This window comes from Streptomyces sp. NPDC025721 (assembly GCF_055558595.1).
Genome location: NZ_JBVHMF010000038.1, coordinates 1 through 54721, shown reverse-complemented (window position 1 = coordinate 54721; position 54721 = coordinate 1). Strand labels below are relative to the sequence as shown.

Below are 54721 nucleotides of genomic sequence, written 5' to 3'. Positions count from 1 at the left end.
GAGGTGATGGAGGTCTACAAGAAGGCCACCGCCTCGCTGACCGCCCGCAGCCACGCCGACGTGCTCGCCTTCTTCGACGGGTACGACCTCATCGAGCCCGGTCTGGTCCAGGTCCCGCTCTGGCACCCGGAGGGCCCGGAGCTCAAGCCCGCCGAGCTGCGCAAGATCGGGGTCTACGGAGGCATCGGCCGTAAGCGCTGATCACCGCGGTTTTTTGCCTCTGAGGTAACTCGTTTGCCTGAGAGGCAAGCCGTGCTGTTCCATGGAAGACATGGACGCCACCCACGGCACGGACATCCTCGACTCCGTGGACAGTGCGCCACCCCCGGGTGCGCTGTCCACGGACCATCTCGTCCTCGCGCCCCGCCTGCGGGACCGGCGACGCGCCAGCGGCCTCACCCTGGAGACCGCCGCCCGACGGCTTGAGCTGTCCGCGGCCCATCTGTCCCGGCTGGAGTCCGGCCTGCGCCAGCCCTCGCTGCCGGTCCTGCTCGGCCTGGCCCGGCTCTACGGCACCACCGTCTCCGACCTGCTGGGCGAGACGGAGGCCGAGCCGGATCCCATCGTACGCGGCGACCGTATGACGGCCGTGCCCGCGGGCGGCTGGACGTACTGGCGGGCGGGCGGCACCGGCCGCGCGATGCAGGCGCTGCGCGTGCACATACCCTCGGGCGCCCAGCGCGCGCTCGTCCGCGTCCACCCCGGCGAGGAGTGGCTGTACGTGACCGGGGGCACGCTGCTGCTCAGCCTCGGCGACCGCGGCCACACCCTGGGCGCGGGGGACTCCGCGCACTTCGACTCGCTGGTGCCGCACCGGCTGGAGGCGGCGGACGCCGGGGGAGTGGACCTGCTGTTCGTCCACACCCTCATGCAGAGCGAGACCTCCGCCCTGTGCGTCAGCCCGCAGGACGCCGCCGCGGGCCGCGCGCCCGCCGACGCCCCGCGCACCGGTACCGGCCGCGCCGACCCCACGCGCGGCGCCCACCAGGACCGTACGGATCAGCCCCGCGCACGCGCCCGGGGCGACGAGACCAGAGGAGCCCGGCGATGAGCGGCCAGAACCCGGCACCCGCCCCGACCCCCGAGCAGGTGCCCCCGCCTCGCTCGCTCGTGGTCGGCACCACCAACGGCAGCGAGAAGCGCAAGGAACGCGGCGTCGTCCTGCGCGTCCTGGTCTACGTCGTGGTCGCCCACGCGCTGGCCTTCTTCATCTGGCTGCTGTTCCTGGTCGGCAACCGCGACTGAGCGGCGCCTGCGGGGTGGGACCGCCCGCCGTGTCAGGACACCGCGCCCGGCGCCGCGCTCAGCCCAGCGCCTCCACCGTGACCGTCACCCCGTCCAGCGTGCCCGCGTAGTCCGCGCCCAGCGCCAGCGACGGCGTCTGGAAGCCGGTCGGCAGCCCCGGCAGCCGCCCGATGATCCGCAGCACGGAATCGGCCGTCATGCCGTACGGGCCGGGGCCGGTGAGGGTCGCGGTCACCGTGTTGCCCGCCGCGTCGCGGGCGCGGCCCCACACCTCGCTGCGGCTCCCGCTCAGGGCGCGCTCGCCGGGACCGCGCACCAGCTTGCCGACCACGCCCGCCAGCGCCCCGCGCAGCGGCCCGACCCGCAGCAGCCTGCTCGCGGCGAGCGCGGGCGTCGGCACGGGCACATAGGTGTACGTGGTCACGTCGGGAATGCCCGTCGAGTAGTAGGCGGTGCTGACATCGCCCCACGGGATCGACACGACCTTGCGGGTGCCGGAAGGGAAGGCGGCCTGCACCTGTCGGGAGCCGACCGGCACCGTACGGATCTCGCCGCCGGTACGGATCCTGCCGCCCACGCCCATGCCTTCGAGCGCGGTCCGCGCGGTACCGGGACTCGCCCCGCCGCCGATCAGGAAGGCGAGGTCGAGCTGGGTCGCGTCCGGCAGCCGGGCGGCGAGCAGCGCGGCGACGCAGTCGGTCGGCACCACGTCGAAACCCGCGCCGGGCAGCAGGGTGATCCCGGCCTTCTCCGCGCGCGCGTCGAGCGCGTGCAGCGACTCGAAGACATCGATCTCACCGGTGATGTCCACATAGTGGGTACCGGAGTCGAGACAGGCGGTCGCCATCGGCAGCGCGGTGCGCGCGAAGGGGCCCGCGCAGTGCGCCACCGTCTCCACGCCGTCCAGTCCATGGCGTATCGCGGCCGGGTCACCGAGACCGAACACCCGGTGTTCCAGGCCCAGTTCGGCAGCCAGCGGCACCAGTTTCGCGGCGTTGCGACCGGCCAGCACAGGGCGCTGTCCCAGTGCTGCGGCGCGGCGGGCGATCAAGCGGCCGGTGTAGCCGGTGGCGCCGTACAACAGCCAGGTCATCAGTCTGATCCTCCCCGGAAGTGGTGAACGGAACCGTACACGCGCCGTGTGCCCCGGCGATATCGGGTGGGCCGACGCCGTCCGGCATGCGACTCTGGTGGCATGACCGACCAAGAGCAGGAGGCCACCGTGGCCGCTGAAGCAGCACCGCAGGACGCCGCGGCGGAACCGGAGACCGATTCGGACGCCGAGGCGCAGGCGCCGGACGAGGACGAGGTGAAGCGGAAGTTCCGCGAGGCACTGGAGCGCAAGCAGAGCGCGCGCAAGGGATCCGCCTCGGGCGGCAACAACCAGTCCAAGATCCATGGCGCGCACGGCAAGGCCGGAGGACAGCGGGAATTCCGTCGCAAGAGTGGCGGCTGACACCGGGACCGTAGCCGCACGGCACCGCAGTCCCACCGCCGTACCGGCAGCACATCACCGTCCCACCGCCGTACCGGCATCACATCGGCGCCCGCACAGGTCAGTGACCTGTGCGGGCGCTTTTCACGATCCGCGCGAGCGCTCGTCACGGCCTGACGGCGGGCAGGGCGCCGCGTAGGGTCGACGGGGTGACGACGAATCCGTTCCTCAGCCCGAGTCCGCTGCCGTACGAGCTGCCGCCGTTCGCCGACATCAGGGACGAGCACTACCTGCCCGCCTTCGAGCAGGGCCTGGCGGAGCACCTCGCGGAGGTCGAGGCCATCGCGGCCGACCCGGAGCCCGCGACCTTCGAGAACACCCTCGTCGCGCTGGAGCGTTCGGGCGCGCTGCTCGCCCGGGTGAGCGCCGCCTTCTTCAACCAGGCGTCCGCGCACATCACCCCCGCCGTGCAGGAGACCGAGTCGCGGATCAGCCCGCTGCTCGCCGCGCACACCGACGCCGTCCGCCTCAACCCCGGCCTCTACGCCCGGATCACGTCGCTGTACGACACCCGCGACTCCCTCGGCCTCGACGCCGAGTCGCTGCGCCTGCTGGAGCGCTACCGCACCGCCTTCCAGCGCTCCGGCGCGGAGCTGGACGCGGACGGCCAGCGACGGCTGCGCGAGCTGAACGCCGAGATCGCCGCCGCCTCCACCGCCTTCGGCCAGAACATCGTCGCCGCCAGCAAGGCCGCCGCCCTCGTCCTCGACGACCCCGCCCAGCTCTCCGGCCTGTCCGCGGGCGCGATCGCCGCCGCGGCCGAGAACGGCACCGCGCTCGGCCACGACGGCTCCTACGTACTGAGCCTGCGCAACTTCTCGAACCAGCTCGAACTCGGCTCGCTGGACGACCGCGACGTGCGCCGCCGCCTGCTCACCGCGTCCCTGAACCGCGCCCAGGACACCAACGGCCCGCTCGCCGTCACCATCGCCACCCTGCGGGCCGAACGCGCCGCGCTGCTCGGCTACCCCAGCCACGCCGCGTACGTCGTCGCCGACCGCACCGCGGGCACCCCGCAGGCCGTCACCGACCTGCTCGACCGCCTGGTGCCGCCCGCTCTGGCCAACGCCGAGCGCGAGGCGGACGCCCTCGCGGAACTGGCGGGCGGACCCGTCGAGGCGTGGGACTGGTCGTACTACGCGGAGAAGGTCCGCAAGGAGCGCCACAACATCGACGAGGCCGCGCTGCGCCCGTACTTCGCGCTCGACAAGGTGCTGCACGACGGGGTCTTCCACGCCGCCCACGAGGTCTACGGCATCACCGTCACCGAACGGCCCGACCTGGTCGGCTACCACCCCGACGTCCGGGTCTTCGAGGTCTTCGACGCCGACGGCAGCCCCCTCGGCCTCTTCCTCGGCGACTTCTTCGCCCGCGCGTCCAAGCGCGGCGGGGCCTGGATGAATTCCCTGGTCAGCCAGTCGGAACTGCTGGGCAAGCGACCGGTGGTGGTCAACAACCACAACATCGCCAAGCCCGCGGCCGGTGAACCCGCGCTGCTGACGTTCAGTCAGGTCGACACGCTCTTCCACGAGTTCGGGCACGCGCTGCACGGCCTGTTCTCCGCCGTCCGCTACCCGTACTTCTCCGGCACCAGCGTGCCGAGCGACTTCGTCGAATACCCCTCCCAGGTCAACGAGATGTGGTCGCTGTGGCCCTCGGTCCTGGAGCGCTATGCCGTCCACCACGAGACGGGCGAGCCGATGCCCGCCGACGTCGTCCAACGCATGCGGGACGCCGCCCGGTTCGGACAGGGCTTCACCACCGTCGAATACCTCGCCGCCGCCCTGCTCGACTGGGCCTGGCACACCCTGCCCGCGGGCACCGACCCCGGCGACGCGCTGGCGTTCGAGGCGGCGGCGCTCAAGAAGGCGGGACTGGCCCACCCCGCGATCCCGCCGCGCTACCGGACCACGTACTTCCAGCACATCTTCGCCAGCCAGTACAGCGCGGGCTACTACTCCTACATCTGGAGCGAGGTCCTGGACGCCGACACCGTCACCTGGTTCGAGGCCAACGGCGGCCTGCGCCGCGCCAACGGCGACACCTTCCGCCGCGCGCTGCTCTCCAGGGGCGGCAGCGTCGACCCGATGGCGGCCTTCACCGCCTTCCGCGGCCGGCCGCCGCGCACCGAACCGCTGCTGGAGCGCCGGGGGCTGCTGACGCCGTGACCGCCCCGCGCGGCCGACGCCGGAAAACGGCGTGCGCGCGGCCCGGGCGCGGGGCCACCATGGGCCGATGAGCTGGACGATCACCGCGGACCTGACCGCGTTCGAGACCGAGGCGGGACCGTTCCTGCGGGAGCGCCCGGTGGAGAATTCGGTGCCGGTCACCGTCACCGCCGCGCTGCGCCGCCGCGGGCTCGACGCGTACGGCGGGCAGCCGCCGCTGTTCGGCTGGTGGCGCCCCGAACCCGGCGCCGCGGTCGCCGCGGCCTTCCTCCGTACGCCGCCGCATCCTCCGCTGCTGACCGGCGGCCCGCCGTCCGCGGCCGGTGAGCTGGCCGAGGTCTGGCCCGGCGAGGCCCCTGGCGGGGTGCGCGGCGAGCGCGAGAGCGCCGAGGCGTTCGGCGCGGCCTGGGCCGCGAGGACCGGCGCCGAGGTCACGGTCGAGCGCGCCATGCGGCTCTACCGGCTCGGGGACCTCACCCCGCGCAGGCCCGCGCCGCCCGGCCGCGCCAGGGTCGCGGGCCCCGCCGACCGCGAGCTGCTGCTGCGCTGGCACCGCGCCTTCACCGTCGACATCGGCGAGCCGCCCGTGGACGACGAGCGGGCCATGGACGACGCCATCGCGCTCGGCGGACGCACCCTGTGGGAGCGGGACGGCGAGCCCGTCGCGATGGCCGGGAGGGCCGCCGACGCGGCGGACCCGTCGGGCACCGTCCGGGTGGTCGCCGTCTACACCCCGCCGGCGCACCGGGGCCACGGGTACGCGGGCGGCGCCACCGCGGCCGTCTCGCGCGCCGCGCTCGACGCGGGCGCCCGCGATGTCGTGCTCTTCGCCGACCTCGCCAATCCGGTCAGCAACGCGCTGTACCGGCATCTGGGGTTCCGGCCGGTCCGCGACCACGTGTCGCTGGCCTTCGGTGACGGGGATCGGGACGGGGACGTGTCGGGCGGCGGGGCGCTGGCCGGCGGCGGGGGCGTGTCGGGCGGCGGGGCCTTGGCCGACGGCGGGAGCGGCGAACCGGGGGAGTGACGCGAAACGGCCGTCGCGGCGGCCGGGCCACCGTAAGCGGATATGACGGCAGATGTGACACCGGGGACGGGGGAGAACCGGTGAAGGCGGCCCGGCCCGGGGCCTCGGCGCCCCGGCGGGCGCGGCGGACCGCCGCATAATGGGTGGTGGCGGGACCCCGCCGCTCGTCGTCATCTGCTCTGGAGGACCCGTGACCGGCGCCGGCCGACAGCCGTCCCGCCTCGTGAAGATGCGCCCCCCGTCGTTCGGCGCGGACCCCACGGGCGCCCGGCTGGAACGCATCCTTTCCTCACCGAATTACGCGGACGGCGCCTTCGTCAACCCCGTCGGCGCCCGCAGCGTCCCCAGCGGCAGCATGTTCAAGGCGCTTCCGGCCAGTTTCCGCAAGGAGGCCAGGCAGCCGCGCAAGCCCGCGGGGCCGGTGCCCCTGCACCCCACCACGCTCGCCGACATCGCGCGCCCGCCCGCCTCCGGGCTGCGGCTGACCTGGATGGGCCACTCCACGGTGCTCGCCGAGATCGGCGGCAGGCGCGTGCTGTTCGACCCGGTGTGGGGCGAGCGCTGTTCGCCCTTCGCCTTCGCGGGCCCCAAGCGCGTGCACCCCGCGCCGGTCCCGCTGGAGTCGCTGACCGGCCTGGACGCGGTCGTCATCTCGCACGACCACTACGACCACCTGGACATGCCCTCCATCGTCGCGCTGGTCCGCAGCGACGCCGTCTTCGCGGTGCCGCTGGGCGTCGGCGCGCACCTGGAGCACTGGGGCGTACCGCCCGAGCGGCTGCGCGAGCTGGACTGGAACGAGTCCACGGAGATCGCGGGGCTCACCCTGACCGCCACCCCGGCCCGGCACTTCTGCGGACGCGGCCTGCGCGGTCGCCAGCAGACCCTCTGGGCGTCCTGGGCCGTCACCGACGGCACCCACCGCATCTACCACAGCGGCGACACCGGCTACTTCCCCGGCTTCGCGGACATCGGCGCGCAGCACGGCCCGTTCGACGCCACGATGATCCAGATCGGCGCCTACAGCGAGTACTGGCCCGACATCCACATGACCCCGGCCGAGGGGCTGCTGGCGCACAGCGACCTGTCGGGCGGCACGCCCGCGGGCACGATGCTGCCGATCCACTGGGCCACCTTCAACCTGGCCATGCACTCGTGGGCGGTGCCCGCCGAGGGCAGCGTCGCCGCCGCGCGCGAGACCGGGGCGAAGATCGCCACCCCGCGGCCCGGCGCGCCCTTCGAGCCCGCCGACGAACAGCCCGAGGACTGGTGGTGGCGGGCCGTCGCCATGCCGCCCGCGGGCGGCTGGCCCGCGCGGCCGGAGCACGCGGAGGGGACCGAGCGGATCAACGCACCGGACGGGTCGGAGACCGCCGAGGCTCCCGAGGCCGCCGGAAGCGTGGACGGGGACGCGGCGGCCGAGTCCGGCTCCGGTTCCGAGTCCGCTTCCGGCTCCGAGGCCGGGCCCGGCTCCGGCTCCGCTTCCGGCTCCGATTCCGAGGACGCCGGTCGTACGGACAGCGGCGACTACGAGGTGGCGCGGCCCAAGTAGGTCAGCTCCCCGGCGTCCGGCACCGCGATCTCGTGGAAGCCGAGCCGGTCGTAGAAGGCCCGCGCGGGAGCGTTGGCGGTGAGCATCCCCAGATGCACCGCCGGTACGCCCCTGGCGGCCAGGGCGCCGAGGAACGCCTCCATCAACGCCCGCCCGTGGCCGCCGCGTTGGAAGTCCGGCAGCACATCGATGTGCAGATGCGCCGGATACGCGGCCAACTCCGGCTGCTGCGCCATCCGTTCCGGGTGGTGCAGCAGCACGGCCATCGCCTCGCTCGGCGTCCCCGGCTCCCCGGCCGGCTCGGGGAAGCGGTCCGCGACCGTCGGCAGCCACTCGTCGCGGAAGCGCTCGACGAAGGCCGCCGTGTCACCGGTGCCCAGCACGTAACCGACCGCCCGGCCGCACCCGTCGTCCAGCACGAAGGCCGCCTCCGGCTCCAGCACGGCGTACGGCGCCGCGAAGATCGCCCCCAGCAGCTCGTGGTCCCGCTCCGGATACCGCGCGCTCGCGTCCCCGCCCGCGTCAGCCGTGCGCAGGCAGATGTCGTACAGCGCGGGCAGGTCCTCCGGCTCGAACGGGCGTACCGCGGTGGTCACTCGGTCTCCAGAAGCGGGAGGTCCGCGGGCTCCTCGGGGTCCGCGGCGGCGGGCAGGCTCATGAAGGTGAACGCGAAGGCGGCGGGCGCCGCGCGCAGCTGGTGCCGGGGGAGTACGTCGGGGCCGCAGGCCGCGCTGCCCATGCCGTGCAGCGCGTGGTCGAGGTGCACCCACAGCACCTCGGAACGCGTCAACTCGTGGGTGTGCGTGGCCCGGTCGAGTTCCCCGGTGCTCCACGGACGGGCGGTGAACCAGAACGGCGGCTCGCCCTCCACGTGCAGCCCGGTGCCGTCCGCGCGGCGCAGCCGCGCCCACCGCACGTCCGCGCGTGCGCCGTTCTCCTGCGGGCGTACGTACGGCGTCTGGAGCCCGTCCACGGTGCCGGTGTACCGGCCGATCCGGGACGCGGCGCGCGTGTCGGGATACGCCTCGCCGGGCCCGCCGCCGTACCACTCGACGCGGTGCAGGGTCTGGCACAGCCCGAGCCGTACCCCGAGCCGGGGGAGCGGCAGCGTCCAGTCGCCCTCGGGCGTGACCTCGACACCCAGGCGCAGCCGGTCCCCGGTGGCCGTCCAGGTGTAGACGGTACGCAGCGCCAGGTCGGAAGAGGCCGGGGCGACACGGGTGGTGACGGTGAGCGCGTCACCGCCGACGGCCACGGAGACGATCCGGTGCCGCATCCGGTCGAGACCCAACTCTCGCCACAGCCGGTCCAGTTGCCCCTCGGGATTCCAGTCCGCGCCGCGGTCGTTGTCGGTCGGGGCACGCCACACGTCCAGCACGGGTCCGGTGACCGCCGCGCCCTCCAGATAGCGCAGCGTGCCGTCCGCCGCGTCGAAGACGCCGGGGCCCAGCACGATCAGACCGCCCTCGGCGAGCCGCGGGGAGTGCGGATCGCCGACGCGCGCGGTGGCCGCGGGCGCCGGCGCGGGGGCCGCGAACTGCGTCCACGCCACCTCGTGACCCGACGGCGCCCACGCGGTGTCCTCGGCAAGCACCGCCCGCACCGTCCACCACCCCTCGCCGCGGCCCACCGTCCGCGCCGCCCGCGGCAGTTCGAGCACCGCGCTCTGCCCGGGGCCGAGCGACGGCACCTCGAACCGGCCCGCGTCGCTCCGCGCGCCCGCCACCTCGTACGACCAGCGGAACGCCAGATACGACAGGTCGGTGAAGTCGTGCAGATTGGTCACCGTGACCGTGCCGCGCTCCGCGTCGCCCTCGATCCTCACCGGCTCGACGACCTTCTTGTACTCGGTCAGCCCCGGTGACGGCGTGCGGTCGGGGAAGACCAGCCCGTCGCAGACGAAATTCCCGTCGTGCATCTCCTCGCCGAAGTCGCCCCCGTAGGCGAAGTACGACGTCCCGTCCGAGGTGCGCTGCCGCAGCCCGTGGTCGATCCACTCCCAGACGAAGCCGCCCTGGCAGCGCTCGTACGCCTCGAACAGCCGCTGGTACTCGCTGAGCCCGCCGGGCCCGTTGCCCATCGCGTGCGCGTACTCGCAGAGAATGAGGGGCAGTTCGCGCCGGTGCTTGTCCAACTCCGCGTCCGCCAGCGGCGGTTCCTCGCGGCGGCCGATCAGCTCGGTCTCGGCGTGGTTGGCGTACATCCGGGAGTAGACGTCGGTGTCGGCGCAGGTGAGGTCGCCCTCGTAGTGGACCGGCCGGGCCGGGTCACGGCGCCTGATCCAGTCCGCCATCGCGGAGAGCCCGGCGCCCGTGCCGCACTCGTTGCCCAGCGACCACATCACCACGGAGGGATGGTTCTTGTCCCGCTCCACCATCCGCGCGGCCCGGTCCAGCAGCGCGGGCGTCCACCGCTCGTCGGCGACCGGGTTGCCGCGCCAGCCGACCACCTCGAAACCGTGCGTCTCCAGATCGCACTCGTCCATCACCCACATGCCCAGCTCGTCGCACAGGTCGAGGAAGGCCGGATGCGGCGGATAGTGGCTGGTGCGGACCGCGTTGATGTTGTGACGCTTCATCAGCAGCAGGTCGCGGCGCATCGTCTCGCCGTCCACCACCCGGCCGTGGTCGGGGTCGAACTCGTGCCGGTTCACCCCGCGCAGCAGAATCCGGCGGCCGTTGACCTTCAGCACACCGCCCTCCACCGCGACGGTCCTGAAGCCGATCCGCAGCGGTATCCGCTCGCCCTCGGTCGCCAACTCCGCGTCGTACAGCCGTGGTACCTCCGCCGACCACGGCTCCACCGGCACCGTCACCTCCTCACCGGTCGCCAGGTCGAGCCCCAACTCCGGTACGGTCACCGTCCCGCCCGGCTCGCAGTCCACCCACAGCGTGCCCGTGCCGCTCGCGTGGTCGTAGCCGCAGTGCACGAAGAAGTCGGTCACCGCGCCCTCGGGCCGCTCGATCAGCGTCACATCGCGGAAGATGCCGGGCAGCCACCACTGGTCCTGGTCCTCCAAGTAGCTTCCCGACGACCACTGGTGGACCCGGACCGCCAGCACATTGCCGCGCGGGCGCAGCAGTTCGCCGACCTCGAACTCCACCGGCAGCCTGCTGCCCTTGAAGGTCCCCAGCTCCTGCCCGTTCAGCCACACCCGCGCGCACGAGTCGACGCCGTCGAAACGCACCACCGCCGCGCCGCCCGGCCAGTCGTCCGGCAGGTCGAAGGCGCGCAGATGGTCACCGGTCGGATTCTCCGTCGGCACGTGCGGCGGGTCGACCGGGAACGGGAAACGGACGTCGGTGTACGCGGGCCGCCCGTACTCGTGCTCATGGGTGTGCCCCTGGAGCGGCCAGTGCGACGGCACCGTCACCGCGCCCCAGCGCGTCGCGTCGAACCCCGGCTGGGCGAAGGAGTCGTCCTCCGCGTCCGCCGTCGCCGACAGCCGGAAGCGCCAGGCGCCGCCGAGATTCACCCGCCGCGCGTCCGACACCGCCCACCACGCGCGCGGCGCGAGCGCGCCGGTGCCGGGCGACACATCCTCGTAGTACGGAACTACCCCGGACTGTGACGCGTCGCGCATCGTGCTGCTCCTCATGAGGATGCTGGTGGTGTGCCCGCTGTATCGCATGCGGCTGTACGGGTATGGGGCGGTATCGGGCTGTACGGCCGCCAGGCTCCGCGGCCCCCAACGGCGTTGGGACATGCCGGTGGCCTGGTCGGTCACGGATGATTCTCCTGAGATGAGGGCCCGCGTGGCTAGGGCCTGTCCGGGGGAGCGGGTCGGCTCCGCGCCGGGCGCGGCGGTGACGTACTGCCCTCCGCCGTAAGGGAGTTGGCGGTACCTGCCGATTTGACCGGCGTACGGCGGCGCTGGGAGCATGCCCGCCCGGGGCGCGGGGGGCGGACCCGTGGTGCGGACGAGGGGGGCGCTTCACCATGACGGACTTCACGACCGTTCACGTCGCGGCGGCGAATGCCGGGACCGGCCGGGGGCCGGCCGCGGCGGCCGAGCCGATCAGCGGGCTCAACGGCGGCTCCGCGCTCGTCCTCATCTCGGTGGTGGTCGTGGCCGTCGCAGCGGTCGCGGTGATACCGCTGATCATGGATGTGCGGCGGGCCACGGCCTGGCGCCAGCAGATCACCGACCGGCTGCTCGAGGACGCGGCCCGCGACCACGAGGTACGCGACCTGCTGCGCGACCTCCGCGAGCCGCGCGGCGTCCGCGGTCTGACCCGCAGCGTCATCGCCGTCCTCATCCTCGCGCTCGTCGCCTTCGCGCTGGCCGTCGCGATGCTGTCGTCGGGCGCCGACTCCGGCGACCTCCGCAAGACCATCGTCACCTCGCTGATGACCGTCCTCGCCACCGTCTCCGGCTTCTACTTCGGCTCGCTCGGCGCGCAGAACAGCGCGGAGGACGCGCGGCGGCAGGTGGGGCGGTCTTCGGCGGCCCCGCCGAAGCCGGGCGCCTCCGGCGGGGGTGCCGCCGGGGGGAGCGGCAAGGGGGCGGTGCCGCCCGCGCCGGGGCCGGGCGCGCCTGGTGGTCCGGGCGCTGTCGGGGCTCCTGGCGGTCCGGCTGCTCCGGCGGGTGCTGGCGCTTTCGAGGGCGGGCCCGCCGCCGCGCAGCCGACGCACTCGGCGGGCGTACCGCGGCAGGGGGCCGTACCGGCGCCGGAGGGCGGGCACGGGGCCTGAGGGGTTCTCGCCGAGTCGACTCCAGGTCGGGAGTCGGGAGCCGGGAGCCAGAGCCGGGACCGGAGCCTGGCCCGGGACCGAGGCCGGGCGCGTACGGGCACCGAGGCTTTCCCGACCGCGGCCGGGGCGGTACGGGCCCCGAGCCTTCCGACCGCGGCCGGGGTCAACGGCCCTCAGCTCCAGGCATTCGGACCGCGCCCCCGGCCTTGCCGCCCGCGCCCCGGTCGTACGGTTCCGGCCTCGGCCCGCGGGCGGGCGGTGCCGCCCTCCGCCACGCCTTTCGCGGGTCAGACCCGCAGGAACGCGTCGATCCGGGTCCGTAGCGACCGCGCGTCCAGGCCGTGCCCGGCCACGTGCTCCTGCCAGGTGCCGTAGTGGCGCAGTTCGGCGCGGCGGGTGCCGAGCGCGAGCACGCGGTGCGGGACGTCGGCCAGCGCCTCGGCGGCGTGCGCCGAGGACGTACCGGTGAGGTAGGGCTCCACGACGACGAGGTCGGCCGCATCGGTCCGAGCGGTCGCCTCCCGTACGGTCGCCGCGTCGAACGGCCGTACAGTCGAGGCGTACAGCACCGTCACATCGCGCCCGGCCGTCGCGTCGAGGACGGCGTCCAGCATGGGCCCGACGGCCAGGACGACCCCGGCGCGCCCTTCGCGCAGCACCTGGAAGCGGCCGGGCGAGACAGGTCGCGGCGCCACGTTCGAGTGATCGCTGAGCCGTACGTAGACGCGGCTGTCGCCGTCCGCCGCCGCGTGCCGCAGCAGCGCGTCGGCCTCGTCGGGGTGCCCCGGCACATGGACGGTCCAGCCGTCGAGCGTGTCGAGCAGCGCGACGTCGCCCGGCGCCTGATGCGTACGCCCGCCCGCGGCGACGTCGTACGAGGCCCCCGCGCTGACCAGGACCGCGCCCACGCCCTGGTGCCCGATGTCGAGCTTGACCTGCTCGAAGGCCCGCTCGGTCAGGAAGCTCGCGAAGGTGTGCGCGATCGGCCGCAGCCCGGCGAGCGCCAGTCCGCCCGTCGCGCCGACCAGCAACTGCTCCCTGATCCCGACGTCGATCACCCGGTCGGGGTGGGCGCGGGCGGCGTCACTGAAGCGGTCCGAAGAGATCACGGCGAGGACGACGGCCAGCCGCGGATCGGAGTCGAGCAGTTCGGTGGTGACGGCGGCGAACCGCTCCCGCATGGTGTCCATGGAATCCCCAGTCATGTCGTTTCTTCGCCTGCCCTCAGTCGCGGTCTCGGTCGCGGTCTCGGCCTGTTCTCGGCGTCGGCGTCGGCCTCGGCGTCGGTCGCGGTCTCGGCCGCTGTCGCTCGGGTGTCGACGTTCGGGTGACGTCGCTTGTCGTCGCCCGTGGACCTGGCGGTCACTTCGGCTCGACGCGGGCGACCACGGCGTGCGGCCGTCCCGGATGCGGCGCGGTGAACGCCTCGTACAGCGCGGCGTGGTCCCGGCCGTCCACGGTCACCGCGGACCAGCCCTCGGCGGCGAACCGCGAGGCCAGCCCGCCGGGCCAGCCGTACGTGGCCGAGGCGTTGTCGACCGCGACGACATGGAGCCGGTCGAGGCCGACCGCCCCCGCGTACTGCACGGCCTCGTGATTGCTGCCCTCGTCCATCTCGGCGTCGCCCACGAGCACCCATACCGCCGGTTCGTCCAGCCCCTGGGCCCGCAGCCCCAGCGCGCTGCCGACGCCCAGACCGAGCCCGTGCCCGAGCGACCCGGAACCGATCTCGACGCCCGGTACGAGCGTGCGGTCCGGGTGGTGGCCGAGCGGGGAGTCGTACGTCCCGAAACCGGCCAGCCACTCGTACGGGATGAAGCCCTTGGCGGCGAGAACGGCGTAGTACGCCATCGGGCCGTGGCCCTTCGACAGCAGGAAGCGGTCCCGGTCCGGGGCGTCGGCGCTCTCGGGCCCGACCCGCAGTACCCGGTCGTACAGCACCCACAGGACGTCGAGGGTGGACGTGGCGGCGGTGTCGTGCTTCTCGTCGCCGGTCATCCGCGACATCAGGTGGCGCAGGTCGTCGTACCCGTAGCGCTCGGGCTGTTCTGAGTGGCCGGACGGCCCGGTGCGGTGCGTCATCGTCATGGGACGACCTTGCAACTTCAAGCCGACTTGAAGTCAAGCGTATGCTGGGCCGATGTGACCCTCTCCACCCGTGACCTGCTGCCCATCGGCGAGCTTTCGGCCCGCAGCGGCATCGCCGCCTCAGCGCTGCGCTATTACGAGGACCTCGGGCTGATCCACTCCGAGCGCACCTCGGGCGGTCAGCGCCGCTACCGCCGCTCCACGCTGCGCCGGCTCGCCTTCATCCGCGCCGCCCAGCGCATCGGGCTCTCGCTCGACGAGGTCGGCGCGTCCCTCGCCCGGCTCCCCGTCGACCACGTCCCCACCACCGCCGAATGGAACGGCGTGGCCCGGTCCTGGGAGCAGCGCATCGACGACCAGATCGCCGAGCTGCGACGCCTCAAGGCCAAGCTGACCAGCTGCGTCGGGTGCGGCTGCCTCTCCCTGACGCGCTGCGGTCTCTACAACGTCGACGACGCGGCGGGGGCGGCGGGCCCCGGAGCCCGCTATCTGCTGGGCGACACGCCTCCCGAAACGGCTTCCGCGCCCTCTCCTTCTGCCGCGTCCTCCCCGTCTTCCGCGCCCTCCCCGTGCGACGCGTCCGACGCCCCCGTTACGCCCTGAGGGCCCCCGCCGGGGCGGTCCCCGTGGAGGCCCCCGACCGTCGGAAGTCCCTCACCCGCACGCGTCACGCGCGGGCCGCCGACTAGATGCCCTCCATCTTGAAGGGGTCGTGCTCCGCGAGCAGCTTGTCGAGCCGCGCCTGGTCCACCCGGCTCACGACCTGCCCGACCTCCTGCCGGTCCCGCACCACCTTCGCCAGCGTGAACGCCGCCGTCACCACATACAGCAGTCCCAGCCCCAGAAACGCCCGCTCCCATCCCCCCACCGGCAGATACGCCACCCCGACCACCATGGCCCCCAGCGCCACCGCGAACGAGATCGCCGCCTGCGCCGCATACGCCGCCGTCGTCTCCTGCTGAATCGGTTTCGTCATGCCCCGACCTTCCCCCCGCCCCGCCCCACCCCACATGAGTACCCCTACTCAACTCCCCCCGCCCCGGCCCCCACCCCCTCTGCGCACAAACACCCCCCGAGGTGCGGTATCGTTCTCGTGCACGGTCACCCGGGGCCACCACCCCGACCGACCAAGCACCGGGACGTGGCGCAGCTTGGTAGCGCACTTGACTGGGGGTCAAGGGGTCGCAGGTTCAAATCCTGTCGTCCCGACTGGGAGTTAGCTCCAAGTCGCAGGTCAGGGCCTTGTTTCACGACAGTGAAACGGGGCCCTTGATCGTTTTCCGGGGCCGCCTCTCACAACTTCTCACATCGGTAATGATCATGGTCAGCCGAGCAGGTCGCCGAGTTTGTCCGAACCCGCCTTGAGGCTTTGCGGGTCGGGGTGGACGTAGACCCGCTTGGTGAAGCTGAGGTCGGAGTGGCCGGCCCATGCGGATACAACGGTGTCGGGGACACCGTTGTTGGCCATCCAGGAGAGCGTGGCGTGGCGGGCGTCGTAGAGGCGGACCTTCCGGACTCCTGCGGCCTTCATGAGTTTGTACGCCTCGCGGCGGAGCTTGTCCGTCTTGAAAGGGTTTCCCAGCTCGTCCACGAGAACGTATCCGCTGTCGGTGTACGCCTCTCCGGCGCCGAGTTTCTCCCTCGCCTGGATCGCTCGGAAGCTCTTGAGTGCCTTGTGGGCGGGAGCCGGCAGGGGCAGGATGCGCTTTCCGGCCTCGGTTTTGGTGTCTTTTTCGACGATCTTGTTGCGGGATCCTTTCTCCTGCCGGCGGTCGTAGACGATGGTGCGGGTGTTCTGTACCGCGATCGTGCCGGCTCCGTCGAGATCGACGTCCTCATCCCAGCGCGCGCCGCAGACCTCGGCGGGGCGCTCGGCGATGAGCGCCAGCATCATGGCTGCGTGGAGGCGGTGTTCCGTGATCGCCTCCAGGAAGGTCCTCACCTCGCTTTCGTCCCACGGCCTGTTGGCCTTCTTGTTGGCTTCTGCCTTCTTCTTGGCGTCGCGGGAGATGGTCACGTGCTGGGCGACGTTGCGGACCATGAGTCCGCGGCGGACTGCGAGGTTCATCGCTGCGCGCAGTCGGCCCAGGGAGAGCTGTACGGACCTGATGCCGAGCCCGGTTCCGGGCTGGCCGCCTCGGCGTCGCCCGCTGGTGAGCATCCAGTCGACGAGGGACTCGATGTCTTCCTCGGTCAGGCTCTGGAGGTCCTTGTCGCCGCTGTGGGTGCGAACCGGGACCATGGCGCTTTCGTAGTTGGAAGCGGTTCCCTCCTCGACATCGCGTGTCGCGCTCTTGAGCCATATGTCCAGCAGGTCGTTCAGCGTCAGCTTGCTGGGGGCGACGAAGCTGCCGGTGCTGAGTTCGTTCCGGATGCGGGAGAGTTCGGCGAGCGCCTCCTTCTTGGTCTTGAGGGTGCGGGTGAGCTGCTTGCGCTTGCCGTCGGCGTCAACGCCGATGTCCACGACCAGGCGGTAGCGGATACTCCCGCTTGTGGGTGATCTTGCGTATGGGTTCCTTCACGCGACTTCCTTGCCTGCGAAACCATTGGGCCAGTTGAGCGCCCCAGCAGCAGTGCCCGTTGGCCTGCATCGGCCACGTCTCGCCGATGACCCGGCCGGGCGGGCGTGCCGCTCATTCCTCGGTTCCAGGGCCTTCTTCCGGCTGGTCGACGAACGCGAGGTCGTCGGGGAGGGCGGGGGGTACGAGGTCCCGATCGCGCATCTGGGTTCGGAAGGCGCGCAGGTCCGCGGAGTCTTCGAAGGCGTGCTCCTCGTAACCGGCTGCGCGTTCCAGGAGGATGGCTCTGCGGTTGCGGTCCAGGGTGGTGCTGGCCTCTCGCCGCCGCTCTCGGGCCAGGGCGTTGGAGGCGGTGGCGGCGGCGGCGAGGTCGCCGTGGCTGCGGAAGAGGTCGAGCAGGTCGCGGGCGGTTCCCTGGGGTGCTGGCTGTGCAGTGGGGGTTTCGCCGGTGAACCAGGCGAGGGCGTCCCAGGTGGAGACCTCCCGGCCCGGCAGGACTTCGACGGTGGCGTCGGTGCCGAGGGGGAAGAGGAGGGCGACCGGCGGGACGCCGAGGACGTCGGCTAGGACAACGAGGTCGACGATGGTGATGCTTGCCCGGCGCCCGGCCTCCAGGTTCTTGATGGTCTGCTCTTTGATGTCGGGGTAACTGCGGTCGGCGCAGCCCTGGGCGACGTCGCCCATGGTGAGGCCGGCGGCTTGCCGTGCCTCGCGCATCGCCCGGACCACACGTGCGGTGAACGCGGCTGGCCATTGATCTGCTGTCATGTATGCACTCTATGAGAGTTAAAAGTGCATCCGCAACTCCGTGATACACATTCTCCGTGCGTAGGGCACCAGAAAGCGCCAGGAGGTCATCATGAAAGCACTTAAGTCGTCCCGTGGGGCGCAAGGGCTGACAGGCGAAGAGCTTCTCGGCCTTCCGGCGGCCATCGACCTCGACACCGCCAACCGGGCTCTCACGATCGGGCGGTCGACCGGTTACGCGCTTGCCAGGCAGGGGCGCTACCCGGTGCGGGTGCTCCGCCTGGGGAACGCCTACCGGGTGGTGACGGCCGACCTCCTCAAGCTGCTCGGGCTGGAGCGTCAGCCGCTGCACGCGAGTCGGGTTGAGAACGAGGGCGAGAAGCACGGCCTCTGCGCGTGACGTGCGGGTCTGTCTTTGCCGAGTTTCGCCCGGCGCAAGGGCGGTAGGGTAACGGCAAGATCACTGCCCGATACAGAAAGCTACTCACTGTGACCACTGCTGCCGTGGCCCCTGCTTCGGATACTTCGGATTTCTACTGCCACCAGGCCATCCCGGGGCTTACGCCGGTCAAGGTGGTGGTGGATACCGAGGACGTCCTCGCGTTCGAGCACACCAACCCTGCGCATCCGGTGCACGTTGTGGTGGTCCCGAAGGTGCACACGCCATCTCTGGTCGACCTCGGAGACGGGGGCGAGGAGTTGTTGGCCAAGGTGATGGCAGTGGTCCGGCGGGTCGCCGCGCAGGTCGAGGATGAGCACGGGGCGGCTTCCGTGACCACGAACGTCGGGCTCTACCAGGAGTCGCGGCACCTGCACTTCCACGTGTATCACCGTGGGGAGACCGACCAGCAGATCCTGGCGATGTACGGGCACCATGACGGCTGAGTCCTACCGGGCGTGCAGCGCACGCCGCGGCCGGGCTGCCGCTACGGTCTCCCGAGCGATGAGGTCGGCTGCGCGGTGGACGGCCTGCGGGTCAGGGCTTTTCTGCGGGCCGGAGCCGAGGTTGGCGGACAATTCCATGCACGCTTTGGCGAGCGAGGCTCCGCCTCGCAGATCCTCGTCGTCAGGGATCACGACGCACCGCCCCGGATGGCGGCGCGCGTAGGCGTCGGCGTTGTCGAGCTGGTCACCGCGACTGACGGTTGCGGGCAGCGGGATGAGGACGGCCCGTTTGCCGAGAGCTTCGAGTTCAGCGAGCGTCGTGGCGCCGGCGCGTCCGATCACGAGGTCGGCGAGCCAAAGGGCGTCGGCCATCTCCTCGTGCAGGTAATCCAGTTGCCGGTACCCCAGCAGGCCGTCGAGCGAAGGGTCCAGGTTGCCCTTGCCCCGGACGTGGACGACGGCAAAGCGCGCACACAGGGTGTCGAGCTGGCTGGTGACGGCGTCGTTGATGCGCTGGGATCCGCTGCTGCCACAGAAGATCAGCAGAACGGGCAGCGCAGGGAGGCCGAGGCGGTCCCGCAGCCGCTCCGGGTCGCCGGCGGCGAGATCATGCCGCAGAGGAAGGCCGGTGACGACGGACTTCCGGGAGAGCCAGCGTGGTGCGTCGGATGGGGGCGCGACGGACAGGCAGACCCGGCGGGACATCCGGGCGACGATCTTGTTGGCGAGGCCGAGGGAGTGGTCGGACTCGTGGATCACGATCGGAACCCGGCACAGCCAGGCTGCGACGCCAACGGGCACGGAGACGTAACTGCCCTTGGAGAACAGTGCGTCGGGCCGCTCGCGGCGCATGGCCTGCACGGCGGCGCCGATGCCGCGCAGGACGGTGAAGGGCATGAGCAGGTTGCTCCACGAGCCGTAGCGCTTCAATCCCGCTGAAGGCACCGGCCGGAACGAGAGTCCGGCCTTTACGGCGTATTCATGTTCGATGCTTTCGGCGCGTCCGAAGAACACCAGTTCCGTAGCGCCCTGCTCGGGGAGTCGTTCCGCTACTGCGAGCGCGGGAACGACGTGTCCGGCGCTTCCGCCTCCGGTAATTCCGATTTTCATCTGCACCGCACCTGGTTCACGTAATCGTCGTTGCATTCGCTCTTGGAGCATGTGCGCTCGTAGGGGAGACGCGGGTGCCCGGCCTGCTGGACCGGGCACCCGCGCCGCCAGTACGGGGCGTTTGGTCGGGTCGGCTGGAGTCGAACCAGCTCCTCGGCAACACTTATGCCGTGCTCCGCCTTTGAGCTACGACCCGGTGGCTGATTCGAGGCTAGGGGTGCAACGGTCGGTGGTCAATGCTGCGATCGATATCGGCGATGTATTCCGGTCAATCGATCGTCGCGGTTTCACGCAAGAGGATCTCAGGTTTTATGGCAGCGTCATTCCGTCGCCGTCCATAACTGTCGGATGGCGGCGTGAAGGAGCTCTCACCCTTCGGTGGGAAGGGGCTTAGCGCAGGCTCCAGGTGTCGGGGATCTGGCTGAAGGGCGTGCGGGAGGTCCGGGCGGTCCACCGGTTGACGAGTTCGACCTCGTCGTCGTGCTGCTGCGGGGACAGGACCACGGTGTGCGGGAGGCCGAGGAGGCCGGCGTACCGGAACTTCTCGCCGGCCGGTTCGTGCCGGTCGTCGATGAAGAGGGCGGCGCCACGGTCGCGCAGGTGCCGCACGACGCGGTCGGTGCGCTCGCGCATGGTGGGCAGGTCGGGGCGCAGGACGGTGATGTGGAGGTCGGCCGGGGCGGTTTCTGGTCTCCACCGCAGGCCGTTGCTGTCGCGGTGGAGGTCGGCGAGGGTCTGCAGGCAGCGGGTGATGCCGATGCCGGAGCATGCCGAGTAGGGGGTGTGGGCGTTGCCGCGCTCGTCGGTGAAGGACAGGTTCATCGGGGCGGCGTACTGGGTGCCGAGTTCGAAGACGTGGGCCAGCTCGATTGCGCGGGCCTCGCGGTACCGGCCCTCCTCGCATCGGCTGCACCCCATGCTCTCGGCCGCGCGGTGAAGGTCGACGGCCTCGGGCGAGAGAACGGTGAGGTCCTTGGTATCGGCCCAGGTCACGTCGCGGCGCAGCCCGGCCGCGCCGTCGGAGATGGCGAAGGTCTCCAGGTGGGTGACCGAGTCGTCGAAGAGGACGGTCGTGCCCGCGCAGTCCCAGGGGGTGAGGGTGCCGGCCTCCTTGCCGAAGTGCTCCGGGAGCAGGAGAGGGTCGAGTAGATCCACGCAGGCGGCGTTGGTAGCAGCGGCCAGTTTGCGGACACTGACCTGCAGGTCGGAGCGGATCGCCACGGCCGCTGGGGTGGTGGTGCCATCGCGCGCGGTGAGAGCGAAGACGATGACGTTGACAACGGGATCGTCCTGCGGGGCCGGTCGCCCCGCAGGACCGCGTGGTCGCCGCGGTGACCGCAGTGGTCGCAGACCAGGATGCTGCCCTGCCCGGTCTCGCCGAGGACGAGGTGCTCGGTGGTCGCACCTGCGGAGATGCTGCCGCCGTCGGCAGGGGCCTGGAAGACGCCGGTCATGCCCATACCCACCAACGCGGCCTGGCAGGCGTCGTTAAGGAAGTCGACCGAGGTGCGCATCCCTCCGGGGCCGGAATCGAAGGTGTAGGCATCGGCCATCGTGAACTCGCGGCCACGCATCAGCCCACCGCGCGGAGCGATTTCGTCGCGGAACTTGGACGTGTTCAGGAACAACCGCACTGGCAGATCGCGGTGGGACCGCAGGTGCTCCCGCACCGTGGCCGAGGCGATCTCCTCGGAGGTGGGGGCGAGGCACATCTGCTCCCCGCTCCTAGTGGTGGACGTCAGCAGCGCGCCCTCGGACTGGTAGACCTCCCACCGGCCCGACTGCTCCCACAGCGAACGGCTTTGCAGCGTGGGGAAGGCGACGGTGTGGGCGCCTCGCTCCTCGAACGCGGTCCGGGCAATCCGGGCCAGCCGGTCGTGGACGCGCAGTCCCAGCGGCAGCAGAGTGAACACGCCGGTGGCGTCGGTCCTGGAGACGTAGCCGAGGGACTCCAGCAGGTTCATGGTGGAGGCGGAGGCGTCGGCCGCGCGCCGCCGCACGGGGGGGAAGAGTCGGCTGGCGTGGAGCGGGGTGTCAGACACAGGCAACTCCCAGGACGGTCTTGGACAGGTTGCGGAGGTGGGCGGCAGTCGTCCCGATGTCGTGGCGCCGGGCGCTGACCGCTGCGGCGATGCTGAGGGTGCGGCGCAGACCGGGGTCCTCGGCGAGCTGCTCGATGGACGCGGCGAGAGCGCTGGCATCGCCTGGCTGGTAGGCCACGGCTCCGGCACCAAGCGTCTGTCGCAGGCCGGGCAGGTCGCCGTACACGACCGGGAGGCCATGGGCTTGGGCCTCGACGGCGACCAGGCCGAACGCCTCCAGTTGCCTGGTGGTGAACAGGAAGGCGTCGAAGTCGGCGAAGCGCCGCCACAACTCCTCGCGGGGCATGAAGGGTTCGAACCGGACCCGGTGGGTGAGGCCGAGGTCGGCCGCCCGGGAAATGAGCTGGGGCAGCTCGCTGCCGCTGCCGATGACGGTGAGGTCGTGCTCGCCGGAGGTGAGCGCCATGGCTTCGATTGCGGTGACCGTGGACTTGTTCGCGTCCAGGCGCCCGGCGTGCAGCAGGCGCAATCGGCCGCCTGCGCTGGACTGGGCGGTGGGGCGGTCCGGCAGCGGCAGACCCCAGGGCACGGTCACCAGTCGGTCGGCGAACCGCCCTTCGGTGAGGACGTTCACCTGCTCGGCCATGGCCGCGTTCGGTACGGCGACGGCCGTACTGGCGGTCACGATCTCGGTCAGCGCCTCGCGGGCTTGGCTGTTTTCGGCGGCGGCGATCACATCGGTGCCGTGCGCGACGGAGATCAGCGGGACACCGCCCGCCGCGCGGGCGAAGGCGAGGGCCAGCCCGAAACCCAGGTGCTGGGCGTGGATGAGGTCGGGGCGCCGGTCGCGCAGCAGGCGCGCGACCTCGTCGGTCACTTCTTCGGCGTACCGGGGGAAGTGCGGGCCGTACGGGTGCTTCGCGGCGAGGAGATCGGTGGTCTCCTCGAAGGAGTGCCGCCACACGCCCGAGCCGGGGAGCGCCAGGAACGTGGTGTGGAAGTCGGGCGCGAGGCAGTGGTAGACGTCGCTGCACCAGATGGTGGAGCCGCAGGACGGCTTCAGGGGAAGGTCGATGCCGGTCAGGATGCGAGCGCGGGTCATCGTGGACCTCCGGAGGTTGCGCTGGGACGGTAGGCGTCCAGGCCGGTGCGGAGCATGGCCGACATCCCGGCCCAGCCGATCGCGCAGGCCGCGTCGATGACGGACAGCCCCGGGGCGAAGTCCTGCTTCGGCCACGGCTGGGCGTAGCGGGGGTGCCGGTCGGCGAACTCGTTCCAGGTGACGGTGATCCCGCTCGCGCCCAGCGCCGCGGTGTCGAGGTACTCCCGGGTGCCTGCGCCTGCCCACAGGTCCGTTTCGCCGGCGGCCTTGCAGATGCAGGTCAGGCGCTCGGTCCTGTCGCCGCAGTCTGTGGCGCTCATCTGGGAGGTGAGGGTCAGCGAGGCCCTGGAACCGAGAGCGAGCGCCATCTGCGTGACGAGGTCGAGGTTGAGATCGGTCAGCCAACGGTGACCGGCGGACAGAGGCGGAGCGATGACCTGAAGGGCTTCGTCGAGGTAGGCGGTACGTCCGTAGGCCAGGCGGATGCTCTTGATCATGGTCGTGGCGTCGAAGCTTTCGGCGATCCGGGTCTCGCGGATGGTCTGACCAGCCTTGCGGGAAACGGGGACGGTGATCCAGCGGACGCCGTTGGCGGTCTTGATCCGGTTGCGGTTCTGCCACCCGCGTTCGACGAACTGCACGTCGTCGTAGAGCGCGACGCTGGTGCAGGCGAGCAGCGCCTCGCAGAAGCCGAGCCACGGCGCGAAGGGGGGTTGCTCGATGTAGATCACGGGCGCTCCTGTTCCGGCGGGGAGGGCAGCAGGGTGAGCAGCGGGGACTCGAACGCCTCGAAGGTCCGGCCTGCGGCAGCGTCGACGGGGCGCAGCCTCCAGCCGGCCGCCGCTGCCCGCTGGCGGGTGTAGGACTCCCCCAGGTACCAGCGGCCACCTTGTGTCTTGTGGTGGGTGAGCGCGTCGACCTTGGCGTCGAGGAAGGCGGTGATGTCGACCAGGACGGTGGGGGCGAAGGTGCTGCGCGGGGCGTGGGGCTCGCCGTAGAGCACGGTATGGATGGAGGGCACGCGGGTGGCGGCGTTGGCGGTGGCCGCAGCCAGCGCGAGATGGTCTTGATGGTCGTTGGCCGCGTGCGGGCTGTGGGTGATGACGACTGTGCAGCCCAGGCGCACCAGCTCTCCCTCGACAGCGGAGATCAGGCTCCGGTCGGGGTGCAGCGCTCCGTCGGCGAGACCGAGCCAGGCCACCTCGACACCGGTTCCGTCCCAGGCCGCCTGGACCTCGCGCACGCGGGCATCGACGGTGAGACGGACGCCGCGGGCCGCGTCGGCGAGGGAGACCCCGTTGGCTCCGCGGGTCGCCACCAGCACGGTGACCTCAGCACCGAGCTGCCGGTAGCGCAACAGGGTGCCGTAGGCGAGCAGTTCGGCGTCGTCGGGGTGTGCCACCACGGCCGCCACGTGTTCCGTGGCAATCGGGGCTTTGATCGGAGGCACCGGGTCACCGCCCCTCGAAGTCGCGGTGGATCTGGGAGGGCATGGTCTGCTGGGCACCCTGGTACTTGCCGTCGTACAGGACGATCTCGCCTTCGACCGTCCAGAACGTGACCTGCCCGATCCTCAACTGGGGGTAGATCCTGACGGGCTGTACCGCGTGGAGTTGCAGGGTGAGGCGGTTGTGCGAGCCGATGTCGATCAGGTCGGCGGTCACGTGGACGAACAGGCCGAGGCGGGCCACGGAGGAGCGGGCACGGATGATCGGCACGAAGTGGTCGCTGCCGATACGCTCGGCGGTCGCGGCGAGGTAGATCCGATCCGGGGTCAGGACCATGCCCCCGAGCGGGATCGTGTGGACCTCGAACGCGTTGTCCTCGGCACAGTCCAGACGCTTGGCGCTGTACCAGCCGATCGTGTCGCCGAGATGGAAGTCGTAGCTGTTGGGGCTGAGCAGGGCCGGGTCGAACGGATCGATGTTGATCTCTCCGCTGCCGACCCGTTTGTGGATCTCGGGTCCGGTGAGGATCACGCCGCGTTCCCCTCTCCCGACGAGTGGCCGGCCAGAGCGAGGGGGGAGCACGGCACCGGGTCGTTGATCGTGCCGTAGTGGCCTTGGTAGGGCATCGAAGCGCCGACGGTGTCCCAGAAGGAGACCTGGCCGACGCGCATCCCCGGGTAAACGGTCAGCGGCTGCACGACGGTGATCTCCAGCGTCCACCGGTGGAGCGAGCCGAGCTGCTGCAGGTCGGCGGAGATCTGGAGGAAGCACCCGAGGCGTCCCAGCGAGGAGCGGCCGATCAGGCTGGCCACGTAGCGGGAGCTGCCGATCTGCTCGGCTGTGTTCCCGAGGTAGACCGTGCCGGGTTGCAGCTCGTAGCCGCAGACGGGGATGCGGATGGTGGCCAGTTCCGCCTCTTTGCGGGGGTCGGCCGGTCCGCCGACGGCGACCTTCAACACCCCGCCGAGGCGGTAGTTGTAACTGTTGGGATTGAGCAGGTCCGGATCGAACGGGTCAATGGTGATGTCCCCGCGCTTCACGGCCTGCCCGATGGCGGGTCCGGTGAGGATCACAGAGCACCTCCGCTACCCGCGTGGCCCACATAACTCTGCTTGAGCAGGCGCCGCCGCTCGGCGCGCACTTTCTCCTGGCCCCTCCCCAGCGGCATCCGGCCGTGCGCGTACCGCCACTGGTCGAAGAAGAGCAACTGCCTCGGGGCCAGCCGGACGGTGGTGCGGTGCTGGTAGGCGGCGCTGACGAATCGGTCGAACGCTTCGGTCATGTAGGGGGCGGTGCTGCTGTCGGCGTCGATGAGTTCGCCGCGCCGCAGGTGGGGGAGCATCTTGCTGGTGAAGCGGATCGGCATGCTGGCATCGACCCGCTCAGGGAGGACGGCAAAGCGGGACAGGCTCTCGCCGACACCGTGTACGCCCTCGTCGGCCCAGTAGGAGAACACAGGGCGGCTGAGCAGGGCCCGGTCGGCGACTGAGAGGTCGTTGGCGGCGGCCCACAGATCGGAAAGCGCGGATGCTCCTCCTTCCAGCGGGTCGTCGCGGACGCAGTACAGGGCGATGTAGCGGGGGCTCAACTCGCGGTCCACCAGGTCGACGTGGAGCCGGTTCTCGCCTACACCGTGGGTGCGCGCGGGGTCGACGTCGGTCCGTACCGCCAGGTCGCTCCAGCAGCCATCGTCCGGATACACGCTCAGCACCGGGCCTAGCGTGGACAGCAGCCCAAGGCCGAGTTCCAGGTTGAGGCGGTGGTCGGTTCCTTCGGGGAAGGAGACCACGGCGGTTCCGGCGCCGTCCTCGGTGAGCCGGGCCGCGAACTCGCGTGGCGCGGTGGGGCTGTGTGAGAGGTCATGGGCTTGCAGGGTCAGCACGTTGCTCATCAGGACTCCGTAACGAGATTGGCGAGGATGCCACGCAGCGTGCGCGGCGGGTCTACTGGTCGGGACGCAAGACCTAGCCGTTCCGCGAGGAAATTCGTGGTTGCCACGGTGCGCGCTGTGCCAGTGACGCTGGCGGAGATGTATGAGGTGGGCTCTTCGCCGAGCATCCTCAGTTGTTCCTGAACCGCTTCCACACTGAGCTTGCCGTCCAGGAGGACGATGTCGGCGTCGAAAGGAGCGCAGCTAAAGAGCGCCCGGCGCGTGACGGTTTTCGGTAGCCCTCCACGCAGGGTCCACAGGCTGAAGATGAAAGCTTCGGCGCCGATGACCGCTTGGGCCTGTTGAGCAAGTAAGGACGCGACGTCCCTACGTTCTGGGAGCGGCGAACGTAGGGTGCCGACAGGTACAGCACCCCAGTTGGCGTACATAGCCAGCGCCTCCTCCAATCCGTCCTGAACCTCTGGCTGGACGTTGGTCGGAAAGGTCTCGACGGAGAACTGGTGATGTTCGCCGCCGGGGTCAAGAACGAGGCGCAGCAGCCCTAGACCATTTTCCGGGGCTTTGGCAACGTGACGGCCGCTCGGCGCCCAGTGGTACAAGGCGCTGTGGCAGTGCCCTGACACGACCAGGGGCAGGGGCCAGCCTGCCTCCTGATCGGCGACGTCCAGAGTGAACCCGCTATGGCTCACGCCGATCACGATGTCGGCCCCGGCTGCCTTTAGTCGGTCGCGCTCGGCCGCGATCAGGTCCGCGGTCGGGTCCACGAAGTCGAAGCCCGCACGCTCCTGGGCAGGAACGGCGTTGTACGCCTGTCGGCCCAGGTAGCCCACGATTCCTACTCTGGGCCTGGATCCCGGGAGCAGCAGACTGCGTTCCCAACAGCCTCTGAAAGCCAGGGGCGGCCGAAGGTTCGCGCACACCACCGGTGGAAAACGGACCGGGTCTTCGAGCTGCATCAAGTCTGCGAAGTCGTGGTTGCCAGGTACGACGGCGTCATACAGCTCGGCGAGCAGCCGCTCCTCCACCCTCCCTCGCGAGAACTCGTGGAAGGCGGTGCCTCCAAAGAAATCACCGGCGTCCACAATTCGTGCACCACGAATCCGGAGATCGCGCAATGCGGCTAGAAGGGGCCGCCCCTCGGACACGCTGGAGTGGAAGTCGGTCGTGACGATCAGCGGCGTGCTCATCGACGCCTCTCAATGGCCACCACGCGCAGCGCCTCGGAGGCCTTCGGCCAGAATTCGGACCGCGAGATGCCGTCGACCTCTCGCAGCCGCAGCCCGCCGGCTCCTTCACCGGCCGCCTGGTACTGCTCCAGCGTCCGGCTTGGCACGACCACGAGCCCGCGCTCGACCTTTGGAGTAGCGGCGAAGACGTGCTGGGTGAGTGCGGCTGATAACTCCCAGTCGAAGGGCATGATCGCCAGAAGCACGGTGCCGAAATCCAGGCCCGCATGTAGGTCCACCTCGCGCACATCCGCGATGCTCACCCGGGTCAGCGCACCAAACCGGTGCAACGCGTCCTGAAGGATTGTTCCGAGGCGCCGGTCCTTCTCCACCGCCCAGATCTGGCAGCCAGCCTCCGCCACGATGGCGGATAGAGTGCCCAAACCCGCTCCGACCTCCAGAACGTGTCCACCGACTGGCAATTCGGCGCAATACATGAGCCGACGTGCCGCATCCCTGGAACGCAGGAAGTGTTGGCCGAGATCGGTGCGGACATCGAACCCGGCTTGCGCGAGACGATCAGCGGAGGATGGGGCATCCAATCGGCCTATTGGATCAGCCCGTACCTCGGGCGGTCGAGCCATGGAGGCTGACGTCCCTTCATAGTTCGGGGATATGGCAGTCACAGAGCTCGCTCCTAAGGGCGGTACGTCCTAGTCGTGCTGGAGAATGAAGGGCCGAAGTGCACCGAAAGACCGCAGGACCGGACCAGCTCGACGGTCATCAGGGGTCGGCTCTGGAACCTGATGCCGGTGGGCCGGTACCGGCATCGGCGCGTGAGTGGGGGCGTGTTGGGCGCGGGCCGGTGGTGTAGACGAGGATGAACACCGCTGCCCGGATCAGGAGGGTGAGAGATGTGACCGGTTCGGTCAGGCCGATGGTCAGGTCAACGGCGGCGTGGCCGAAGATCATCGGGGTGAGCCGGGAATGTTGCCGGTAGAGGCGGACGCGGTACCACGTGTATACGCCCATGCCGAGTGCGGGCAGTCCGAAGTAGGCGTGCACCGCGATGTCGAGGCCGGTCGAGAGCAGGTAGATCTGCCAGGCGGGCTGCCGGGCGGCGGACATCAGGGCGCAGACGGCGCCGAGCAGCACCACGTCTTCGAGGGCGATGCTGGAGGCCACGGCGGCTGCCAGCTGCCAGGGTCCGTCGAGGCCGAGTGCGTTGAGCTGGCTGCCGTGCATCACCGGGAGCGTGCCGCCGGTCTGTTGCGCGAGGGCGGTCAGGACGGTGGTGGTCACGCTTCCGGCCGCGCAGGCGTCGACGGTGCGTCGGAGGACCGCGAAGGTCTCGGCGCGCCCGGCGTCGTTTCGGTTCCTGTCCAGGGTGATGCCGAGACCGGCGGGAGTGATGCTGTGGCGTCGGCAGACTTCTACGGTCAGCCAGCCGGCGGCGGCGGCGAAGCACACCAGGCCGGATGAGGCGGCGGGCAGTCGCCCGGACTGGGGGACCGAGGTCGCGACGGCGGCCATGCCGGTGGCCACGGCCGCGGTGCGCAGGGCCGCGCGCCGGATCCGGCGGTCAGGTTGCCACGGTGTGCGGCCGATCACGAGATAGGACAGCCACAAGAACACCGCGACGGCGGCGACGATTTGGCCGCTGACGACGGCCTCCCAGGCCCAGGCGGGGTGGTCGAGTCCGCACAGGGTGGCGAAGCTGACCGACGCCGTGGTCAGCGGCGCCCATGAGGCGACCAGCAGCAGACCGGCAAGGTCGGCGTGCAACCGGCCGGTACCGGCGGCTGGCTGACCGCCGCCGGGCCCGGACGGTGGGTGGGGCGGAGTGGCCACGTCTGGGCGGACGTGACCACCTGGCGTCGTCCGCTGGGGTAATGGGTGCGGCACGGGCTGTCCTCGTGGTGTTGTGCGCGGGCGGGGTGCATACGGGGCGCCGTTGGCGGGGCCGGTTCGCGCACCCCGCCTGCGGCTGTGGGCTAGGGGATGCGGGCGATCCACTTGCCGGGCGAGGCGAGTTCCTCGTCGGTGGGGAGCAGCGCGGGGTCGGTCCACACCGCGTTCCACCGGTCGGTGCCGAGAGCGGCGACGGTCTGCCGTACGAAGCCGACGGCGGTCTCGTCAGTGAGGGTGGCGGGCTGGTCGCGGGCGGCGCGGGCGCGCTGGTGGTCGCGAGGCACGGACGGGGGGAGCGGCGTCCCGCGGCGGTGGTGTGCCCACCGCGCACCTGCGGCCTCCCGGGCATGGAACAGCCGCCAGCGCACCGAGCTGTGCACCGAGGCCCTGCGGGTCGCGGGATTGAGCGCCTTCGGCCCGTACAAGGTGTAGGTGATCTCCTGCTCGGTCCAGTCCGCCTGGCCCTCGAAGAGCGTGAGGAGCCCGGCGACGCGCTCCGACCGCACACTCGGGCGGAGCGTGTCACGAGGCGGCGGAGGCAGGACCCGGGCCGCGCTGTAGTGGAGCTGGACGTGGTGGACCGTCTCGTGGATCACGAACCGCTCCAGGCCGGTGGCGGTGGCGGCCAGACCCGTGTGGGCCAGTGCCTGCGGGATGATCAGGGTCTGCGGCTGGCCGCTGGAGTCCGTCACCGTCATTCCGTTGACCAGCGGCCAGCGCCACCGCCAGGTGGTGCGCCGCCGCCGGAGCTGTTCCTCCACCTCCGACCGCTCCTGGCTGGTGGCCGGGGCGTCGGTGAAGCCGACCTCGAACTGGCGGGTGACGTAGCGCTGCACCTCCCGCTTCCAGGTACGGGGGGGGTGACGAGGCGGATGGCGCCGTCGGGCTCCGGCAGGCTCGTGTAGCCCATGATCTGCGGGAGTACGGTCGCAACGACCGATTCGATGCGGTCGGCGAGGCGCCGACCGCTGGCACCAGCTTCGTTGTGCACGGTGACGGTCATCGCGGTGCCCCCGGACGGGCAGCGGCCGGTTCAGCGGTCATGGTGATCACCGGTACGGCGATCCTCCCGGTGGGCGTGTCGACCCTGACGGTGCCGACGGGACCGGCCGAGTAGCGGCGCCGCGGTATCAGGGGCATTTCGGACCGACGCGGCACGGTGATCGTGGAGGATTTCAACGGTGCGGTTCCTGTTCGTGATGGACGTTCTGGTCGGAAAGGGATAGGTCCAGGTGCCGGTCCGGCAGCGACGGCGCGAGCCGGGCCGCCAGACGCGGTCGGCGAGGCGGGTCATTGTTGGCTGCACTTACGCCGTGTCGCGGCTGCCGAGGACAGCCGTGGTCACGGAACCTCTCGCCGGGTCTGCGGAACGTCAGATTCGGACAGATGGTCAGAGGTGGAATCCCCGCTGCCGTTCGATGTCGGTGACTTCGGTGTGGTGGGCGGCGAGTTCATGGCGGGCGGCGGTGTTGTAGTGGGTGACGACGTCGTCGCCGAGCAGGCCGACGGCGGTGGTGCTGGAGGCGAAGAGGAACTTGGCGTCGGTGAGAGTGCGGGGGAGTGGGGTGACATGGTCGGCGTGGTAGGCGTCGCCGGTGACAGGGAGGGGTGGTTTGAGGCTGTGGTGGAGGCCGTGGCGGATGGCGGCGATGACCGCTGTGAGGGCGAGGTAGGGGTTTGCGTCGGCGCCGGGGATGCGGATTTCCAGGTGGCGGCCCTTGGCACCGTGGCCGGTGACGCGGACGGCGCAGGTGCGGTTGTCGTAGCCCCAGGCCATGTGGGTGGGCGCGAAGCTGTGATTGCGCACACGTTTGTAGGAGTTGACGGTCGGCAGCATCAGCGGCATGAGTTGCGGCAGGACCTCGGCCAGGCCGCCGATCGCCTCGCATCCGGTGGGGAGCAGCGTCCCGTCGTTGGCGGCGATGGCCGGGATGTCGTCGTCCCACAGCGAGATGTGGACGTGCAGCCCGGAGCCGACGCCGGTCTCGGGCGCGGCCATGAAGGTGGGGGTCAGTCCGGTGACCTCGCCGATTTCGCGGGCGGCGTGCTTGAGGATCAGTTGCTGGTCGGCCGCCTGGAGTGGATCGCCGTGGCGGAAGGTGACCTCGACCTGGCCCGGCGCCGCTTCGGATTTCGTGGCCTCGAGTCGCAGACCGGAAGTGATGAGGGCTTCTTCGAGTTCTTGCAAGAACGCCCGCACGGGATGGGGCTGGGTGAGGTGGTAGTCCAGGTTGCTCGGAGAAGCGGGACGCACGTGTGTGAGGGCGGCAGCCGTGTTGCCGTGGTAAAGCGTGAACTCCGCCTCCAGCCCGCCTTGCGCGGTTAGCCCGAACTCGCCTGCAAGAAGCGAGAGTTCGCGTTGCAGCATCGTGCGCGGAGCAATCGCCAGTGGGGTGCCGTCCTCGGCGTGGGCGTCGGCGATGACGAGGGTTCCGGCGTCGGGCCAGCCCAGACGCCGCAGGGTGCCGAGGTCGGGGACGATGCGCATGTCGCCGTATCCGCTGGACCAGGAGGTGTGGGTGTAGCCGTCCAGCGGACGCATCGCTGTATCGGTGGCCAGCAGGTACGCACAGAAGTCCGTTTCGCCGTCGGCGACATGGGCCGCGAAGTGCGTGGCCGGGATCCGTTTGCCCTGCAGGCGGCCCTGCACGTCCGGGATTGCCAGCAGCACCATCTCCGCCGGACGGGCTTCCGCTATCGCCCGTAGTTCGCTGAGAGTGAGCAGACCCGTGGTCGCCTTCGCCATGGGCGTGGTCATACGAGTTCCTCGGCTTCGGCACTGGTCTCATGGGTGGTGGCTGCCGGGGCCTGGTAGCCGTGGCGTCCGCGGGCCAGCCACCAGACGGTCGCCAGCATGAGAGCGACAGCGAGTGCGACCGGGGCGTAGTTGAAGGTCTCGACGGTGACCAGGCCGTGGGCGGGGCGGGTCTGGGGCAGGCAGAACAGCGCGGTCACGAAGCAGACCCAGGCGACGGCGGTCCAGCCGACCGGTCGGCTCCACCGGCCCAGATGCCACGGGCCGGGGCGGAAGTTGTGGGCATACTTGTGACGGAGATAGATGGGAACGGCATAGGCGGGGGTGATGCCGATCACGTTGATCGCGGTGACGGCTCCGTAGGCCACGCTGGAGTAAAGGGCGGGCACGGCCAGGAGGGCGGCGACCGCTACGGACAGCCAGACCGCGCGGGTGGGGGTGCCGGTGCGACCGGAGACGCGGGTCCAGTGCTGGGACCCGGGCAAGGCGGAGTTGCGGGAGAACGCGAAGACCATCCTGCTGGACGCGGCGACTTCGGCGTTTCCGCAGAAGAGCTGCGCGGCGATGACCACCAGCAGGAGGATCTTGGCCCCGGTGGCGCCGAGGGCGTCGAGGAAGATCTGGGCCGGCGGCACACCGGTGCTGGTGGCCAGGGTGCCGGTGTAGTCCTGGATGGCGTAGGTCAGGCCGAGCAACAGGGCGAATCCGGCCAGCCAGGACCAGAAGATCGCCCGGATGATGCCGCGCGGGGCGCTGGTCTGTGCGTGTGAGGTCTCCTCCGACAGGTGCGCGGAGGCGTCGTAGCCGGAGAAGGTGTACTGCGCGAGGAGCAGCCCGAGCAGGACCACGTACCAGTGGCTGCTCCAGCCTGTGCCGTTGGCGAAGGACGTGAAGACGGCGCGGGTGGGCTGGTGGTCGTCGGGGACCATGATCAGGGCGCCGACGATGAGGGCGACGCCACCCAGGTGCCACCACACCGATATGGAGTTGAGCGCGCTGACCAGCCGGACACCGAACAGATTGAGGGTGGCGTGGAGGAGCAGGATGGCCAGGTAGATCAGCATGGTCTTGCCGGGGGTGGGGGTGAAGCCCCACTGGAGGTTGGCGAAGGCTCCGGTGAACAGTGCGGCGCCGTAGTCGATTCCGGCGATCCCGCCCAGGAGTCCTAACAGGTTCAGCCAGCCGGTGAACCATCCCCAGCGGGGGCCGCCGAGGCGGCTGGCCATGTCGAACAACGCGCCCGAGGTGGGGTAGGCGGAGGTGACTTCGGCCAGGCCCGCGCCGACGAGCATCACCATCGCGCCGACCGCGACCCAGCCCCACAGCATGACCGCCGGACCGCCGGTGGTCATGCCGAACCCGTACAGCGTCATGCATCCGGACAGAATCGAGATCACCGAGAAGCTGATCGCGAAGTTCCCGAAGGGCGTCATCCGCCGGTTCAGTACGGGCTGGATGCCCAGCCGCTTCAGCGTGATGTCGTCATCGACGGCCGCGGGCTGCGGCGGCGGGACAGTTCGGGGCATGGGAAAGCCTCCAGGCAACGGGGAGCGGTGAGGTAGTGGGGTTGGCTGTTCAGGTGCGTGGTGATGCGGACGCCGGAGCCGGGGCTGCCGACGGCGGGGTCGCGGCGACCGCCCGGCACTGACGGAGCGCTTTGTCGAACTCAGCCACCGCGTAATCCCGGTCGCCGGGAACCGCGGTGACGTACGTCCATGGCCGGGAGGTCATGTTCGGGCCGATCGCCTCAAGGACCGGAGCCGTCTCCCGGAAACCACGGTCGGCCCAGGCTGCGTGCGCCAAGAAGTTCAGGTCCAGAGGCGAGGCGAGCGCAGGATCGCAGTTCGCGAACCAGGCCAGGCAGCGGACGGTGTGGGCGCGAACGGACTCGGTACTCCAGTGGCCTTGGTGCTGTACGTCGTACTTGCGGCCGTCGCGGCGCTGGCGGTAGTGCTCGGCGACCGCGTACAGCGGCAGCACCAGAAGCGGGGAATGTGTCTGTACGGGCACTACGCTTGCCAGCCACTCCGCGTAGATCACCGCTCCGCTGACGCCCGTGAAGCGGGACGCGAGGACGGACTGCAGCACCCGGTGGTGGGCTTCGCGGTTCAACGGATGCCGGGCGGTGACCTCGTGGAGCAGGCCCCACGGGCCCGGTGCCAGGAGGTAGTCCGGCGGCGTTCTGCGGTGCTCGGGGATCTCCTGGCACGGATCGGTCTGCGCCTGCGCGAGCAGGCACACCCACGGCACCGGATCGCCCGGGGCGATCCGTGCGGCATGGAACGCCGCCGCACGGGCCTGCTCGACCTCGCCACGGACCGGGTGACCCGCTTGGTGAGCGCGCAGCACCATCGCGGTGGCGACCCGGGCCCGCATCATCACCGCATCCGCGCTGTCCGGCTCCTCCCGCAACCATTCGCGTACGGCGTTGGAGCGGACGGCCGCCGTAGCGAGGATCTGGGAACGGGAAGTGCGCAGAGCCCAGTTGCTGCCGGTGCTCGCCAGGAGGTTCCGCATCGACAGCCATCGGCCCAGCCGGACGTCGTCGACCGCCTGCCGCAACTGGTTGTCGCCGCCGGCCGGATGCAGAGCGGGCCGGTACCCCGCCGGGGCTGTCCCTGTCACGAGACGACTCCTGTCCACAGGCCGCCGGAGACCGGACAGGCCGGCACCGGGAGACGGGAACCGGCGGGGCGGGCCGTGTGGATCTCCTCGTCGAGGTCGACGATCCGCGCGCCTTGGAGCTTGATGACGAGATGGCTGGCGAGAAACCACGGCAGCAGACGATGTTCGGACAGCGGTAGCGGTGTATACGCGTACTGCTTCGGCAGCACGGCGGGTTCCGGCCCGGCGGCGCCGTACCAGTACAGGCTTCCCTTGACCCCGTACGGCACCGGACGGGTCGCCCGGACCGCGACGGCTCCCTCGGCCGCCAGCGGGCGGCAGTGCCTTCGGGAGTCGTCCGCGTGGGCCAGGCAGACCGGCGGCTGGTCAGTGAGCATGTTCTCCGGCCAGCCGGAATCGTCCTGTGGGTCCGGCGGGAACGTCATGAACAGCACGCCGCTGGATGTACGGGAGGCTCGCGACGTACAGACCTGGCAGAGCAGTTGCGTCATCGCCCGCCGCTGGCGCCGGGGGTGCATCTCTTCGAAGATCGGCTTGCCCGTCAGCCGCTTCGCGTTCATCGGCCCGGAACAGCGTGCCCACAGCACCCCGTGGCGGTACCGGTCGGTCTGGTGCTCGGTGCGGTAGGCCAGCCCGTGGCCGTCGGCGCGCACCCGCAACTGGGAAGCCAGGGCCGGCTGCTCGCCTTCGCGCAGCGCCACGTAGGGAATCGGAACGGTCATAGCGGCCTGTCACCACCCGGGCGGAGGGCGGCGGTGTCGAAGAGAATCTGGTGGCCTTCGCCGAGCCGGATGCCCATGGAGCTGTAGCGGCGTGCCAGTTCCGTTCGGCGGGCGACGACGACGGCGGAGGGAAGCCAGTAACGTGCTGGAGGCTCGCCCCACGCCGCGGTGTACACGTCGTAGGCCAAGCAGTTGCGGTGGTAGTCCAACGCGTGCGCCGGGGTGCGGGCCGCGAACCGGGCCCCGGAGCGGTTGGTGATGGCGCGCATCAGGTCGGCCTGGACGATCAATGCGTGCACGGCCTCCCCGACCGGCCGTGCCAGGGCGAGCTGATGGGCCAGGTCGTGGCCGCGGTGCTGCACGGCGGCGGCCGTCATCGCCATGGCGCGGGCGGCCTCGTCCAGCAGCGGATCGGCGTCGGCCTCCAGGTCGAGGCGGTCGATCAAGAGCAGACCGGTCATCGCCGTCCACTGGACCAGATGGTGCCGGGCCGCAGTCCGGACCTCGGCCCATTGTTCGTCGGCGGTCCAGTGCAGCAGGATCTGGGCGGCGAGCCCGGCGAGTTCTTCGGCGAGGGGCAGGGGCGCGCTCACGGGGTCCTCCCCTCTGGTGCGGCAAGTTCGGCCAGCGCGGTGTGCAGATCACGGAGTCGGCAGGTGATCCGGCTGATCGCCGCGTCGGCGCATGCCCAGGCGTGTACCGGCCCGAACGGATGCCACGGGGGCTGCGTCAGCAGCGCGAGCAGGGCGATGTCGGCGCACGCGGCGATCTCGGGCGGCGGAAGGTACGGCTGGTTCGCGCGGTACGCCTCCACGGACGCGAGCGCGATGCTGTCCCAGTCATCAGCGTCGGCGGCGGTACGCGGATTGAACGCGGCCAGGGCCAGCTCGTGCGCGGGATGCCCCACCGGGGCGCGGAATCCGGTGATGCCGGTGACGTCGTCGTCGCCGAAGCTGATGTTCTCGGCGGTGTAATCGCCGTGGAGGACGTGCACCGTGCGCGCGGCGGCCACGCGTCGTCGTGCCGGTGCAAGGTGCGTTCGCATCGTTGCCACCCTGCGCTCGGCCAGGTCCGTCAGCCGCTGCCGGTCGCCGACGTTCACGCTCTCTACGATCCTCAGCAGTTCGGTCTGGGTGGCCTGGACCAGTTCGTCCAGCGGCGCGGACTGCCACGCGCCGCAGCCGGGCTCCGGCTGAGACTGAGGCTGCGGCATCGGATAACCCGCGAGCACGCGGTGCAGACGGCCGAGCATCGCCCCGGCTGCCCGCGCGCTCGATACCGTCATCGGCATTGGCAACTGCGTGCCGGGCGGCGGCGCGGTGACGGTGTAGCCGCCAGTCTCAGTCGGTGACACCAAACGCCGACTGAGATCAGGCTGATAGGCCGTTGTCGGCAGTCCCTGGGCGCGGCAGTGTTCACTGACGTCGGCAGCGAGCTCGGCGCGCTGCACATCGCGGCCCGACCGGTAGAAGTCCACGTCGAACTCGTCGTCGTCGTCGGCGATTCGCCAGCGGACCGATACCCCCGCGCCTTCAGGGGGCAGCGTCATCTCGCCCACTGCGGCCACGTCAATGCCGAAGGCACCGTGGAGTACGGCCGCCATGACGGCGGTCGCCTCGTCACCGAGCCAGTTCATCGATCTCTCCAAGCGCGGTGGACAGTACAGCGGGATTCGCAGCTCGGGACGATTGGGGGAGCCGGGCGTCAGACGGCCCAGGGGCGGGGGCGACTGTCCCGGGTTTCGGAACGACGGTGGTGCTCACGTCTTCCGGGCCGTGGGCTGCGGTAATGAAGCCGTGCGGCATCGCGAGGCGGGGGTTGCCGAGGGCGCGGTAGTGGCGGCGGGCTCCGGTAAAGGCGGTGCGGGCGTGCAACCAGCGGTGGTTGTCGATGAGGTAGCCCTCGCCGGGGCCCAGCGTGACCGGCTGCCGGAGGCGGTCGAGCACGTCCGCGAGGGCGGGTACGAATGGTTGGGCCAGGGGGTGCCATTGGGCGAGGTCGTCCAACCGCAGCCGTACCGTGGCGCGGTCATTGCGGACCTGGCGGAAGACCGGTGCGATGAGGCCGTCGGCACCGCCGAAGAACGCCGCTTGACCGTCGGCAAGAGCGGCGAGTGCCTCCGGACGGTGTTCGGCGAGGTCGGCGTGCACCTGCTGGCCGTCGACCAGCACGCATTCGCCGCCCGCCTCCGCCGCACGTTCGCACACGATGAGCATCAGCCGCGGAGGGACGGGGATACCGGACCCCTCGGTGTGGGGGAGCAGAGAGCCGCTGCCGAGCCCGGCGAATCCGGCCCCGGCCGCGCGGCCGGTGTCCCGTATGACGGTCAGACCGTCGGGATCGCTGTCCCGGTGGGGCAGGACGTGCATCAGGCGACCGGCAAAGTCGAGCACTGCCTGACGGGAGTCGAGGCCGTCCACCATCACCAGACCCGTGGCGCGCAGTTGCGCAGCGACCGCTTCGTCGGCCCGCGGGCCGTGCGGTGCGAGGTAGTGGGCAGCGAACAGGCCGGCGGCAGGGCGGGCGAGGGCGTGACTCATCGGTGAACTCCTCGGCGGGCGGGCGGTGTTTCCACTGTCGGCAGACAGCCGGGACCGGGTAAAGCGACAGATTGTCAACCTGCGGATCGGCCAGCAGCCCGTCGGAGGACGGTCACTGCGTGCTACGGTCCGAAGCCCGATCGCCTTATGAGGACCGCCATGCCGTACGTACCGCCCCTGTGGCCGGTGTCCGTCAAAGCCGTCGCCCTTGACCGCCAGCGGCGTGTGCTGCTGCTGAAGAACGAACGAGAAGAATGGGAACTGCCCGGCGGGCGGCTGGAGATCCGGGCCCAGGACACCGGAGAACAGGCCGACGACAGCCCCGAAGCCGCAGTGGAACGCGAAGTCCTCGAAGAGACGGGCTGGACGGTCAAGGCCGGTCCGCTCATCGACGGCGGCGTGTGGGTGTACGAGCCGATCCCAGGCCGACGCGTGCTGATCGTCACCTACGGCTGCACCGTTGTGAACCCCGGCCACGAGCCGGTCGTGAGCCACGAGCACAAACAGGCAAACCTGTTCGCGCTCGACCAGGTGCCGGGGCTGACGATGCCCCACGGCTACAAGCGGGCGATCCTCGCGTTCGCACGGACGTGACCACCCGTGAACGCCGAGACGAAGCCGGGATTCCCCCCAAGCCGGCACCGAGCCTGGCACTGGGCGACACCGCAGGCACAAGCCGTCCTCGCCACCCGCGATGTAGGCGCCGTCCTGCGCTTCCACCGAACCGTCCAGGGAACCACCCAGACCCAGCTCGGGGAACTGCTCGGCTACGACAAGACGTACATCAGCCTGCTGGAGACCGGGAAACGCACCGTTTCCGATGTGAGCTCCCTGCGCAGGATCTGCGAGCGGCTCGGCCTGCCGCCCCACATCCTGGGCGTCACCTCGCTGGCCGACATCGACCACCACACAATGGTCGAGTTCGGCACCAGCGCCGTCCGGTTGGCGGAGATCGCCCGCCAGTCCGGCCGCGCCACAGAAGCCGTCGCTGAACTCTGGCCACTGGTAGCTCGTTTGGAGGCACGGATAGCCGAAGGGTATGCCGAACGCGACGTCCTCCGCCTGCTCGCACACGCCAGGATCGGACTCGGCGTCGCGTTGGGAAACCTTCTCCCCGAAGAGAAGCTGGCCACCGCCGCCCGCTGGACCTCGAAGGGCTTGGAGATCACGCCGCTCTTCAACGACCCACATCTTCGCACCTACGCGCTGCGGATGCACGGCAACGAACTGCGCAAGACCGGCCTGAGCAGCGCCGCAGTCGCCCGGTTGGCCCGCGCCGCCGCATCGGCTCCGGATCTCGATTCGCGCGCTGCCGCGTTGCCGCTCCTCGCCCGCGCCGCAGGCTCGCTGGGGGACGCCATACTGTTCGACCGCGCAATCCGAGAAGCAGACAAGCTGCTGGCCGAGGGTGTGAACCACACCAGTCTGTTCAATCCCTACGCCCTGCACGAGGTAAGACTTCGTGGCCTCATCGCCACAGGCCGCACGGGTGTGGCTATCACCCTGGCCGAAAGAGGGCCGGACGCCACAACGACCGTGGCTCCCCAGTGGCGCGTGATCGCACTGATCACAACGGCAGTAGTCCGCTTGCGTGCCGATGACCGGAGCGGCGCCGAGGAGGAACTGGAAACGGCAATCCGCGAAGCGGCGACTCAACGGCTTCCGCACCAGCTTCAGCGCATCATCCGCACAGCAGGGACAGCGTTGCCCGATCTTGCGGGTGCCGCAGACCATGAACTCGGCCGTCTCCGGAACGAAATGGCCGCATGATTGCCCACCTGGCACAGGCGACTCGTCGCAACCAAGTGTGCGTTCAGGCCGATAGAGGCGCTGCGGCAGCCAGTTGACGCTGGTCATGCACGCCCACCGCCTACCGACGAGATCGTGCACCAGGTCGACGATCCGTCGTCCGCGATTCCCCAGGCGTCCGTAAGAGATTCAACAATGAGGAGGCCGCGCCCGCTCTCGGCGTCGGGATCCGCTTGACGTAAGCGTGGCCGGCCGTGCGAGGCGGAGCCAACCTCGATCCGGAGAGCGCCGGTCGTCGTGAGGGCCATTCGGAAGTCGAGGAACGAGCCGTCGCCGTGTTGAAGGGCGTTGGTCACCAACTCGCTCACGATGAGAGACACAGGGTCGACCAGCTCGTGGAGCCCCCAGGAACACAGCTTCGCACTGGCGGTTCTACGGAGTTGGCCGGGCCTCTGCCAGTCCTCATCGGTACCCGCGCGACCGCCGAGACGGACGCTCACCACGACCGCGTCGATCACACTTGGCGCCGGTGCGCGGCTCGAACGGCAGCGGCGCGTGACGGGGACATTCCTCCGAACTGTGAGAGACATCGGCTGTTCCTCCGCACCTCAGGGGCCTGCGTGCTCATGGTTCATTGCAGTAAGCGCCCGCACCGCCGCCTGAGTGGCGGCACAGGAAGCGGGAGGTCGAACTGCGCTGGTTTGCCGGGGACGGCCTATGCCCGCTGTTCCCGATACGAGGAAGCAGTGGCTTCGCCTGCTCAACCACCGTGCTGCATGTGAGAGTTACTGTGCAAGCACAAACGCGAGTGCGCGAAAACTGGCAAATGCGCAATCCTCAACAGGGGCTTACTCAGGGGGTGACAGAGGGTGGAACACTCGGGGACACGTCCTCCGCCGATGCCGGGCAGGGACCACTCCGGGCATGGGCACAGCACACGCCGGGCACCAACACGTTGGGAAGGATGAAACGGTGGCAGCGAAGCGCGGAGCGACGTTCAGGCGCAGGGAACTCGGCAAGGAACTGCGGAAGCTCCGAGAGAAGAAGGGGCTGACACTTCAGGAGGTCGCGAGGGAACTCGGTTTCTCACACACCAAGTTGGCGCGGGTCGAGCTGGGGGAGAACGACCTGCCGAGGGTCGGCGATCTTGAGTCTTTGATTGACCACTACGACCTGGACATGGACAGGACTGATCGCGAGACGCTGCTTCAGCTTCACCGGGAGTCGCTGAGCAAGGAGCCGTGGACGCCGTACAGGGCGTATATGCCCTCCAAGATGCCGACGTACCGCGGCCTGGAGGAGGACTCCGCCGTAATGCGGGCCTTCCAGCCCAACTTCGTGTTCGGCCTGCTCCAGACCGAGGCGTACGCCCGCTCGCTCTATCTAATCGCCAAGCCTGTCGACGAGACCACCACCGAGTACATCGACATGAACGTCAGGCTCCGCATGGAGCGGAAGGAACTGATCACCCGGACGCAAGACCCGCTGGAGCTGCGCGTCATCATGGACGAGGCGGCGGTGCGCCGCACGGTGGGAGGCCCGGAGGTGATGCGTGAGCAGTTCGCTGAGATCGTGGAACTGGGAGGACTGGAGAACGTGACCATCCAGATCCTCACCCACGACATCGTGACCTACCGCTCGGAGAGCAACTTCACGATCCTCGACTTCTCCGAATCGCTCGACCTCGTCGTGCAGGTCGACATGCCCAACACCATCAGCGTCACCGACGAGTCGCGGGAAGTGCAGAGGAACGTCCGCCGCTTCGACGCGATGCGCGACAGCGCTCTACCACCAGCTCGTACCGCGGGATTCCTACAAGGACTAGTAAGAGAATGGACGTAGTCATCAACGTCAACATCACGACCCCCGACGTGGCCGAGTCCGCATGGTTCAAGTCCTCCTACAGCAACGACACCGGTGGGTCCTGCGTCGAGATAGCCCATCTGACCAGCCAGGTCGGCATCCGAGACTCCAAGGACAAACGCGGGACGGCCCTGGTGGTTTCACGTGCGGCCTGGTCAGCGTTCATTGCGATGGTCCGCTCCGGCAACGCTGACTTCGACGTTGTGGACCGCTGAACGACTGAGCGAGGCTGGACCTCCCAATTGCTACGAGGTCCAGCCTCGGCGGTTGGTGACGTCAAGTGGGCGGGACGTCCCAAGACCTACGGCCCCGATGTCCGGGTGGCGATCGTGGCGGCGGCCACCAGCGCACCCCCGCACCCGGACCTGGTCGCACCGCACGATCGCCGCCCAGGTCGCCGGCACCGTCTTCGCCGCCATCTCGGCCCCCCAAGTCGGCGAGATCCTTGCGGACTTGGACCTCAAGCAGCACCTGGTCCGCGGCTGGCTCACCCGCCGCGACACCCCGACTTCTGGGACCGCGTCGCGGACGTGTGCGACCTTTACCGCAACCCGCCCCCAGGGCTCCGTGGTCCTGTCCATCGACGAGAAGACCGTGATCGCCGCCCGCTCACGCCGCCACCCCGGCCGCCCCGCCCGGCCCGGCGAGCCCGCCCGCGAGGAGTTCGAGTACCGCCGCCACGGCACCGCATCCCTGGTCGCTGCCCTGGACGTGCGCATCGGCGAGGTCATCGCCCGCAACGACGCGGTGACCTTCACCGCATTCCTCGATCAACTCGACGCAGCCATCTCCCCAGGCCAGGACATCCACGTCGTCCTGGACAACGGCTCCTCCCACACCGCCAAGCACACCAAGAAGTTGCTGACTGCGCACCCCCCGCTGGACCGTGCACTGGACCCCGCCGCACGCCTCCTGGCTGAACCAGATCGAGCTGTACTTCTCTGCTATGACCCGCCGAGTCCTGCGCCACGGCGACTTCTCCAGCCGCGACGACCTCATCGACAAACTGGAGACCTACGTTATCGGCCGCAACGAAACCGCGAAGCCGTACAAGTGGACCTACGACGGCACCCCGCTCAAGGCCGCCTGATCAGTTCCAACGCCCCTCCACGAACTTACGTGGAGCAGCACTAGGGTTCGCTCCTGCCGCTCCATCCTTTCCTGTCCCTGCCGTCCCGGCAGGGGCACAGCCTCGGCGCGGAATCCGGAGTCGCTGGTTCCTAACGGTGCAGTCGGGTATCGGAACTGTCCGAATGCTTCCCCGTGAGTGCGTGTTGAACGGCGTTCAGCGTGGGGCCGACGCCAGGCGGAGCGGCGACACCCACCGTGGTTCTGGATCATCCGCAACGCTGCCCTTCACCAGAGCCAGCGTTCGAGGAGCTCGGCCCAGATGAAGCCGACATAGCCCTCGAAGGCGGGTGGGTCGATCCCCTTGAGTTCTTCCGCAAGCTCGCGAAGTTCTGCCAGGGCTTCGTCCTCGTGTTCGTCCGGGTCGTTGAGGATCGGGGACTGGCTCACGTGTCGGCCGTAGTGATGCAGTGTCCGCAACCAGAGGTCGATGGAGGAGTTGGCGAACCAGGCTTCCCCATCGGGCAGGACGTAGTAGACCTTTCCGGTGTCCGGCTCGACACCGAAGGCCCATTGCAGACCTGGCACGAGGTCGCCGTGATGGTTCCGGGAGAGCTGGTAGAGGACGCTGCCCGATGCGGTCTGAAGGGCGGGGGCCGGATCTGTCTGGAACGTGACGTACTCGATCAGTTGATCGACGATGGGAACGCCGATGTTCACGAGCAGTGCCTTCTGGTGCTCGGGGATGCGCCAGCTGGCCACGTCGGCGGGGTCGGCCCGGGTGACGTTTTCGGCTCCGGCCCATGCGGTCAGGTCTTCGTAGGTCAGCACTGGAGGTCACCCCGAGCGTTGGATGCGGCGGGCTGCTCAGGTCGATCAGCTGAGGGTGGCAGCTGGTCGCGGAGGAGGCGCACGAGGATGAGGTACTCACTGGGGACTTCGATGTATCCCGCCTTGATCACGTACTCGCCCGTTGGGAGGTCGATGCGCAGGTGTTCCTCCGTGGCGATTTCAGTGGATTCGTAAACGGAGTCGAAGAGGACGACTGGCTCATTGATGGTCCAGGTGGGGCCCGTTTCCCATTCCACGTGTGGCAGGAGGCCGGCGACGAGGGCGGGGAGGTCCGCGTCGCCTTCGTCGTCGGCGACCTCTCTGACCAGGACGTTGTGCTGGGGAAGGAACGTGGTGCGGGCTGGCATGTCGCCCAGGACGAGCGCTTGTGCGCCTCCGACGTCGATGAGTCCCACGTAGCCGTCGACCTCCCAGGCGCGTCCGTAGTCGCCTTCGTCGTCGGGGTAGGTGCGCGGGGCGCCGCCCCAGTGGTGGCAGACGGACTGGGGAATGAGGATCAAGGGTCCACCGGCCGAGGTCACCCAGGTGGTTTCGCTGTTCATACTGCTTCCTTGCTATCGAGGCGCTGTTGGGGCGCTGGGCGCTGGTGCGGTGCTTGATCGGAGGCTGACGTCTGCGGCGTAGGCGGCCCAGTCCCCGGCTGATGCCTGCTGCCACTGGACGGCGACCTTGATGTGGACCCCGAGCATCCGGGCGAGGATCGCGGCGGGGACTTCGGTCGCGAGAGTGAACAGCGCGGTGGAACGGTCCTGCTTGGGCCGGATCCCGATTCGGTGCAGGCGTTTGCCGATCTGACTGTCGGTGAGGGGGGGAGCCCAGGGTGTCCTCCCGGGAACAGCCAAGGAACGTCGTCCGGAGTGCCGATCTTGGCCTTGCCGCGGCGGGTCGCGACAAGCTCACGGACGAGATTGGCCAGCGGTGAGGGGAGGACGACCGGCGACGTGCCGAACGTGATCGCGACGGTGTCGCCGACGATGTTCACTTCGTCGACGGTGAGTTGGCTGATGGTGGAGATCTTCTGTGCGTAGAGGATCAGCAGCAGTCCCGCGACGCGGTCCGGGGTCGGCAGGGTGTTGTCGTTGAGGAAACGCTGGGCGTCGGCCCAGCGTTTATCGCTGTCGATGGTGCTGAGCGGGCCTTTCCCGCGGACGGTGCCATAGGTCAGGTCGCGGGCATGTCGGTGCTGGACCGACCAGCGGATGAAGTGGCCGGTCTCGTCGCGGTAGCTGATCGTGGGCTCGGCCATCCAGCGTTCCAGGTCCGGCTACGAAGAGCTGCGCGAAGTCGTCTTCGAGGTACTTCATCGTCACGTGCCGCGACGACTGGCGCACCGTCGCGTTGTTCCGGCGCACCTCGTGCACCCCACCGTCCTCGATGTAGCGCCGGGCGAAGGAGTACGTGAACGGGACGTCCTGGCAGCGCTTGTTGTTGACGCACCAGCCGTAGAACCGGGACAGCGCGTTCACCTGCTGATTCCACGTCTCCGTACCCCACCGCTTCCCGAGCGGGCCTGCCAGCCGGAACTCGGCAGATCCTCCAAGCGCGGCCCGAAGCTCATCGCGGTCACCGAACGGGTCGACGGCGTGCCGTTCCAAGAACTCCAGCCACGGTGCGACCGCCCGTGCGTATGCCCACCAAGACCGCCACGATGGCACCCTGTTGATCGGCAGCTCGCGCAGCCAGGCGTTCGCGACGACGGTCGCCCGTGGACCGCGCTCATCCTCGAACCGCAGATCCTCATCGATAAGGACCGGCATGCGCTCAGGGATCAGCGGCTCATACTCCAGCCCCCACTGCACCCAGCCCTCACCGGAGAAGGAGATCAACAACATGAGCCGGGACGCTACCCCCCGGCGCGACTGCCTGCCGCAGGGGCGTGAGCGGCCAACGGAGGGGGCCATGTGCCGCGGTCATCGAATGAGACATGACAGGAGTGCAGACATAGCGCCTGCGTAGTCGGATACGAGGGCCCTTCGCTGATTCTCCGCTGTACGCGCTGATGGTTGTCGATCTTCCGCTGAAGTCTGACTGATTGCGCCTCGCGCGCGCATGCCGAGAGCTGGGCCATTGGTACGCCATTTCGGCGTTTCGGGACTGCCGGAGCCCTCTACGGGCGAAGCATTCGGTCATGGTGCAACTCCCCTTCGCGGGCCCGATGCTGGCGACACCCGGCCGACTCCCACTACCGGGAGGTGATCGCTGGTGGTCCGTCGAGACGAAGCAGGACGGCCAGCGCGCTGTCGTCCATCTGCCGGGTGACGGGACGATTGCAGTCAGGTCCAGGAGCGGCGCGGAGATCACTGCGGCGTACCCGGAGCTACTCGGTCTGGTCGCTGCGGTCGACGGGACTCCCGCTCTGCTCGACGGCGAGATCGTCGCCCTCGACGCCGAGGGCAGCCCCGACTTCCAGCGGCTCCAGTCCCGTATGGGGCTGGGGCAGAAGCCGGCCCGCACCGCGCGGCTTGCCGCCCGTGTGCCCGTGCACATCGTGCTCTTCGACGTCATGTTGCTCCGCGGGCGGAACCTCATGGCCCGGCCCTGGGCCGAGCGCCGCGAAGCGCTGCTGTCGCTCGGCCTGGCCGCCCCGTCGTGGTCGGTGCCGACTGCCGTCATCGGGCATGCCGCCGAGGCGCTGGATGCGACCCGCGCCGCGGGCCAGGAGGGGATCGTCGCTAAGCGGATCACATCGCCGTACCAGCCGGGTGTCCGTTCCCGCGACTGGATCAAGATCCGAAACATCCGTACAGCGGACATCGTCGTCGGCGGCTGGGTGCCGGGGGCCGGACGGCTGGCGGGGCTGCCCGGCGCGGTCCTCATGGGCGAAGCGCGCGACGGTGCCCTCCACTACGTCGGGAGCGTGGGCACCGGCTGGAGCGACCAGGAGCGGTGGCAACTCGCCGAGTTGCTGCAGGTTGCCGCGTGGCCGGATTCGCCGTTTACGCCGGTACCGCGTGTGCCGGGCGCTCGATGGGTGCTTCCCCGGCTGGTTGCGGAGATCCGCTACGCCACCCGTACCCGTGGGGGTCTGTTGCGTCAGCCGTCCTGGCACCGGCTGAGGCCCGACCTTGCGGCAGGCGACCTCGGCTGAGCATCACGCCGTCGAGCGCTGGGCCTTAGGCCGGTGCGTCGAGCCTTCGCGATGCCTCGCAGACAGTGCACGCCCCTGCGTCGCCTGCGTCCACCATGGCTCGGGCTTGCGCGGGTCCGAGCGGATGGCTCTTGGCGTCGTCGCGGGTCCAGCACTCGCCATAGTGCACAACCGTCCGGTTCCAGCGGCGCTCGACCGTCCAGCCCTCGAGCATGCGCGCACGCTGCTTTGCCGCCTCGGCCGCCCGTACAGCCTGCTGCTTCTTCCGCTCCTCTTCGTAGATTGCGGTCCGGGTGCGGTCGAGCCGGTACATGAGCCACTCCTCGACGGCCCGGAGCTTGTCAAGGCGGTCGGGTTCCGGCGGGCCGTCATATTCGATCACTTGTTCTAATATAGTGCTCGAGTGGATACTCGCCCATGAGGGCTGCCGGACAGGGAGCGATCAGGGCCCTGCCCAGTTCGGCGGTGGCGGCGCGCCGCCTCTCAGTGCCCCGGGGGCACTGAGGCGTCCTGCCGGACGGTCTGCCCGTTGGCACCGTGGCCCATGTAGAAGACAGGCAGTTGCTGCTGGCCGTCGCCGGTGCCGCCGCAGCCGTCTGGGCGGCTGTGGCCATGCCGGATCTCGGCGTCCTGGCCGCTAAGGATCTTGGTCTGGACCCCGACACCGGCCTCCAAATCGACGTCCCCGGCGATGCGTGGCCCCAGGTGGTGTCGCTGCTCACGGATTGCACGGGCGTCATCCTGCTGGGCGCGGTCGGAAGGGTGCCCGACGCGCTCGCTCGGCGACTTGCCGCCCGTGTGCGCCGTGGCGGGGCCGTGATGTTGTCCGAGAGCCCATGGCCCGGCGCACCGATGCGGCTTCATGTAGCGGCAGCGCAATGGCACGGGTTGGACGCGGGGCACGGCATCCTGAGGGGGCGCCGCGTCACGGTGGTCGTCAACGGTCACGGCCAGTCGGTCCCGCAAACAACCGACGTCTGGTTGTCCGATCACCACGGCCGCGTCGCATCGGTCACCGAGATCGACGCGCTGCGGACGGGTGGGCTGCTTCGCCGGGAGGCGTGACGGTCTCTGGGCGACTGTCGGGGCAGGTGCGCGGAGCGTCAGTTCAGCGGAGCCGGACGCCGCCCGTGGTCATCGCCTGGTCGGCACTGCCCATGGAGGGGACATCAGGTGCTGTCCAGAAGTCCGCGTCGGGCGGCGCGGACTCCGGCGTGGACGCGGCTGGCGACCCCGAGGTGATCCATGATCTGGGTGAGATAGCGCCGGAGAGTGCGGGTGGAGATACCCATACGCTGGCAGATCTGCGCGTCGGTGAGCCCGTCGCACATCAGGCGCAGGACTGTCAGTTGGGTGGCGGTGAGCTGGCCGTCGCCTTCGCCAGGGGGCTCTTCGTCGGGTCGATAGGGGCTGGCCTGGAGCCAGCAGAATTCGTAGAGCGCCTGACAGATCGCGAGGAGCAGTTCGCCACGGACCTCGGCCATGCCGCGGTCGTTCCCGGACGGCGGAGTAATGAGCAGGTAGGCGAGGTCGGTGTCGGCGACCAGCATGTCGAAGGGGACGTGCGGGATGAGCCGGACCTCGGCCCCGGCCGCTGCGAGGTCCGTGAGGTATCTGCGTGTGTGTGGCGCTTGGGCCGCGACGTGGCCGTAGATGGCGCGGACGCGCACGCCCCGGCGCAGGAGCTTTATGTCTTCGGCCAGCACTTCCGCCGTTGGTAGCGGGCCGGGGTGCATGGAGTCGCTCTGGTGCCGGGTGTGGTGGTTCATGTCGGCGATCAGGTGGGCGCGGTGGGCTGGGCTGCCCCGGACGATCTCGACCCGTGCCGTGGCCGACGAGTCGGCGACGGCACAGCGGTATTTGCCCGCGAGGTCGCCTGCGGCACGGTTGAGCTGCTCGACCTCGGCGGTGTGAGTGGCGAGGAGGCCGCGCTGCCGGGCGAGGACGTCGGCGAGGGCTGTTTCCGGATTGACCGTGGCGACTTCATCGCCTGCGGGGGTTTCGCGGACAAGGCCGAGACTGGCCAGATGCGCCCACCCGAGGTCGGCCGCATCCGGAGCGAGGCCGGACTCCTCGGTGATGTCATCCGGCGGTGCGCTGCCCCGCCGCAGCAGGAGTTGGTAGAGGCACATAGCGGCGTCTTCCGCCGTCGCCGGGCTGAGTGGAGCGTGGGAAACGCTCGCGAGCGGCCAACGTGTGACGAACGCTGTTGCCCTGGTTGCCGACATCGCTCTACTACACCCCCGCGCGGCCAGGAGCGTGCGCGATGGCGCGCGGATGTGGGGTTCCGGGCTGGTCGACGGCGTGGTCCCAGCAGGCGTCGGCGATCTGCTGTGCCGCGCTCACCCACCGCCGGTTCCGCACGACAGCCAGCGGCCAGCCGGGGCGGTCGGGGTCGACCGGGAGCACGGCGACGGCACGGTCCATGATCATGAGGTCCGTCGGCACGGTCGGAAGGAGACGGGCGTTTATGCCCATCGCTTGCCGACCCAGCAGGACGAGGTGCTGTTGCGCGGTGAGGCCGGACCGGTCGCAGTAGATCTCCCGGATCACAACGCCCCGGTCGAGGAGGCGGCGGTCTGCGGTGGCCGCCTCGGAACTGGCCGACCACATCTCGGGCACCGGCCCCGACCGCATGGTGTTGAGACGACGGCCCGACATGTCGCGCAGCCGTTCGCAGTGCCGTGTGACGTTGCGCTCCCCCACGACGAGATCGACCCCTTGGTCGAGATCCGCGTACGGGTCCGCCTCGCCCTCGGCCCAGTCCAGCCCCCACACGGCTGACGCCGTCTCGACATGGATGCGCTGCAGTACGGTTCTGCAGCGGCCCAGAAGAGCGGCGAGATCGGCGGCGGCCTCCGTGATCGTTGCACCGGGTGTACTGCTTCCTGGGCTGCCCCAACCACCGTCGTGCGCATGAGAGTTTCCCTCTCCCATTTCGTGATCCGGGCTCAGAGTCATCGAGCCCTCTGGGACACGGCATGCCGGAACGGTCGCATAATTGACCTCTGTACGGCGTCGCATTGCCATCTTCTTTCGCTCCTTCGGCGTTCACCGCGGTCGGCCATCGAACGCCGACCAGGAGCGGCCAATTCATCATGAGATGAAAATGGACATAGGTCTATACCTCCCGGTGAAAAGTGGTCCTGGTCACTCCGCCCGCAGAGCCTGAGTCGCCTGGATCTGATTACCGCCGGTACGACGCAGACGCGGTTATTGGCCGTAGTCGGACACGTCCCGGCGCGTCAGAAGTGGCCACGCTCGAAGCGGTCACGGGATCCGTTCACCTCGGGGCGGCCGTGATGACGACCTGTGGGGAATAGCACCAGGTCAGGGCGCTGGCACCGGAAACTCAATCTATCCAAAACGGATAAAGTAGGCATGAGTTTCTATTCGCCCGTAATGATCAAACATGCAGGTCAGAGACCTGAATCATACGAGATTGACAGTATCTGCCTGGAGGTCGAAGATCACGTCACGGGAACCGGTGAAGACCGAGGCCAGAAGGGGGATCCCCCGGTCCGGCGAGGTGGCGGTGGCGCCCGGCGGTCATCCCGCCATATCCGCCATAGAACCTCCCGTGACCCGGGAGCGATTCGAGCGTAGAAGCCGAGCCATCGGCTTTCCCGAAGGGCCAGTGCAGTATGTCGTTTTGGCGTCCATGGGCAGTAACGGCCCATACGCGGTGGACTGTTGCCGCCGCCCGCGCATACGTTGATCGTCGCAGCGGAGGAATGCCCGCCAAGGGCTCAACGGGAGGCGACAGAGGGCGATTTCCAGACGACATGAGACCGACGTCCGGGAGCTACCAACTCCCAGACGCCGGGCCGGCACCCGAGGGCGCCGATTCACATCACGCGGGCGGCGGGGCTTTTGCACGAGAACCGCCGTACCGCGCTCCTACAAACACGGGAGTATTGCATGCACACCGCCGACGGCGAAAGCGAAGCCTGCCCAGACACCAGCCGGGCGCAGCGCCTGGCCGCCCAGCTCGCCGACATGATCCCCGGCGCGGCGACCCTGCGCGTCAGCCTTATCGCGCCGCTGGAGACCTGGCCCCACCCGCACGCCATCGCCAAGGACGCGACCGGAACGCCGATGGAGCTGAGCCGGACGACAGCGAAGGTCGCAGCCCGCTGGATCATGAGGGTGTGGCCGGAGACCGACTGGGCCCAGCCCCACACCTTCGACCTGGCCACCGCCACTCTCACCCGCAGCGACCTGGTCGCTGCCGTGCGGGGCCGCTGACGTGCCGCGAATCCGCGCCATCAAGCCCGAGACCTGGACGTCCGAGACGCTCGCCGAGGTCAGTATCCCCGCCATGGTGACCTTCCTGGCGATGACCAACATGGCCGACGACTGGGGCAGGCACAGGGACAACGCGGCGATCATCTTCGGCATCATCTGGCCGCTGCGCGCCGAGCACGGCGCCGTCCAGGTCGAGGACGACCTCACCCAGCTCGAAAACGCCGGGGCGATCTGCCGGTACACCGGCTGCGACGGCAAGCGGTACTTCCATTACCCGACCTGGTTCAAGCACCAGAAGATCGACACCCCCTCTCAGTCCCGGCTCCCTGCGTGCCCGAAGTGCGAGCCGCAGCGGTGTGGGGTCTGCAAGGGCCCCTGCACCGAGCGCGCCGAGGACTCTCCGAAGGCTCCCGGAGACCTCCCGGAAGATTCCCCGAACCCTCCGGGAACCCCCGAATTGCCCGATCAGCCCACGCCGACTCCTCCCGCCCCCGCCCAGAACGCTCCCGCGCCCGCACAGGAAGTCGCCGACACCGCCGACAGCACTCACCGCGAGGCTGCTGACAAAACCGCAGGTCAGGCCGGATTCGCCGAACCCTCCCCGAAGGCTCCCCAAAAGGTCGGGGAACCCTCGGGGTCCGGACCTAGGATCTTGGATCCTGGATCTTCTTTCCCTACGGGGCGCGATGCGCCCGACGCGGGCAGCGTCTCGGCGAACCAGCTCGTCGGGGAGTACGTCGCCTCGTGCGGCCAGCGCCCGCCGGAAGACGTGATCGGTCACCTGGGCCGGGTGATCAAAAAGCTCCTGGCAGAGGGCATCGACCCGGAGCACGTGCGGGCCGGTCTGCGGCGCTATGGCGAGATCCAGGGCCACCCCTCGCGGCTGCCGTCGCTGGTCAACGACGCGATGAACCCGCCCGCCGCCGGTTTGGCCCGTCCGGGATTCCGGCCTAACGTGCCCGCTCACACCGCCTGGACCAATCCGGTCGACGCTGCCACCGCCTACGCCGAGGAGCTGTGATGCGCAACCGAACCCGCGAACCGCAGACCCTCGGTGGAGCAGGAACCCTGGACCGCGTGGCCCGGATCCTGGCCGCCCGGAACATCGACCCGGCCACGGCCGTCAGCACGGCGGACGAGCCGAAGCCGTACTCGCCGCTGGACGCCCTGCGGGCCTCGATGCTGCCGCGTTACGGGGACGCGGTGGCCGACCACCCGCAGGTCCTGGCCTGGTGCCGGGAGGTCGCCGCACAGGCGGTCGCCCCGGGCCTCGGCGCGCGGCGGCAGGTAGCGACGGGGCCGTCGCTGCTGATGGCCGGAGTTGTCGGCGCGGGCAAGACGCACCAGGCGTACGGCGCGGTACGCGCGCTGGTCGAGGCCGGTGTCGGGGTGCGGTGGCGGGCGACGACGGCGGCCGACCTATACGCCGAGCTGCGTCCTAGGGCCGGGGCGGACACCGAGCGGGAGCTGGCGGCCGTGGCCCGGGTGCCGCTGCTGATCCTGGACGATCTCGGCGCGGCCAAAGCCAGCGAGTGGACCGAGGAGGTCACCTACCGGCTGGTCAACCGCCGGTACAACCACATGCTGCCGACCCTGATCACCACCAACCTCGCGATCGGCGACCTGCGTGCCCACGTCGGCGACCGCGTCGCCAGCAGGCTCACGCAGATGACCACGAGGGTCGCCTTCGACCTAGTCGACCGCAGACGCGTCCGCGCCGCCCGACCTCCGGTCAGACGGCTGCTGCTGGGCCCGCCCCCAGCGCGCCGCCCACGACTTTCCCGACCAGGCATCTCCGCCGACGCCCACCGCGCGCGGAGAGCGATCGGAGCACACCGCGCATGCCCAGCACCAAAACCACCACCCCGGCCCACCACCGCTCGCTGGGGGACCAGACCTGGCAGAACCAGGCCCTCTGCCAGCCCACCGACTACCACCCGGTCGAACCCGAGATCTTCTTCCCCGACCCCGAGGAGATGGACAAGATCCGCGCCGCCAAGGCCCTGTGCAACCAGTGCCCCGTCCGCCAGACCTGCCTGGACGCCGCCCTGGAGAACGCCGACACCCACGGCATTAGGGGCGGGCTGACCGAACAGGAACGCGCCCCGATGCACACCCGGCTCCCGCACCGCCTGGACTACTCCCGCGTCAACGCTGCCGTCGCCGGACGCGACATCCACCTCACCGCCGCCGAACGGCAGGCCGTCATCCACGCCGCCTACCGCCACGGCCTGCCCGCCCGCCGCTTGGCCTGGATCCTGAAGATCGACGAGGAGACCGCGCTGAAGCGCCACCGCGAGACCCGCCGAGCCCTTCGCCACCGCGACCTGGAAACCACCACGCCCACCGACCCGATACCTGGGCCGGGCGAGAATGCCCTAGACCAGGACGACTTCGGGACGGCGGCGTGAACCCCGGCCCCGCGCCGGCAACGGTGCTCGTCACCGGCTGGGACCGCCTGGCCGTCATCGTCCTCGGCGGAGCCGGATGCGCCTTGTCCGCCAGCGCCCTGATGCAGATGGCCATCGCCATCCACATCCGCCCCGCCCTGTGCTGGCTCTTCCCCCTGGTCGTCGACGGCTTCATCGCCTACGGCATCCGCGCCCTACTCGTCCTGCGCACTGCCCCCCTGCGCGCCCGCCTGTACGTGTGGACGCTGGTCGGCACCGCGACCGGGGTCAGCGTCTGGGCCAACGCCCTGCACGCCGTCCGTCTCAACCGGGACAGCGACGCCGGCGGGCTGCAGCTCGGCGACACCGTGGTCGAGTACCTGTCCACGGTTGCCCCGCTGGCGCTGGCCGGAGCGGTCCACCTGTACATCCTCATTGCCCGAGGCCCGGACAGCCACACCGACCGAACCGACCGGGCCGACCTCGTCGGTCAGCGGTCACCGCGTCCCGTTCAGGCCGATGCCGGTCGCCCGGTCAGCGCGCCGACCGACCCGTCCCGGGTGACCGTAAACCGCTCGGACGACAGCGCGGTCACTGCGGCTGACCGGGCCGGTCAGCAGTCATCGCGCGCCGGTCAGAGCGATGCTGGTCGCTCGGTCAGCGCTCCGACGGACCCGTCCCGGGTGACCGGGGAATCGCCTACCGCGCCCGCCCGGTCACTGGCCGGGGCAGGTGACCTGGCGGACGACGGCCGCCCGGTCACCGGTCACCAGGGTACTGATGCTCGGGGGAATCAGGCTGCTGACCTGGGCGGTCGGCCGGACAGCGGCCCGGCGGTCGGTGACCGACCGGCCGCCACCGCGCCGGTCACCGCCCGCCCGGTCAGCCACCCGTCGGTCACTGACGGGCCGGTCACTCCCATGCCGGTCAGTGAACGCGAGCCCCGCAGAGCCGGTGACCGGCGCCCTGACCCGGACACCGAGGAACTGCTGGAGATCGCCCGGTCAGCGGTCAAAGCGCAGGACAAGCTGACCCGGCAGGTCGTCGCGCAGGCCATCCGGGGTCACCGGATCCCGCTGTCCAGCGACACGCTGACCGCGCTGATGGCCCAGCTCCGCGAGCAGCGCGACGAACCGGCCGCCACCTCCCGCGACTGACCCCGCACCACCGGAGCGGGTGACCGGGCCGGACAACTTGGCCGGTCACCCGCCCCCCGCAGCCCAACCTTCCGAATCCCTCCGACCGACTGGAGAGCACCATCATGCGCACCACCCCCGCCACCCCCGCCGAAGTGGACACCTGGCTGACTGTCCTGGTCCGGGAAGGCCACCTCCACCGCGCCGGAACCGGACCGGACTGCACCTGGACTGTGCAGAAAGGCCGTCACAGCCGCCCATGGACCCTGCACCACCCCGTCCTGGCGATGGACTTCATCGAGGACATCCTGCGCGAGGATCGCCAGCAGGAAGCGGAGTCGGACCGGTGAGCGCCAACGACACCTCGCCCGGCACGGCCGGACAGCAGCGTGAGGTCAACTCGGCTCCTGGCGGAGCAAGTTGTGGGGTAAGCACTGCTTACCCCGCTCCCGCCCCCAAGGGGGCGGGAGCTTCCCGTTCGGCGGCAGGCCCGGGGGGGGGGGCGCAGAGAGCAGGGAGAAGGAGCCAGGGGGGCTTTGGGGGAGGGAAAACCTCCCCCACCCCCTCCCCCTAACCCTTCCCTTCCCGCTGTGC

Annotated in this window: 57 protein-coding genes, 2 tRNA genes and 3 pseudogenes (1 of these 62 cut by a window edge); 26 read left to right on the top strand and 36 right to left on the bottom strand. The window is 70.0% G+C overall.

The window, feature by feature from the left end:
• From ACZ4EF_RS34205 to ACZ4EF_RS34195, 3 genes are all read left to right on the top strand, one after another.
• On the top strand, window positions 1-201 hold the 3' end of the coding sequence (locus ACZ4EF_RS34205) for an SAM-dependent methyltransferase (RefSeq protein WP_391163745.1). The gene continues 606 nt to the left of window position 1, outside the view; the window shows 201 of its 807 coding nt (coding positions 607-807); its start codon lies off the left edge, out of view; its stop codon occupies window positions 199-201.
• Between the two features lie 70 nt (window positions 202-271).
• Window positions 272-1051 (top strand): helix-turn-helix domain-containing protein, encoded by a 780-nt coding sequence (locus ACZ4EF_RS34200; protein WP_467508062.1) that lies wholly within the window; start codon window positions 272-274, stop codon window positions 1049-1051.
• On the top strand, window positions 1048-1245 hold the full coding sequence (locus ACZ4EF_RS34195; protein WP_467508060.1) for a DUF6126 family protein: 198 nt from the start codon (window positions 1048-1050) through the stop codon (window positions 1243-1245). The genes ACZ4EF_RS34200 and ACZ4EF_RS34195 overlap by 4 nt, the downstream gene beginning before the upstream one ends.
• Window positions 1246-1303: 58 nt before the next feature.
• Here the strand turns inward: ACZ4EF_RS34195 and ACZ4EF_RS34190 are convergent, their stop codons facing one another.
• Window positions 1304-2338: a saccharopine dehydrogenase family protein gene (locus ACZ4EF_RS34190; protein ID WP_188279675.1), complete on the bottom strand. Its 1035-nt coding sequence runs from the start codon at window positions 2336-2338 to the stop codon at window positions 1304-1306.
• 102 nt (window positions 2339-2440) lie between these two features.
• Between ACZ4EF_RS34190 and ACZ4EF_RS34185 the strand changes: the two genes are divergently transcribed.
• The 4 genes from ACZ4EF_RS34185 (at window position 2441) to ACZ4EF_RS34170 (ending at window position 7487) form a co-directional block, all read left to right on the top strand.
• On the top strand, window positions 2441-2701 hold the full coding sequence (locus ACZ4EF_RS34185) for a DUF5302 domain-containing protein (RefSeq protein ID WP_355342836.1): 261 nt from the start codon (window positions 2441-2443) through the stop codon (window positions 2699-2701).
• A 188-nt stretch (window positions 2702-2889) separates the two neighbouring features.
• Window positions 2890-4908, top strand: coding sequence for a M3 family metallopeptidase (locus ACZ4EF_RS34180; protein ID WP_467508058.1), 2019 nt, complete (start codon window positions 2890-2892; stop codon window positions 4906-4908).
• A 67-nt stretch (window positions 4909-4975) separates the two neighbouring features.
• Window positions 4976-5935 carry a GNAT family N-acetyltransferase gene (locus ACZ4EF_RS34175; protein WP_467508056.1) on the top strand — a complete coding sequence of 320 codons (960 nt, stop codon included), beginning with the start codon at window positions 4976-4978 and terminating at the stop codon, window positions 5933-5935.
• 190 nt (window positions 5936-6125) lie between these two features.
• Window positions 6126-7487, top strand: coding sequence for an MBL fold metallo-hydrolase (locus tag ACZ4EF_RS34170; RefSeq protein WP_467508054.1), 1362 nt, complete (start codon window positions 6126-6128; stop codon window positions 7485-7487).
• Here ACZ4EF_RS34170 and ACZ4EF_RS34165 read toward each other — a convergent pair.
• The gene (locus ACZ4EF_RS34165) at window positions 7463-8083 is read right to left on the bottom strand and encodes a GNAT family N-acetyltransferase (protein ID WP_467508052.1); all 621 of its coding nucleotides are present in this window, start codon (window positions 8081-8083) and stop codon (window positions 7463-7465) included. The two genes, ACZ4EF_RS34170 and ACZ4EF_RS34165, sit on opposite strands and share 25 nt — an antisense overlap.
• The gene (locus tag ACZ4EF_RS34160) at window positions 8080-11070 is read right to left on the bottom strand and encodes a glycoside hydrolase family 2 TIM barrel-domain containing protein (protein ID WP_467508050.1); all 2991 of its coding nucleotides are present in this window, start codon (window positions 11068-11070) and stop codon (window positions 8080-8082) included. Before ACZ4EF_RS34160 ends, ACZ4EF_RS34165 begins: the two co-directional genes overlap by 4 nt.
• Window positions 11071-11426: 356 nt before the next feature.
• Here ACZ4EF_RS34160 and ACZ4EF_RS34155 point away from each other — a divergent pair, with 356 nt between their 5' ends.
• The gene (locus tag ACZ4EF_RS34155; RefSeq protein WP_401855848.1) at window positions 11427-12182 is read left to right on the top strand and encodes a hypothetical protein; all 756 of its coding nucleotides are present in this window, start codon (window positions 11427-11429) and stop codon (window positions 12180-12182) included.
• 287 nt (window positions 12183-12469) lie between these two features.
• Here ACZ4EF_RS34155 and ACZ4EF_RS34150 read toward each other — a convergent pair whose 3' ends face one another.
• On the bottom strand, window positions 12470-13372 hold the full coding sequence (locus ACZ4EF_RS34150; RefSeq protein ID WP_401856103.1) for a transketolase family protein: 903 nt from the start codon (window positions 13370-13372) through the stop codon (window positions 12470-12472).
• A gap of 172 nt (window positions 13373-13544) precedes the next feature.
• Window positions 13545-14264 carry a transketolase gene (locus ACZ4EF_RS34145; protein WP_391051498.1) on the bottom strand — a complete coding sequence of 240 codons (720 nt, stop codon included), beginning with the start codon at window positions 14262-14264 and terminating at the stop codon, window positions 13545-13547.
• A 60-nt stretch (window positions 14265-14324) separates the two neighbouring features.
• Between ACZ4EF_RS34145 and soxR the strand changes: the two genes are divergently transcribed.
• Window positions 14325-14873, top strand: coding sequence for a redox-sensitive transcriptional activator SoxR (gene soxR, locus ACZ4EF_RS34140; protein WP_467508047.1), 549 nt, complete (start codon window positions 14325-14327; stop codon window positions 14871-14873).
• 82 nt (window positions 14874-14955) lie between these two features.
• Here the strand turns inward: soxR and ACZ4EF_RS34135 are convergent, their stop codons facing one another.
• Window positions 14956-15246, bottom strand: a complete 291-nt coding sequence (locus tag ACZ4EF_RS34135; RefSeq protein WP_188280171.1) for a YiaA/YiaB family inner membrane protein — start codon at window positions 15244-15246, stop codon at window positions 14956-14958.
• A 159-nt stretch (window positions 15247-15405) separates the two neighbouring features.
• On the opposite strand from ACZ4EF_RS34135, the gene ACZ4EF_RS34130 reads away from it, so the two are divergent.
• Window positions 15406-15479: transfer RNA gene (locus tag ACZ4EF_RS34130), tRNA-Pro, on the top strand.
• Window positions 15480-15594: 115 nt separating this feature from the next.
• Here ACZ4EF_RS34130 and ACZ4EF_RS34125 read toward each other — a convergent pair.
• Together ACZ4EF_RS34125 and ACZ4EF_RS34120 are read right to left on the bottom strand one after the other, a co-directional pair.
• Window positions 15595-16752, bottom strand: a complete 1158-nt coding sequence (locus ACZ4EF_RS34125) for a tyrosine-type recombinase/integrase (protein WP_467508066.1) — start codon at window positions 16750-16752, stop codon at window positions 15595-15597.
• A gap of 151 nt (window positions 16753-16903) precedes the next feature.
• Window positions 16904-17557: a helix-turn-helix domain-containing protein gene (locus ACZ4EF_RS34120; RefSeq protein ID WP_467508045.1), complete on the bottom strand. Its 654-nt coding sequence runs from the start codon at window positions 17555-17557 to the stop codon at window positions 16904-16906.
• 91 nt (window positions 17558-17648) lie between these two features.
• On the opposite strand from ACZ4EF_RS34120, the gene ACZ4EF_RS34115 reads away from it, so the two are divergent.
• Both ACZ4EF_RS34115 and ACZ4EF_RS34110 read left to right on the top strand, forming a co-directional pair.
• Window positions 17649-17936 (top strand): hypothetical protein, encoded by a 288-nt coding sequence (locus tag ACZ4EF_RS34115; protein ID WP_467508043.1) that lies wholly within the window; start codon window positions 17649-17651, stop codon window positions 17934-17936.
• 89 nt (window positions 17937-18025) lie between these two features.
• Window positions 18026-18421: an HIT domain-containing protein gene (locus tag ACZ4EF_RS34110; protein ID WP_467508041.1), complete on the top strand. Its 396-nt coding sequence runs from the start codon at window positions 18026-18028 to the stop codon at window positions 18419-18421.
• 3 nt (window positions 18422-18424) lie between these two features.
• Here ACZ4EF_RS34110 and ACZ4EF_RS34105 read toward each other — a convergent pair whose 3' ends face one another.
• The 21 genes and pseudogenes from ACZ4EF_RS34105 to ACZ4EF_RS34005 form a co-directional block, all read right to left on the bottom strand.
• Window positions 18425-19531 (bottom strand): UDP-N-acetylglucosamine--N-acetylmuramyl-(pentapeptide) pyrophosphoryl-undecaprenol N-acetylglucosamine transferase, encoded by a 1107-nt coding sequence (locus tag ACZ4EF_RS34105; RefSeq protein WP_467508039.1) that lies wholly within the window; start codon window positions 19529-19531, stop codon window positions 18425-18427.
• 122 nt (window positions 19532-19653) lie between these two features.
• Window positions 19654-19727: transfer RNA gene (locus ACZ4EF_RS34100), tRNA-Thr, on the bottom strand.
• Window positions 19728-19921: 194 nt separating this feature from the next.
• Window positions 19922-20752, bottom strand: coding sequence for a His/Gly/Thr/Pro-type tRNA ligase C-terminal domain-containing protein (locus ACZ4EF_RS34095; RefSeq protein ID WP_467508037.1), 831 nt, complete (start codon window positions 20750-20752; stop codon window positions 19922-19924).
• Window positions 20753-21087: 335 nt separating this feature from the next.
• Window positions 21088-21243 (bottom strand): annotated as a pseudogene (locus tag ACZ4EF_RS34090) (aminoacyl--tRNA ligase-related protein); the annotation flags it as partial.
• 322 nt (window positions 21244-21565) lie between these two features.
• Window positions 21566-22675: a glycosyltransferase family 4 protein gene (locus tag ACZ4EF_RS34085; protein ID WP_467508035.1), complete on the bottom strand. Its 1110-nt coding sequence runs from the start codon at window positions 22673-22675 to the stop codon at window positions 21566-21568.
• A complete protein-coding gene (locus ACZ4EF_RS34080) occupies window positions 22672-23406 on the bottom strand; it encodes a WbqC family protein (protein WP_467508033.1) in 735 nt (244 codons plus the stop codon). The genes ACZ4EF_RS34085 and ACZ4EF_RS34080 overlap by 4 nt, the downstream gene beginning before the upstream one ends.
• On the bottom strand, window positions 23403-24125 hold the full coding sequence (locus ACZ4EF_RS34075; protein WP_467508031.1) for a PIG-L deacetylase family protein: 723 nt from the start codon (window positions 24123-24125) through the stop codon (window positions 23403-23405). The genes ACZ4EF_RS34080 and ACZ4EF_RS34075 overlap by 4 nt, the downstream gene beginning before the upstream one ends.
• A 4-nt stretch (window positions 24126-24129) precedes the next feature.
• On the bottom strand, window positions 24130-24654 hold the full coding sequence (gene dcd, locus ACZ4EF_RS34070) for a dCTP deaminase (RefSeq protein ID WP_467508029.1): 525 nt from the start codon (window positions 24652-24654) through the stop codon (window positions 24130-24132).
• Complete coding sequence (locus tag ACZ4EF_RS34065; protein ID WP_467508027.1) at window positions 24651-25196, bottom strand: dCTP deaminase; 546 nt, start codon at window positions 25194-25196, stop codon at window positions 24651-24653. The genes dcd and ACZ4EF_RS34065 overlap by 4 nt, the downstream gene beginning before the upstream one ends.
• Entirely contained in the window at window positions 25193-26014 is an 822-nt protein-coding gene (locus ACZ4EF_RS34060) for a TauD/TfdA family dioxygenase (RefSeq protein WP_467508025.1), read from the bottom strand. Before ACZ4EF_RS34060 ends, ACZ4EF_RS34065 begins: the two co-directional genes overlap by 4 nt.
• On the bottom strand, window positions 26014-27201 hold the full coding sequence (locus tag ACZ4EF_RS34055) for a metallophosphoesterase (protein ID WP_467508023.1): 1188 nt from the start codon (window positions 27199-27201) through the stop codon (window positions 26014-26016). The genes ACZ4EF_RS34060 and ACZ4EF_RS34055 overlap by 1 nt, the downstream gene beginning before the upstream one ends.
• Window positions 27198-27782 carry an rRNA adenine N-6-methyltransferase family protein gene (locus ACZ4EF_RS34050; RefSeq protein ID WP_467508021.1) on the bottom strand — a complete coding sequence of 195 codons (585 nt, stop codon included), beginning with the start codon at window positions 27780-27782 and terminating at the stop codon, window positions 27198-27200. The genes ACZ4EF_RS34055 and ACZ4EF_RS34050 overlap by 4 nt, the downstream gene beginning before the upstream one ends.
• 181 nt (window positions 27783-27963) lie before the next feature.
• Window positions 27964-28965 carry a hypothetical protein gene (locus tag ACZ4EF_RS34045; protein WP_467508020.1) on the bottom strand — a complete coding sequence of 334 codons (1002 nt, stop codon included), beginning with the start codon at window positions 28963-28965 and terminating at the stop codon, window positions 27964-27966.
• A 209-nt stretch (window positions 28966-29174) separates the two neighbouring features.
• The gene (locus tag ACZ4EF_RS34040) at window positions 29175-29927 is read right to left on the bottom strand and encodes a zinc-dependent metalloprotease (RefSeq protein ID WP_467508019.1); all 753 of its coding nucleotides are present in this window, start codon (window positions 29925-29927) and stop codon (window positions 29175-29177) included.
• Between the two features lie 554 nt (window positions 29928-30481).
• Entirely contained in the window at window positions 30482-31849 is a 1368-nt protein-coding gene (locus tag ACZ4EF_RS34035) for a glutamine synthetase family protein (RefSeq protein ID WP_467508018.1), read from the bottom strand.
• Window positions 31846-33372, bottom strand: a complete 1527-nt coding sequence (locus ACZ4EF_RS34030) for an amino acid permease (protein WP_467508017.1) — start codon at window positions 33370-33372, stop codon at window positions 31846-31848. Before ACZ4EF_RS34030 ends, ACZ4EF_RS34035 begins: the two co-directional genes overlap by 4 nt.
• A gap of 49 nt (window positions 33373-33421) precedes the next feature.
• Window positions 33422-34471 carry a hypothetical protein gene (locus ACZ4EF_RS34025; protein WP_467508016.1) on the bottom strand — a complete coding sequence of 350 codons (1050 nt, stop codon included), beginning with the start codon at window positions 34469-34471 and terminating at the stop codon, window positions 33422-33424.
• Complete coding sequence (locus ACZ4EF_RS34020; protein ID WP_467508015.1) at window positions 34468-35193, bottom strand: hypothetical protein; 726 nt, start codon at window positions 35191-35193, stop codon at window positions 34468-34470. Before ACZ4EF_RS34020 ends, ACZ4EF_RS34025 begins: the two co-directional genes overlap by 4 nt.
• Window positions 35190-35786: a hypothetical protein gene (locus tag ACZ4EF_RS34015; protein ID WP_467508014.1), complete on the bottom strand. Its 597-nt coding sequence runs from the start codon at window positions 35784-35786 to the stop codon at window positions 35190-35192. Before ACZ4EF_RS34015 ends, ACZ4EF_RS34020 begins: the two co-directional genes overlap by 4 nt.
• Window positions 35783-36829, bottom strand: a complete 1047-nt coding sequence (locus tag ACZ4EF_RS34010; RefSeq protein ID WP_467508013.1) for a phosphotransferase enzyme family protein — start codon at window positions 36827-36829, stop codon at window positions 35783-35785. The genes ACZ4EF_RS34015 and ACZ4EF_RS34010 overlap by 4 nt, the downstream gene beginning before the upstream one ends.
• A complete protein-coding gene (locus tag ACZ4EF_RS34005; protein WP_467508012.1) occupies window positions 36813-37733 on the bottom strand; it encodes a TauD/TfdA family dioxygenase in 921 nt (306 codons plus the stop codon). Before ACZ4EF_RS34005 ends, ACZ4EF_RS34010 begins: the two co-directional genes overlap by 17 nt.
• A 159-nt stretch (window positions 37734-37892) precedes the next feature.
• Between ACZ4EF_RS34005 and ACZ4EF_RS34000 the strand changes: the two genes are divergently transcribed.
• A complete protein-coding gene (locus ACZ4EF_RS34000) occupies window positions 37893-38327 on the top strand; it encodes an NUDIX hydrolase (protein ID WP_467508011.1) in 435 nt (144 codons plus the stop codon).
• A gap of 6 nt (window positions 38328-38333) precedes the next feature.
• Window positions 38334-39503 (top strand): helix-turn-helix domain-containing protein, encoded by a 1170-nt coding sequence (locus tag ACZ4EF_RS33995; protein ID WP_467508010.1) that lies wholly within the window; start codon window positions 38334-38336, stop codon window positions 39501-39503.
• Window positions 39504-39586: 83 nt separating this feature from the next.
• Here the strand turns inward: ACZ4EF_RS33995 and ACZ4EF_RS33990 are convergent, their stop codons facing one another.
• Window positions 39587-40072 carry an ATP-binding protein gene (locus ACZ4EF_RS33990; RefSeq protein WP_467508008.1) on the bottom strand — a complete coding sequence of 162 codons (486 nt, stop codon included), beginning with the start codon at window positions 40070-40072 and terminating at the stop codon, window positions 39587-39589.
• Between the two features lie 382 nt (window positions 40073-40454).
• Here ACZ4EF_RS33990 and ACZ4EF_RS33985 point away from each other — a divergent pair, with 382 nt between their 5' ends.
• The 4 genes and pseudogenes from ACZ4EF_RS33985 to ACZ4EF_RS33970 all read left to right on the top strand — a co-directional run bounded on the left by ACZ4EF_RS33985 (window position 40455) and on the right by ACZ4EF_RS33970 (window position 42435).
• A complete protein-coding gene (locus tag ACZ4EF_RS33985) occupies window positions 40455-41324 on the top strand; it encodes a helix-turn-helix domain-containing protein (protein WP_467508006.1) in 870 nt (289 codons plus the stop codon).
• The gene (locus ACZ4EF_RS33980; protein ID WP_467508004.1) at window positions 41315-41560 is read left to right on the top strand and encodes a DUF397 domain-containing protein; all 246 of its coding nucleotides are present in this window, start codon (window positions 41315-41317) and stop codon (window positions 41558-41560) included. Before ACZ4EF_RS33985 ends, ACZ4EF_RS33980 begins: the two co-directional genes overlap by 10 nt.
• Before the next feature lie 97 nt (window positions 41561-41657).
• Window positions 41658-42158, top strand: a pseudogene (locus tag ACZ4EF_RS33975) (transposase); the annotation flags it as partial.
• Window positions 42159-42231: 73 nt separating this feature from the next.
• Complete coding sequence (locus tag ACZ4EF_RS33970) at window positions 42232-42435, top strand: transposase (protein ID WP_467508003.1); 204 nt, start codon at window positions 42232-42234, stop codon at window positions 42433-42435.
• A gap of 266 nt (window positions 42436-42701) precedes the next feature.
• On the opposite strand, the gene ACZ4EF_RS33965 is transcribed toward ACZ4EF_RS33970, so the two are convergent.
• From ACZ4EF_RS33965 to ACZ4EF_RS33955, 3 genes are read right to left on the bottom strand one after another with little or no spacing between them, the layout of a single operon-like run.
• A complete protein-coding gene (locus tag ACZ4EF_RS33965; RefSeq protein ID WP_467508001.1) occupies window positions 42702-43244 on the bottom strand; it encodes an SUKH-4 family immunity protein in 543 nt (180 codons plus the stop codon).
• Window positions 43238-43807 carry an Imm21 family immunity protein gene (locus tag ACZ4EF_RS33960; protein WP_467507999.1) on the bottom strand — a complete coding sequence of 190 codons (570 nt, stop codon included), beginning with the start codon at window positions 43805-43807 and terminating at the stop codon, window positions 43238-43240. Before ACZ4EF_RS33960 ends, ACZ4EF_RS33965 begins: the two co-directional genes overlap by 7 nt.
• The gene (locus tag ACZ4EF_RS33955; RefSeq protein WP_467507997.1) at window positions 43804-44511 is read right to left on the bottom strand and encodes a hypothetical protein; all 708 of its coding nucleotides are present in this window, start codon (window positions 44509-44511) and stop codon (window positions 43804-43806) included. The genes ACZ4EF_RS33960 and ACZ4EF_RS33955 overlap by 4 nt, the downstream gene beginning before the upstream one ends.
• Window positions 44512-45393: 882 nt before the next feature.
• Here ACZ4EF_RS33955 and ACZ4EF_RS33950 point away from each other — a divergent pair.
• Window positions 45394-46353, top strand: coding sequence for an ATP-dependent DNA ligase (locus ACZ4EF_RS33950; RefSeq protein ID WP_467507995.1), 960 nt, complete (start codon window positions 45394-45396; stop codon window positions 46351-46353).
• A 25-nt stretch (window positions 46354-46378) separates the two neighbouring features.
• Here the strand turns inward: ACZ4EF_RS33950 and ACZ4EF_RS33945 are convergent, their stop codons facing one another.
• Complete coding sequence (locus tag ACZ4EF_RS33945) at window positions 46379-46735, bottom strand: DUF6233 domain-containing protein (RefSeq protein ID WP_467507993.1); 357 nt, start codon at window positions 46733-46735, stop codon at window positions 46379-46381.
• A gap of 155 nt (window positions 46736-46890) precedes the next feature.
• On the opposite strand from ACZ4EF_RS33945, the gene ACZ4EF_RS33940 reads away from it, so the two are divergent.
• Complete coding sequence (locus ACZ4EF_RS33940) at window positions 46891-47418, top strand: hypothetical protein (RefSeq protein ID WP_467507991.1); 528 nt, start codon at window positions 46891-46893, stop codon at window positions 47416-47418.
• A gap of 104 nt (window positions 47419-47522) precedes the next feature.
• On the opposite strand, the gene ACZ4EF_RS33935 is transcribed toward ACZ4EF_RS33940, so the two are convergent.
• Window positions 47523-48485 carry a helix-turn-helix transcriptional regulator gene (locus tag ACZ4EF_RS33935; protein WP_467507989.1) on the bottom strand — a complete coding sequence of 321 codons (963 nt, stop codon included), beginning with the start codon at window positions 48483-48485 and terminating at the stop codon, window positions 47523-47525.
• 103 nt (window positions 48486-48588) lie between these two features.
• Complete coding sequence (locus tag ACZ4EF_RS33930; RefSeq protein WP_467507987.1) at window positions 48589-49131, bottom strand: hypothetical protein; 543 nt, start codon at window positions 49129-49131, stop codon at window positions 48589-48591.
• A 1143-nt stretch (window positions 49132-50274) separates the two neighbouring features.
• Here ACZ4EF_RS33930 and ACZ4EF_RS33925 point away from each other — a divergent pair.
• The 6 genes and pseudogenes from ACZ4EF_RS33925 to ACZ4EF_RS33900 all read left to right on the top strand — a co-directional run bounded on the left by ACZ4EF_RS33925 (window position 50275) and on the right by ACZ4EF_RS33900 (window position 54477).
• Window positions 50275-50601 (top strand): transcriptional regulator, encoded by a 327-nt coding sequence (locus ACZ4EF_RS33925; RefSeq protein WP_467507985.1) that lies wholly within the window; start codon window positions 50275-50277, stop codon window positions 50599-50601.
• A 1-nt stretch (window position 50602) separates the two neighbouring features.
• Window positions 50603-51622 carry a hypothetical protein gene (locus ACZ4EF_RS33920; RefSeq protein ID WP_467507983.1) on the top strand — a complete coding sequence of 340 codons (1020 nt, stop codon included), beginning with the start codon at window positions 50603-50605 and terminating at the stop codon, window positions 51620-51622.
• Window positions 51622-52323: pseudogene (locus ACZ4EF_RS33915) on the top strand (ATP-binding protein); the annotation flags it as partial. The gene ACZ4EF_RS33920 and the pseudogene ACZ4EF_RS33915, both read left to right, overlap by 1 nt.
• A 119-nt stretch (window positions 52324-52442) precedes the next feature.
• A complete protein-coding gene (locus ACZ4EF_RS33910; protein WP_467507981.1) occupies window positions 52443-53012 on the top strand; it encodes a WhiB family transcriptional regulator in 570 nt (189 codons plus the stop codon).
• Window positions 53009-54148 (top strand): DUF2637 domain-containing protein, encoded by a 1140-nt coding sequence (locus ACZ4EF_RS33905; RefSeq protein ID WP_467507979.1) that lies wholly within the window; start codon window positions 53009-53011, stop codon window positions 54146-54148. The genes ACZ4EF_RS33910 and ACZ4EF_RS33905 overlap by 4 nt, the downstream gene beginning before the upstream one ends.
• Window positions 54149-54252: 104 nt before the next feature.
• The gene (locus ACZ4EF_RS33900) at window positions 54253-54477 is read left to right on the top strand and encodes a hypothetical protein (protein ID WP_467507977.1); all 225 of its coding nucleotides are present in this window, start codon (window positions 54253-54255) and stop codon (window positions 54475-54477) included.
• Window positions 54478-54721: the final 244 nt, after the last annotated feature.

What these genes read in the sequence shown, in the direction of transcription:
- ACZ4EF_RS34155 (WP_401855848.1), top strand. Translation starts at nt 11,427, where the DNA reads ATGACGGACTTCACGACCGTTCACGTCGCGGCGGCGAATGCCGGGACC.
- ACZ4EF_RS34145 (WP_391051498.1), bottom strand. Translation starts at nt 14,264, where the DNA reads ATGACGCACCGCACCGGGCCGTCCGGCCACTCAGAACAGCCCGAGCGC.
- ACZ4EF_RS34120 (WP_467508045.1), bottom strand. Translation starts at nt 17,557, where the DNA reads ATGACAGCAGATCAATGGCCAGCCGCGTTCACCGCACGTGTGGTCCGG.
- ACZ4EF_RS33925 (WP_467507985.1), top strand. Translation starts at nt 50,275, where the DNA reads ATGCACACCGCCGACGGCGAAAGCGAAGCCTGCCCAGACACCAGCCGG.
- ACZ4EF_RS33960 (WP_467507999.1), bottom strand. Translation starts at nt 43,807, where the DNA reads ATGAACAGCGAAACCACCTGGGTGACCTCGGCCGGTGGACCCTTGATC.
- ACZ4EF_RS34030 (WP_467508017.1), bottom strand. Translation starts at nt 33,372, where the DNA reads ATGCCCCGAACTGTCCCGCCGCCGCAGCCCGCGGCCGTCGATGACGAC.
- ACZ4EF_RS34020 (WP_467508015.1), bottom strand. Translation starts at nt 35,193, where the DNA reads ATGACCGTTCCGATTCCCTACGTGGCGCTGCGCGAAGGCGAGCAGCCG.
- ACZ4EF_RS34000 (WP_467508011.1), top strand. Translation starts at nt 37,893, where the DNA reads ATGCCGTACGTACCGCCCCTGTGGCCGGTGTCCGTCAAAGCCGTCGCC.
- ACZ4EF_RS34195 (WP_467508060.1), top strand. Translation starts at nt 1,048, where the DNA reads ATGAGCGGCCAGAACCCGGCACCCGCCCCGACCCCCGAGCAGGTGCCC.
- ACZ4EF_RS33950 (WP_467507995.1), top strand. Translation starts at nt 45,394, where the DNA reads ATGGTGCAACTCCCCTTCGCGGGCCCGATGCTGGCGACACCCGGCCGA.
- ACZ4EF_RS34185 (WP_355342836.1), top strand. Translation starts at nt 2,441, where the DNA reads ATGACCGACCAAGAGCAGGAGGCCACCGTGGCCGCTGAAGCAGCACCG.
- ACZ4EF_RS34035 (WP_467508018.1), bottom strand. Translation starts at nt 31,849, where the DNA reads ATGACCACGCCCATGGCGAAGGCGACCACGGGTCTGCTCACTCTCAGC.
- ACZ4EF_RS34055 (WP_467508023.1), bottom strand. Translation starts at nt 27,201, where the DNA reads ATGAGCACGCCGCTGATCGTCACGACCGACTTCCACTCCAGCGTGTCC.
- ACZ4EF_RS33910 (WP_467507981.1), top strand. Translation starts at nt 52,443, where the DNA reads ATGCCCAGCACCAAAACCACCACCCCGGCCCACCACCGCTCGCTGGGG.
- ACZ4EF_RS33955 (WP_467507997.1), bottom strand. Translation starts at nt 44,511, where the DNA reads ATGGCCGAGCCCACGATCAGCTACCGCGACGAGACCGGCCACTTCATC.
- ACZ4EF_RS34150 (WP_401856103.1), bottom strand. Translation starts at nt 13,372, where the DNA reads ATGGACACCATGCGGGAGCGGTTCGCCGCCGTCACCACCGAACTGCTC.
- ACZ4EF_RS34085 (WP_467508035.1), bottom strand. Translation starts at nt 22,675, where the DNA reads ATGACCCGCGCTCGCATCCTGACCGGCATCGACCTTCCCCTGAAGCCG.
- ACZ4EF_RS34005 (WP_467508012.1), bottom strand. Translation starts at nt 37,733, where the DNA reads ATGAGTCACGCCCTCGCCCGCCCTGCCGCCGGCCTGTTCGCTGCCCAC.
- ACZ4EF_RS34175 (WP_467508056.1), top strand. Translation starts at nt 4,976, where the DNA reads ATGAGCTGGACGATCACCGCGGACCTGACCGCGTTCGAGACCGAGGCG.
- ACZ4EF_RS34200 (WP_467508062.1), top strand. Translation starts at nt 272, where the DNA reads ATGGACGCCACCCACGGCACGGACATCCTCGACTCCGTGGACAGTGCG.
- ACZ4EF_RS34115 (WP_467508043.1), top strand. Translation starts at nt 17,649, where the DNA reads ATGAAAGCACTTAAGTCGTCCCGTGGGGCGCAAGGGCTGACAGGCGAA.
- ACZ4EF_RS34190 (WP_188279675.1), bottom strand. Translation starts at nt 2,338, where the DNA reads ATGACCTGGCTGTTGTACGGCGCCACCGGCTACACCGGCCGCTTGATC.
- ACZ4EF_RS34060 (WP_467508025.1), bottom strand. Translation starts at nt 26,014, where the DNA reads ATGAGCAACGTGCTGACCCTGCAAGCCCATGACCTCTCACACAGCCCC.
- ACZ4EF_RS34135 (WP_188280171.1), bottom strand. Translation starts at nt 15,246, where the DNA reads ATGACGAAACCGATTCAGCAGGAGACGACGGCGGCGTATGCGGCGCAG.
- ACZ4EF_RS33935 (WP_467507989.1), bottom strand. Translation starts at nt 48,485, where the DNA reads ATGTGCCTCTACCAACTCCTGCTGCGGCGGGGCAGCGCACCGCCGGAT.
- ACZ4EF_RS34105 (WP_467508039.1), bottom strand. Translation starts at nt 19,531, where the DNA reads ATGAAAATCGGAATTACCGGAGGCGGAAGCGCCGGACACGTCGTTCCC.
- ACZ4EF_RS34010 (WP_467508013.1), bottom strand. Translation starts at nt 36,829, where the DNA reads ATGAACTGGCTCGGTGACGAGGCGACCGCCGTCATGGCGGCCGTACTC.
- ACZ4EF_RS33900 (WP_467507977.1), top strand. Translation starts at nt 54,253, where the DNA reads ATGCGCACCACCCCCGCCACCCCCGCCGAAGTGGACACCTGGCTGACT.
- ACZ4EF_RS33990 (WP_467508008.1), bottom strand. Translation starts at nt 40,072, where the DNA reads ATGTCTCTCACAGTTCGGAGGAATGTCCCCGTCACGCGCCGCTGCCGT.
- ACZ4EF_RS33980 (WP_467508004.1), top strand. Translation starts at nt 41,315, where the DNA reads ATGGACGTAGTCATCAACGTCAACATCACGACCCCCGACGTGGCCGAG.
- ACZ4EF_RS34160 (WP_467508050.1), bottom strand. Translation starts at nt 11,070, where the DNA reads ATGCGCGACGCGTCACAGTCCGGGGTAGTTCCGTACTACGAGGATGTG.